Origin of the sequence: Marinicrinis sediminis, assembly GCF_042685085.1 — a bacterium.
In the GTDB taxonomy this organism is placed as follows: Bacteria; Bacillota; Bacilli; order Paenibacillales; family KCTC-33676; genus Marinicrinis; species Marinicrinis sediminis.
On sequence record NZ_JBHUMM010000023.1, the window covers coordinates 1 to 57,671 of the forward strand.

The 57,671-nt window shown below is 48.7% G+C and carries 40 protein-coding genes and 1 rRNA gene (1 of these 41 running past the window's edge); 5 read left to right on the top strand and 36 right to left on the bottom strand.

The genetic code is table 11. The features are described 5' to 3' along the window. From ACFSUC_RS09930 to ACFSUC_RS09965, 8 genes are all read right to left on the bottom strand, one after another. A 16S ribosomal RNA gene (locus ACFSUC_RS09930) occupies positions 1–272 on the bottom strand; the annotation flags it as partial. A 908-nt stretch (positions 273–1,180) separates the two neighbouring features. Continuing rightward, a complete protein-coding gene (gene ligA, locus ACFSUC_RS09935) occupies positions 1,181–3,187 on the bottom strand; it encodes an NAD-dependent DNA ligase LigA (protein WP_379929619.1) in 2,007 nt (668 codons plus the stop codon). A 103-nt stretch (positions 3,188–3,290) separates the two neighbouring features. After that, complete coding sequence (gene pcrA, locus ACFSUC_RS09940; protein WP_379929397.1) at positions 3,291–5,597, bottom strand: DNA helicase PcrA; 2,307 nt, start codon at positions 5,595–5,597, stop codon at positions 3,291–3,293. A 61-nt stretch (positions 5,598–5,658) separates the two neighbouring features. Continuing rightward, positions 5,659–6,351, bottom strand: coding sequence for a heptaprenylglyceryl phosphate synthase (locus tag ACFSUC_RS09945; protein WP_379929620.1), 693 nt, complete (start codon positions 6,349–6,351; stop codon positions 5,659–5,661). Between the two features lie 198 nt (positions 6,352–6,549). Then, positions 6,550–7,326 (bottom strand): spore coat protein, encoded by a 777-nt coding sequence (locus ACFSUC_RS09950; RefSeq protein WP_379929398.1) that lies wholly within the window; start codon positions 7,324–7,326, stop codon positions 6,550–6,552. 28 nt (positions 7,327–7,354) lie between these two features. Continuing rightward, positions 7,355–7,729, bottom strand: a complete 375-nt coding sequence (locus ACFSUC_RS09955) for a hypothetical protein (protein ID WP_379929399.1) — start codon at positions 7,727–7,729, stop codon at positions 7,355–7,357. Between the two features lie 134 nt (positions 7,730–7,863). Next, a complete protein-coding gene (locus tag ACFSUC_RS09960; protein ID WP_379929400.1) occupies positions 7,864–11,736 on the bottom strand; it encodes an S-layer homology domain-containing protein in 3,873 nt (1,290 codons plus the stop codon). 325 nt (positions 11,737–12,061) lie between these two features. Further along, positions 12,062–14,578, bottom strand: coding sequence for a U32 family peptidase (locus ACFSUC_RS09965; RefSeq protein WP_379929401.1), 2,517 nt, complete (start codon positions 14,576–14,578; stop codon positions 12,062–12,064). Positions 14,579–14,806: 228 nt separating this feature from the next. Here ACFSUC_RS09965 and ACFSUC_RS09970 point away from each other — a divergent pair, with 228 nt between their 5' ends. Next, positions 14,807–15,775, top strand: a complete 969-nt coding sequence (locus ACFSUC_RS09970) for a sugar phosphate isomerase/epimerase family protein (protein WP_379929402.1) — start codon at positions 14,807–14,809, stop codon at positions 15,773–15,775. Between the two features lie 178 nt (positions 15,776–15,953). Here ACFSUC_RS09970 and ACFSUC_RS09975 read toward each other — a convergent pair whose 3' ends face one another. After that, complete coding sequence (locus ACFSUC_RS09975) at positions 15,954–16,175, bottom strand: DUF2759 family protein (RefSeq protein ID WP_379929403.1); 222 nt, start codon at positions 16,173–16,175, stop codon at positions 15,954–15,956. A gap of 294 nt (positions 16,176–16,469) precedes the next feature. On the opposite strand from ACFSUC_RS09975, the gene ACFSUC_RS09980 reads away from it, so the two are divergent. Then, positions 16,470–18,086: a nitrite/sulfite reductase gene (locus tag ACFSUC_RS09980; protein WP_379929404.1), complete on the top strand. Its 1,617-nt coding sequence runs from the start codon at positions 16,470–16,472 to the stop codon at positions 18,084–18,086. A gap of 166 nt (positions 18,087–18,252) precedes the next feature. Here ACFSUC_RS09980 and uvrA read toward each other — a convergent pair whose 3' ends face one another. From uvrA to ftsE, 7 genes are all read right to left on the bottom strand, one after another. After that, positions 18,253–21,111 carry an excinuclease ABC subunit UvrA gene (gene uvrA / locus ACFSUC_RS09985; RefSeq protein ID WP_379929405.1) on the bottom strand — a complete coding sequence of 953 codons (2,859 nt, stop codon included), beginning with the start codon at positions 21,109–21,111 and terminating at the stop codon, positions 18,253–18,255. 55 nt (positions 21,112–21,166) lie between these two features. Beyond that, positions 21,167–23,167 (bottom strand): excinuclease ABC subunit UvrB, encoded by a 2,001-nt coding sequence (uvrB, locus tag ACFSUC_RS09990; RefSeq protein WP_379929406.1) that lies wholly within the window; start codon positions 23,165–23,167, stop codon positions 21,167–21,169. 279 nt (positions 23,168–23,446) lie between these two features. Then, positions 23,447–24,754, bottom strand: a complete 1,308-nt coding sequence (locus ACFSUC_RS09995; RefSeq protein ID WP_379929407.1) for a PDZ domain-containing protein — start codon at positions 24,752–24,754, stop codon at positions 23,447–23,449. A 136-nt stretch (positions 24,755–24,890) separates the two neighbouring features. Further along, complete coding sequence (locus ACFSUC_RS10000; protein ID WP_379929408.1) at positions 24,891–26,381, bottom strand: S41 family peptidase; 1,491 nt, start codon at positions 26,379–26,381, stop codon at positions 24,891–24,893. A 115-nt stretch (positions 26,382–26,496) separates the two neighbouring features. Further along, positions 26,497–27,789: a murein hydrolase activator EnvC family protein gene (locus tag ACFSUC_RS10005; protein WP_379929409.1), complete on the bottom strand. Its 1,293-nt coding sequence runs from the start codon at positions 27,787–27,789 to the stop codon at positions 26,497–26,499. Between the two features lie 16 nt (positions 27,790–27,805). Beyond that, positions 27,806–28,711 (bottom strand): permease-like cell division protein FtsX, encoded by a 906-nt coding sequence (gene ftsX, locus ACFSUC_RS10010; protein WP_379929410.1) that lies wholly within the window; start codon positions 28,709–28,711, stop codon positions 27,806–27,808. Next, positions 28,701–29,387 carry a cell division ATP-binding protein FtsE gene (gene ftsE / locus ACFSUC_RS10015; RefSeq protein ID WP_379929411.1) on the bottom strand — a complete coding sequence of 229 codons (687 nt, stop codon included), beginning with the start codon at positions 29,385–29,387 and terminating at the stop codon, positions 28,701–28,703. The genes ftsX and ftsE overlap by 11 nt, the downstream gene beginning before the upstream one ends. A 308-nt stretch (positions 29,388–29,695) precedes the next feature. Between ftsE and ACFSUC_RS10020 the strand changes: the two genes are divergently transcribed. Both ACFSUC_RS10020 and ACFSUC_RS10025 read left to right on the top strand, forming a co-directional pair. Then, entirely contained in the window at positions 29,696–31,177 is a 1,482-nt protein-coding gene (locus ACFSUC_RS10020; protein WP_379929412.1) for a VanW family protein, read from the top strand. A 172-nt stretch (positions 31,178–31,349) separates the two neighbouring features. After that, positions 31,350–31,841: a hypothetical protein gene (locus ACFSUC_RS10025; RefSeq protein WP_379929413.1), complete on the top strand. Its 492-nt coding sequence runs from the start codon at positions 31,350–31,352 to the stop codon at positions 31,839–31,841. Positions 31,842–32,017: 176 nt separating this feature from the next. Here ACFSUC_RS10025 and ACFSUC_RS10030 read toward each other — a convergent pair whose 3' ends face one another. Further along, positions 32,018–34,267, bottom strand: a complete 2,250-nt coding sequence (locus ACFSUC_RS10030; RefSeq protein WP_379929414.1) for an MMPL family transporter — start codon at positions 34,265–34,267, stop codon at positions 32,018–32,020. Positions 34,268–34,406: 139 nt separating this feature from the next. Here ACFSUC_RS10030 and ACFSUC_RS10035 point away from each other — a divergent pair, with 139 nt between their 5' ends. Continuing rightward, a complete protein-coding gene (locus ACFSUC_RS10035; RefSeq protein ID WP_379929415.1) occupies positions 34,407–35,021 on the top strand; it encodes a TetR/AcrR family transcriptional regulator in 615 nt (204 codons plus the stop codon). Positions 35,022–35,322: 301 nt separating this feature from the next. On the opposite strand, the gene argH is transcribed toward ACFSUC_RS10035, so the two are convergent. The 19 genes from argH to pseG form a co-directional block, all read right to left on the bottom strand. Continuing rightward, positions 35,323–36,741, bottom strand: coding sequence for an argininosuccinate lyase (argH, locus tag ACFSUC_RS10040; RefSeq protein WP_379929416.1), 1,419 nt, complete (start codon positions 36,739–36,741; stop codon positions 35,323–35,325). Positions 36,742–36,777: 36 nt separating this feature from the next. Then, positions 36,778–38,007 (bottom strand): argininosuccinate synthase, encoded by a 1,230-nt coding sequence (locus ACFSUC_RS10045; RefSeq protein ID WP_379929417.1) that lies wholly within the window; start codon positions 38,005–38,007, stop codon positions 36,778–36,780. A 141-nt stretch (positions 38,008–38,148) separates the two neighbouring features. Then, positions 38,149–39,129: an ornithine carbamoyltransferase gene (gene argF / locus ACFSUC_RS10050; RefSeq protein ID WP_379929418.1), complete on the bottom strand. Its 981-nt coding sequence runs from the start codon at positions 39,127–39,129 to the stop codon at positions 38,149–38,151. Between the two features lie 35 nt (positions 39,130–39,164). Beyond that, positions 39,165–40,346 (bottom strand): acetylornithine transaminase, encoded by a 1,182-nt coding sequence (locus ACFSUC_RS10055; protein ID WP_379929419.1) that lies wholly within the window; start codon positions 40,344–40,346, stop codon positions 39,165–39,167. 51 nt (positions 40,347–40,397) lie between these two features. Continuing rightward, entirely contained in the window at positions 40,398–41,189 is a 792-nt protein-coding gene (gene argB / locus ACFSUC_RS10060; RefSeq protein WP_379929420.1) for an acetylglutamate kinase, read from the bottom strand. A gap of 166 nt (positions 41,190–41,355) precedes the next feature. Next, entirely contained in the window at positions 41,356–42,582 is a 1,227-nt protein-coding gene (gene argJ / locus ACFSUC_RS10065) for a bifunctional glutamate N-acetyltransferase/amino-acid acetyltransferase ArgJ (RefSeq protein WP_379929621.1), read from the bottom strand. A 31-nt stretch (positions 42,583–42,613) separates the two neighbouring features. Beyond that, positions 42,614–43,663 carry an N-acetyl-gamma-glutamyl-phosphate reductase gene (gene argC, locus ACFSUC_RS10070; RefSeq protein WP_379929421.1) on the bottom strand — a complete coding sequence of 350 codons (1,050 nt, stop codon included), beginning with the start codon at positions 43,661–43,663 and terminating at the stop codon, positions 42,614–42,616. A gap of 80 nt (positions 43,664–43,743) precedes the next feature. Further along, positions 43,744–44,604, bottom strand: coding sequence for a YitT family protein (locus tag ACFSUC_RS10075; protein WP_379929622.1), 861 nt, complete (start codon positions 44,602–44,604; stop codon positions 43,744–43,746). A gap of 116 nt (positions 44,605–44,720) precedes the next feature. Next, a protein-coding gene (gene prfB / locus ACFSUC_RS10080) for a peptide chain release factor 2 (RefSeq protein WP_379929422.1) occupies positions 44,721–45,831 on the bottom strand; the annotation gives its coding sequence in 2 pieces (ribosomal slippage) (positions 44,721–45,758 and positions 45,760–45,831; 1,110 coding nt in all). A 21-nt stretch (positions 45,832–45,852) separates the two neighbouring features. Next, a complete protein-coding gene (secA, locus tag ACFSUC_RS10085; RefSeq protein ID WP_379929423.1) occupies positions 45,853–48,363 on the bottom strand; it encodes a preprotein translocase subunit SecA in 2,511 nt (836 codons plus the stop codon). 179 nt (positions 48,364–48,542) lie between these two features. Then, on the bottom strand, positions 48,543–49,112 hold the full coding sequence (hpf, locus tag ACFSUC_RS10090) for a ribosome hibernation-promoting factor, HPF/YfiA family (protein ID WP_379929424.1): 570 nt from the start codon (positions 49,110–49,112) through the stop codon (positions 48,543–48,545). Between the two features lie 342 nt (positions 49,113–49,454). After that, a complete protein-coding gene (locus tag ACFSUC_RS10095) occupies positions 49,455–50,882 on the bottom strand; it encodes a Kelch repeat-containing protein (protein ID WP_379929425.1) in 1,428 nt (475 codons plus the stop codon). A gap of 354 nt (positions 50,883–51,236) precedes the next feature. Then, positions 51,237–51,434, bottom strand: coding sequence for a cold shock domain-containing protein (locus ACFSUC_RS10100; protein WP_379929426.1), 198 nt, complete (start codon positions 51,432–51,434; stop codon positions 51,237–51,239). Between the two features lie 302 nt (positions 51,435–51,736). After that, a complete protein-coding gene (gene pseC, locus ACFSUC_RS10105) occupies positions 51,737–52,933 on the bottom strand; it encodes a UDP-4-amino-4,6-dideoxy-N-acetyl-beta-L-altrosamine transaminase (RefSeq protein ID WP_379929428.1) in 1,197 nt (398 codons plus the stop codon). Between the two features lie 37 nt (positions 52,934–52,970). Next, complete coding sequence (locus ACFSUC_RS10110; RefSeq protein ID WP_379929429.1) at positions 52,971–53,918, bottom strand: dTDP-glucose 4,6-dehydratase; 948 nt, start codon at positions 53,916–53,918, stop codon at positions 52,971–52,973. Between the two features lie 52 nt (positions 53,919–53,970). Further along, on the bottom strand, positions 53,971–54,774 hold the full coding sequence (locus tag ACFSUC_RS10115) for a formyltransferase family protein (protein ID WP_379929430.1): 804 nt from the start codon (positions 54,772–54,774) through the stop codon (positions 53,971–53,973). Then, positions 54,771–56,177: a DUF4910 domain-containing protein gene (locus ACFSUC_RS10120; RefSeq protein WP_379929431.1), complete on the bottom strand. Its 1,407-nt coding sequence runs from the start codon at positions 56,175–56,177 to the stop codon at positions 54,771–54,773. Before ACFSUC_RS10120 ends, ACFSUC_RS10115 begins: the two co-directional genes overlap by 4 nt. Positions 56,178–56,222: 45 nt before the next feature. Beyond that, a complete protein-coding gene (pseI, locus tag ACFSUC_RS10125; RefSeq protein ID WP_379929432.1) occupies positions 56,223–57,281 on the bottom strand; it encodes a pseudaminic acid synthase in 1,059 nt (352 codons plus the stop codon). After that, positions 57,278–57,671: the end of a UDP-2,4-diacetamido-2,4,6-trideoxy-beta-L-altropyranose hydrolase gene (pseG, locus tag ACFSUC_RS10130; RefSeq protein ID WP_379929434.1), read on the bottom strand. 704 nt of this gene lie beyond the right edge of the window; the window shows 394 of its 1,098 coding nt (coding positions 705–1,098); its start codon lies beyond the right edge, outside the window; it ends in the stop codon at positions 57,278–57,280. Before pseG ends, pseI begins: the two co-directional genes overlap by 4 nt.

Consider the following 57,671-nt stretch of genomic DNA (forward strand, 5'->3'; position numbering starts at 1 on the left):
TACCTTACCAACTAGCTAATGCGCCGCAGGCCCATCTGCAAGTGAGAGCCGAAACCCTCTTTCCCCAGAAAATCATGCGATTTTCTGGACCATCCGGTATTAGCTAACGTTTCCGCTAGTTATCCCTGTCTTGCAGGCAGGTTGCCTACGTGTTACTCACCCGTTCGCCGCTAAGTATAAGAAGTGCAAGCACTTCTTATACTCCGCTCGACTTGCATGTATTAGGCACGCCGCCAGCGTTCGTCCTGAGCCAGGATCAAACTCTCCAATAAAGGTAAAAAGTTTGGCTTGCTCATTTTGTTGCTGGTTGGAATTTTCATTCCGGGGGTTCCCGTCCAATCCATCATGGAAAGGACAATGAAACCTTATTTTGAAATTTGGACAATTTCGCTCGCTGTTCAGTTTTCAAAGGACAAGATGTTTCGTTTGTGTGATGCGTTTCTCATTAGCTGCGTGGTTAGCAGCGAGAAGTATCATAACACATCCGTTTTTGTTTGGCAAGTCTTTTTTCACTCGGTGATGACTTGGTAAAGAGTGAAGAAGAACTTATCCATGTCGCTGTCATTTTCAGCGACGCTTTTTAATATATCACAATCGCTTGCGCTTTTGCAAGTGCTTTTTTCATCCGGTCTCTCGCACATGGCGCTGAGTCCAGAAGATTTATGACGCTTGCTGAGGCAGGATTACATCCTACCACGTTCGCTCCGTTCAGACAAGTTCATCTTTTTCCAGTTTCCAATTCACTCTATACGGAGATGAACTCGATTGTGGGGTGTTCGATAGACAAGCCGTTTGAAGCGGCGAGTAATAATGTATCAAATTATCGGATGGATAGCAAATGAATTTTTTTCCATATTTAAATTCCCCAATTTTCCGTTTAGCAGGATTGTAAACGGGAAGAAGAACTCACTTACCATAAAAGTGAGTTCTAGATGACTGGCGATCAAAAAAAGCCAGGCCCGTTGATCTGACCTGACTACCTGGCTATCTGGCTATCTGGCTATCTGGCTATCTGGCTATCTGGCTATCTGGCTATCTGGCTATCTGGCTATCTGGCTATCTGGCTATCTGGCTATCTGGCTATCTGGCTATCTGGCTATCTGGCTACTATAAGTATACCGTTCAGTTCCTGACTGTCCAATTGGGATGTCTTCATTATCATCAGATCAGTCAGCGTGGCTCATTCATGCAGGTCAAGCATGGCAATAAACTCATCTTCATCTTCTATTACATGAATACCCAGACTCTTTGCCTTGTCGAGCTTGCTGCCCGCCTTCTCCCCCGCTATAAGAAAATCGGTTTTCTTGGATACGCTGCCTGTCACTTTCGCGCCCGCCGCTTCCAGCCGCTCTTTCGCTTCATCTCGCGTCATTTTCGTCAGGGTTCCTGTCAAGACAACGGTCTTCTCAAAGAACGGTGAATCGGATGTCACTGCCACTGTAGCCGTATCCTGTTCCCATTTCGCCTGTACCCCGCAATCTCTCATTCGCATAATGCTCTGGAGAATACGTTCATCCTGAAAAAAGGTCACAATGCTGTCAGCTACAATGTCTCCAATATCGTGTATGGCGATCAATTCGTCCCGGGTAGCGGCCAGCACCGCATCCAACGAGCCAAAATGATGGGCAAGCACTTTGGTTGTCGTCTTGCCGGTGTTGGGTATACCGAGCGCAAACAGGAAGGATGCGAGGTCTTTGGATTTACTTTTCTCTAATGCATCCAGCAGGTTTTGTGCTTTTTTCTGTCCAAATCGTTCAAGTTGCAAGAGCGAATCCAACGTAAGATCGTACAAGTCTGCCGGATCATTCACTCCCAACGCTTCATGGAGCTGAGTAGCTGTTTTAATGCTGAACGTTTCAATATCCATGGCATCTCGGGAAGAAAAGTGAGACAGCCTGCCAATGATTTGCGGCTTGCATCCCAGGGTGTTCTCACAGAAATAATGAGCACCGCGTTCCACAAGCTCAGAGTGACAGGAAGGACATTCTTTCGGCAAGATAATTTCCTCACCGTCCTGATCCTCCGTCACCTTGCCCAGTATCTCCGGAATAACGTCATTGGAGCGACGGATAAACACGAGACTTCCCAGCGCATGTTTCAATTGCTTGCGCTCAATGTCTCCATAATTATTAAGCGTGCAGCGCTGCACAGTGACACCACCAATATCCACGGCTTCCACGGTTGCAACAGGCGTGACCTTGCCTGTGCGTCCAACTTCCCATGATACATGCTGCAAAATCGTCGTGGCTTCCTCAGCCTCAAATTTGTAGGCTATCGCCCAGCGCGGAAATTTCTCCGTATATCCGAGCACCTCTCGGGTACGCATATCTGCCAGTTTAATGACTGCCCCATCGATTAAGTAGTCGAATTCATGCCGCTTGGCTTCTATGTCAACGAGCGCTTCCTTCACCTGCGCCAGATCGTCCATAAATTGCGTATGTGCATTGACCTTGAAATGGTTGCGCTGCAGGAAATCCCTCATTTCCTCATGGTTCTCAAACAAAGGTTTGTCCGTGTAACCGACATGGTAAAAGAAAGCATCCAGCTTGCGAGAAGCCGTCACCTGTGGATTTAAATTGCGCAGGGCACCTGCCGCAGCATTTCTAGCATTTTTCAATGGTTCAGCCGCCGTCTGGTTGTATGCCTCCAGCACAGACAGAAACATCATGCCTTCACCCTGTACCTCAATTGTACCTTCCCGATAAGGGATGGTCATCGGAATGGTTCGTATGGTTTTGACCTGGGAGAGAATCCCCTCTCCGGTCACGCCGTTTCCTCGCGTAGCGGCCTGAACCAGTTTGCCCTTCTCATAGGTTAAGTTCAGGGTCAATCCATCAAATTTTAATTCCAAGACAAAGGAAGGTTCGGGCAATGGCTGCTCGGGATGCTGACGATTGTATTCCTGAATCCGCTTCTGAACTCTTGTATACCAGGCATCCAGGCTTCCATGATTTTGCGCTTTGTCCAGACTCCACAGCCTCGACAAATGCGTATGCTCCTCGAAGCCTTTCAGCGTTTCTCCTCCTACCCGACCGGTAGGAGAATCAGGCAAAACCATACCGGTCTCCTGTTCCATTTTCCGCAATGCATCGTACAATTTGTCATACTCGGCATCTGAGACAACAGGCTGATCCAGTGTGTAGTAATAGTAATTATGAAGATTGAGCTCTTCCACCAGCTTTTTCATGGATTCTAATTGATCGGTCAACGTTTTCCCTTCCTTTCAGCACCTTGCACATGTCATCACTTCTTGCTCATCGTTGTGCGATTCATTCGCAGCCCAGCCTAAATTAGGCTTTCTCGATCGGCGCGAACTTGGCCAGCAAGCGCTTGATTCCTACCGGCGCAGGAAACGCAATTTGCAGTTCTGTATCATCCCCGGTGCCCTTGACCGAAGCCACAACCCCAATGCCCCATTTTTTATGGGCGACCTTGTCTCCAACATTGAAATCATCTGAACTGCCTGAACTGGCCGCGTAGCCTGTGGAAAAGGAAACCGTCGATTTCCCGCCAGCGGCTGTGCCAGAAGAGCGTGACGAACCAAATGAGGAGGCGGCTGCCTGACCTGTTCTGGAACCAAAGCTGGAACTGGAGCCATATCCTCCTCGGCCCAGTGAACCAGAGCGCGTGCCGAAGGCTCCTTCCCTCTCCTTCAATTCATCAGGGATCTCATCGAGAAAGCGGGATGGCATATTTTGAGCGGCACGGCCAAAAAGGGTGCGACTGTAAGCATGGGACATAAACAATTCCTTCTCTGCCCGTGTAATCCCGACATAAGCCAATCTTCGCTCTTCCTCCAGCTCCTCTTCATTATCAAGGGCTCTCATATGCGGGAAGATGCTCTCCTCACAACCTGGCAGGAAGACCACCGGAAACTCCAGACCTTTGGCGCTATGAAGGGTCATGAGGGTTACCGCATCATGCACCGCTCCTTCCTCTTCCTTGTCATTCATCGTATCAATATCTGCGATGAGAGCAAGGTCTGTGAGAAAGGCAACCAGGGACTTGTCATCATTGCGGTTCTCAAACTCCATGGTGACCGACAGGAATTCATCAATATTCTCCAGCCGACCCTTTGATTCCAGGGTGTTTTCCTGCTTGAATGGTTCCCGATATTCCGTCATCTCCAGCATTTTTTCTGTCAGCTCGGTGACAGACAAGTATTCGACCATTGCGCTTAAATGATCCATCGTTTCCTTGAATTTCTGCAAGGCGGTCACCGCTCTGCCGCTTAAATCGGTAAACATTAAATCATCCAGAATAGAGAAGATAGACTGTCCTCTCTCTGCAGCAATGGCTGTAAGTTTATCTACCGTAGTCGCCCCGATTCCTCGTTTAGGAACATTGACGATACGCTGAAAGCTGATATCATCATCCGGGTTGGAAATGAGTCTGAGATAAGCGAGGACATCCTTGATTTCCATGCGGTCATAGAACTTGGTTCCGCCCACAATCTGATAAGGAACATCCGATTTAATCAATACTTCCTCAATGACACGGGATTGCGCATTGGTTCGGTACAAAATCGCATGATCCCGATAAGCGCGACCTTGCTGAACATGGGTACTGATTTTATTGGCGATAAAATAGCCTTCTTCGTGTTCAGAGCTGGCGGAGAAGATGCGGATCTTGTTGCCTGCTCCCTGATCAGTCCATAGATTTTTCGCCTTGCGTCCAGCATTGTTCGCAATGACAGCATTGGCCGCATCCAATATGGTCGCTGTAGACCGATAATTCTGCTCCAACAAAATCACGCTGGCGCCCGGATAATCCCGTTCGAAGTTCAGGATGTTCGTGATGTCGGCTCCTCGCCATTTGTAAATGGACTGGTCACTGTCCCCCACCACACACAGGTTGTGATGCTGGTCTGCAATCATTTGTGTTAACAAGTATTGCGCACGGTTGGTATCCTGATACTCATCCACATGCACATATAAAAATTTATGCTGATAAAACTTGAGCACTTCCGGCTCAGACTGGAATAAATCGATGGTTTTCATAATCAAGTCATCAAAATCAAGTGAATTATTGCTCTTTAGCTTCTGCTGATACAGCTTATAGACTCTCGCGACGACCGTCTGGTAATAGTCTCCCGCCTTTTCTTCATAACGAGCAGGTGTGATCAGTTCGTTTTTGGCACCGCTGATGACCGCAAGCAGCCCCCGCGGCTCAAATTTCTTGGCATCGAGGTTCAGCTCCTTCAGACAACTCTTGATGACAGACAGCTGATCGGTCATATCGAGTATCGTGAAGTTGGATGTATACCCGATTCGTTCGATATCCCGCCTTAAGATCCGGACGCACATGGAATGAAACGTAGATACCCAGATATCCTGACCGGTCGGTCCGACCAAACTGGCCACACGATCTTGCATTTCACGAGCAGCCTTATTGGTAAAGGTAATCGCTAGAATGCTCCATGGCGCGGCTTTTCGTGTGGCGATGAGGTAAGCGATACGATGCGTGAGCACTCTCGTTTTCCCGCTACCCGCTCCTGCCATAATTAGCAAGGGGCCATCGGTTGTCTCTACGGCCCGGCGTTGCTCCTTATTCAATTTTTCAATGGATTGAAAAATATCTGTTGCTCCTTGCATCATAGTTCGAACCTTTCTATCGCTTATTTTAAATGAGATGCTTCTGGATTGCCTGCTATGCCCATCATTCCGTCTTCACTTGTACGGTTTGAAGCGCTGCCTCCAGATTCTCGTAAACAATATTCCCTACAATAATGGTATCGGCCGCTGCAGCAGCCTCCGTCGCGGTGTGCACGTCCACGATGCCGCCACCGTAAAACAACCGGGCGTGGTTCAAATGCTGTGCCACCTCATGAACCAGTTCCATATCTCCAAATGAACCACTGTATTCTAGATAAATAACAGGCATTTGGAACATTTGTTCCCCTAATTTAGCATACGCACTTACATCCGACTGGTCAAGATCCGTTTGGCTGTCTGTCAACCGAGCCGCTTCGCAATCCGGATTTAAAATACAATATCCTTCAGGTACAATCATTTCCCAGGGAATGCGGTGTCCGAATGTCTTCACAGCCTGTTGATGCATGCCAACGATCCAGTCTGGCTGCCTGCTGTTCAATACAACGGGAATAAAGTATAAATCGAAACCCGGAACGATGCTGTCCATGTTGGATATCTCCATCACACAGGGAAGGGAGTACCTTCGTACTCTGGACAGTAGTTCCACGGTATTCTCAAATGTAACGCCGCTGCTTCCCCCGATCATGATGGCATCGGTTCCGGACAAGCATATTCGGTCGAGATGCTCATCATTAATCAATTTATCCGGGTCCAGCTTAAATAAATGACGCCAATTCCTGTATTCTTCTCTGCGCATGGGGCCCCCCGCTTTCACTTGTCTGACTCCCTTTGTTTTCAGTCTAGAGAACTGGGGAATGGGTGTCAATGCCCGCTGACCTGATTGCGGAATCACCTGAAAAATAAAAAAACATCCCTGCATCATGATCCATGATGAGGGACATTTTGTCGTAAACAGATGACTGAACCAGTATGGAAAACCAACCACATCGCAGACTCAGGAAAAATAATGATCCATGTTGTCCGGATCTAGTTCTCCAGATGTCTTGGTCTTCATGTTGCCAACCGCTCCCGCCTGATAGTTGGCGGCACTGCTCATGCCAGTGTGCTGAGATGCAGCCGGGTTCATGCTGCCTCCATTGGAATAGGCCGATGAAGAGGTTTGAACAGGAGGCATCTGCGCGGCAAGCTCTGGCTGTTCATTTTGCATCGACATCTGAATCGACTGGCTCTCGGACATTCTGCCAGCGGAAGACGGCATCGAGTAATTGCTGCCGTAGTTCGGACGGGGCTGCATCTGACCTCCCCCTTGCTGCTGGGCCGCATAGGTGGCAGGCTGACCATACCCTTGTGGCTGCTGGTACGACGGCGCATTCCCGCCTATTGGGGCTGACAGTGGTCGGGCCTGTTGGGAAGTCCCCGCATGCAGATGATCATGCAGCTGCCCCTGTAGTTTAAACCCTGTTTCACTCAGTTGAGCCGATTTTTGCTGTAATTGCTGTGCATCCATCGATTGTGGCGGACTATAAAATCCGATTTGCTCCATCGTCTGGTACAGTTGATTTTGCATGGACAAGGTACGACTGAGCTTTTGTTCAAATAGCTGCCTCACCTGCTGACAACTGGCCTCCAGGCATGCCGTTGTAAATTCACGTGCCATTCGTTTCAATTCATTCAGAATCTGAAAAGCCATGTCCTTCTCCGTTAACTGAAAAGCTTGCGGATTCATGGCACCACTCGTCTGCATCGTATAAGACTGTCCCATTGAATTCATGGGGATCACGCCTCCTTTTCTTCTCGTATTATTGCACAGAGCTGCCTGTTTGACTGGCTTTTTGCTGAATCATACCGAGCATATCCAGATAATCATTAAAGCTGTCATGCGCAAATTGGCCAAACAATTGAGACAGCTGTCCCTGCTGGCAATGCTGTGCCGCAAACATACTGGTTTTCATCAGCATTTCCTCATTCTTCATGCAGTCGGTCAGGTAGGCCACTTCTTTTGTCGTCAGCCCTTGGGAAGATGACATGCCCCCACCTTGTAAAGTCTGCTGCGTATATGCCGATGGCATGGAAGACGTATACATGGTTACAAACCCCTTTCTTTGATCAATGACATCCTTGCGTTTCTTGCAATCGTGAGGTGTACCTTGTCTATCTTGCTTCTGGTTTGGCAAATTTATGCACTCCCATGCCAGCAATAGGGTTAGGAACTGGCTAGGCAAATTCACAAGCTGAAAAGATCAAAAGATGAAAAAATCCCGCTCCACGATTCGGAGCGGGATGTATGGGGTTCATGGATAGATCGGTCTTACAATTTCATCAAGCGGGCAATAACAGACACGGTTTCAGCCCGTGTGGCTCCTTTTTTCGGCAAAAAGAATCCATCCTGATCGCCCTTCATTAAACCAAGCTCTTCTACCATGCGCACATAATCACTCGCCCATGGAGATGTCGTATCCTCATCGAGAAACAAGGATGTATCTGCCTGATCCGTGACGATCTCATTCTCTTCTATTCCTTTGACAAATGTATACGCCTTGACCAGCATAACCGCCATCTCCTGTCGCGTAATCTCGCGATTCGGAGCAAACTGCTTCTCGCTGATCCCCTGTACGATACCCGCCTGATGTACGTTCGCCACGGCACTTGCATACCACTTGTCTTCCGTTACATCCTCAAATGGATATCCCGTGCCGGCCGGCAGGGCCAGAGCTCGGGACAGAAGCGCCGCGAATTCTGCACGGGTGACTGTTTGATCCGGAGCAAATGAGTCCTTGGTTTTGCCAGCCACAATTTGTTGCATAGCTAGCCGTTCAATCTCTTCCTGTGCCCAGTGCTTCGAAATATCCTGAAACGGGGTTGCATATTCCATTACCGCATAGGTGGAAAAATGATCGGTTTCAAACGTCAGTATGCCGTTCGAAAAAGTACCGCCCATGTATTCCCATGCCTTACTGCTTTCATTGTAGTAATAGGCAGCCAGTCGATGTGCCTGTCTGAATCCTTTGTCCAATACGTTCATCTGCAGGACAACCGGCTCTTCAAAAGTCGTGATTTCCCGCTCTCCATCAAGCACCTGATAGTCAAGCGCCTGAGAAGCCATTTTCATCACCGGTCCTGTCAACGTCATCTGATTGGGCTGTACCTGGTTAATGGATACCGTCAGATGACGGGATTTTAGTCCCTCATCAAATGGCTTCGCTGGAAATTGCAGCGTACCAAAGTCCGATCGAATCAGCACTTTTTTTCCGGTGTTGAAAAGACTGGACGGCAAATCCACACTCAAGCTATCATACGCCTCATCGTTTTCTGCTTCCACTTTAATCACGATCTCAGTCGTCTGCTCGTCCTGAATCTGCTCCTCGAGGTCTTCTTCCGTGATATCCATCTTCAACTTCCCGTCTGTGACTTTGGGCTTGCTAGTGTCTGGCTCAATAGGTGGGACCATGATTATTCCACCCGGGAAGCCTCCACCTCCGCTCCCCCCTCCTGCTGGAGCAGCGTCCGTAAAGGGCAGAATAAAGCTCTCGCCATAGACAGGTCCAATGGTGTCTGACACTGAGAAGGCTGCAAGAAGCGGATGGATGGTTATGCGATCCGCTGTACGATGCTGTACCGCAGTCCCATCAAAGGTCAGCGTGAAGGTTTGAGCCATGAAGTCGATGTCCACATAACCGTTCAGCCCTTCGGGTACATCACTCAGATAAATCTCAATGAATGGGGTGAAGTTGCCGCCGGACAGTTCATAGGTGACACTCCCCGTTATTTGACCCGGGGCATTCGCTGATTCAGCCAGAGAATTCGATTGAATGGTCAACTGCGGCGGATCGAACTCTATCCCCGTCGGCGTCACATATGCATCCGAACTTTCCTCGAGGAAGTAATGCCAATACATGAGGATGATGAACTGGTCAGCCTCATTATCATGATGAACAGCATTGCCTTTGAGATTCATCTCGACTGTTGTCTCACTTGTCTTCTGTATTTCCAGTGTCAGACCTTCCGGAAGCGACACAGGAAATACATGATACGGAAGCAGGTCTTCCCCAATCTCTCCGATAAAGGTATCATACATGACTTCCACTTCAATACTTTGTTCAAAGGAACCGTCATCGCTGTCGGATTCCACAAATGTATCCCGATTTTTTGTCAGTTGAGCGGTTGGCCATACGTACACTCGCCATATTCTTTCCTCATCCTCTGCATAGACCCGGTACTGCATTTCTGCGGTGAAATCTTCTGTACCTACAGCTTCTACCTGAACACCATGATCCTCATCCACTTCAATGATCGGAGTCAGCTGAGTTAAATCCGTGCCGTTCTTGACGTTGACGATAATGATATTCTCTTCGTCAATAGTCGTCACAGACATAAAATCATCACCCAGCAATTCTTCAAATCCAAAGCTGTGAATCGACAGATCATAGGTGATGCCTGCTTCGGACCAGGCGTCATTCACCGCCTGGATCATCTGCTGTTGTTCCAAGGCCGTAATCTGACTCTCTTCCCGCATATCGTCTGTCAAATCTTCGATAGCCCATAGATACGCTTGACGGGCATCATAAAAATTGGAGGTTGGCACTAAATAGTTGACCAGCGCGCCATAGGTAACATCTGAAAGGATGTCTCTTCCATCGACACCTGCAATGGATAGCTGGTCCAGTTTCGTGGCCATCTGATAAGCAGCATAGTTCGGTATCCCGCTGTTAACATGAACGCCGCCATTGTCCTCCAGCATATCAACATATTCACTCATGTGCATCGGCTGACCATACTGAATGGGGTTCTCCATGCTTCGGATGATCCGCCCCGTGTCTTCCCCGATCTCCCAATCTCCTTCTATCACCGCTGCAAAAATATCGGAAATTGATTCATTGAGCGCGCCGGATTGTCCATAATAGATTAATCCCGCCGTAAATTCCGTGACGCCATGGGCATATTCGTGAGCCACAACATCAAGGGCGCAACCCAAGCAATCAAATCCTCCCTCGTCTACGCCTGAGCCAATCCCGTAATAGAGCATCGCTCCATCCCAAAAAGCATTGTCTGGCGCATACGCAAAGTTCACGATGGAATATACCGGATGGCCTCTATCGTCAAAGCTGTCTCTACCGAATGATTCATAGAAATAATCATAGACCAGAGACGTATAGGCATAATTGTCCATCGACTCATAGACCGCTTCTGTGACCGTTCCATCAAACGAAACGGGAAGCACGTCATGAAAACGGGCCAGATATTCTTCTGCCGTCGTGACCAGAGAACCGTCAAAAAGCTCCCCGTCTATGAGAGCGGCATTCAGTGTGCGTATGGTTCCTCCACTCTGTTGAAACATGGGTTTTCCCGTATCTAGCAAGTAATAGTGCCCTGGATGTGCGGCATCCAGATCTCCATAGACATCTTCATATACGGATATCTCACCGTCTCTCCAAGGCTGAACGGTTTGCTGTTCCGGCTTCAGTTCAAGCGTATGAAGCATATTGATCAAAGCGACCACTTCACCTGTAAGCGCATCTACATATCCCATGTATCTCCCTGGTTCAGGCTGAACATATCGCACCTCGATCTCATAGACCAGTCGATACTCCTGGTCTGCCAAATAATAGAGCAACGAGGCCTTTTCCTCGTAAAATCTGCTATCTTCCATTTCTTCGATGGTGATCTGCTGCTCGGCTTCAATCTGCTGCTTCAGCGCTTCTACCGCTACCATATCCGGTAGAGAGGCGTCACGAGCAAGTGGCAGTCGAGCCAGCATCGGTTCGGTCGTGTTTTGAATCGCATATATCTCTTGTTGCAGGTTCGTATGTACGGTCAAGTATTTCCCGTGAAAGGGAATCCCATTCCATTGCTGTTGATAGGTATAATGAGTACGTCCTTCATCATCTTTCACTTTTTTTTGCAGCTTCAGATGCTCTCTTGGTTGATCAAATCCGAAGACGGAAGGATGATCTTCTATGTAGGACATAATCTTGTCTTCATACGCAATCCCTCTGGCGATCCTTCCTTCCATATAACGAGGCTTGGATGCCAAAGCATTGACTTTATGACCCCATGCTTGATCAGGAATGAGAGATAGACCCTTCTCATATTCTGATACAGCTGATGCATGTCCCCCTATTGCCGTCGTAAATAGTAGTGCAGTCAGGCATAGAACGGCTGTTAATCGACGCCACACTTTCATCGGAATCATCATTCCTCCCAAATATCTATTTTTTTCTATAACGATCCTATTATAGCAGAGTTATGAGTTATTACTAGCTCTATTTTTTGGGTGAATCTTGTTTCATTTCCTCAAGATCAGCACCTTCAATCTCTTCTATTTCTACTCTATTTTTATCTTTCTCTGTTTCTTTATTTTCTATCATTCTATTCTTCTAACTTGCATATCCCCTTCTGCTTGCTCTCATTCAAGCAATAAAAAAAAGCTGACTCTGGTCTCTGACAGACTCAGAATCAGCTTAAGCTCATTCTTCACGTTTGAAGACAAGGGACGTGACCCGTTTACTTTACTTGACCAGTTGGCCCCGTGTCACACCCAGTTGGTTCGTTGCTTTCAGGGAACGCCATACATGCGTACCAGTAATGTCGCCTCGCATGGCCCTTTCGTACAGATCCACCACTTCTTTTACCTTGTCGCCACTTTCCTCGAGAAACTCAATCCGGTAACGGTTTACACCAAGCTGTTGAAATTGTTGCAAATACTCTGCGCCAGATTGCTCTATCGCATTATAGACGGTATTGCGACAACCTTCATCCACTCGCACGGGATGGCTCATACCGATTCGGTCTTGCAGAGAAACCCGATGTGCCTCACACGGTCTGCCACAGTTCGTGTAGTCTGTCCCTTCGCTCAGGAACGTGCAATACACGCAATGCTCCGTGTGGAACATCGGCAGATGCTGATGAATGACGATTTCCAACCTGTCATTGCGAGACCGCTCCAGCAAATCCATCATCTGTTGAATATTCAGGTCATAGGAAGGAGTCACATAGTCGAGACCCGATTCCAGGAACAAATTGACTGCTTTATGATTGGACACATTCAAGGAAAAATCGCCGATCAATTGCGGCATTTCCTCCCCGGGATGTTCCAGTCTCCTCCTCATGAGGTAGTAAAGCGCGCCTGTATTCCGTACGAGTACAGCATCCGGCTTCAGACGCAAAATATTGTTAAAGTAACCTGTCTCTCCTGGCATATGAATACGCGAAGTGACTAGGGCAATCTTCTTGCCTGCCCTGCGTACACATTCCACTGCAGCGGGAAACTGCTTAATGAATTCAAAATCGGCATATATAAAATCTACCGAGGTCGCCACAGCCGCCTCCACCTGTTCCAGCGTTCGACACAGCACGGTCAGTTCCGACTGCTGAACGGCTGCCTGAGTTGTGGATTTTTCCGCCGCATCCTCATAGACATCCACGGATCGGTGAATATATGCCGGAGGGGTCACCCGCTCTATTTCCAGTTGATCGATGGCCTGACGTCGAAGCTGGTTCAGCTCGCGTATCGGCAGCATCACTTCACCGGTCAACGAGGCTTCCAGCATCTCGATGTAATAACGCGTTCCACCTGTTCGGCCGAGCTGCTCACGGAGCAGTTCTTCGGTCAGTGGTCGCTTCTCTGCCTGTTGCAGCGGAGACTCTGACTGCACCTGAATGGTCATGCCTGTCTCCAAGTCAGTCCACCAGGTTTGAAGTGGCTGATCCACTTCACCCGAGACCGAGACGAATAACGGAAAAGTCCGGTACGGTTTCTCGTGCTCATACGAGGCTCTAAGTCGCTTGTCCAATTGCGGATCGTTTGTTTTCCAGATGCGGTCGCCAACGTGGATCTTGTCCAGATCTACATCCTTGCGCCCCATTACGATTTCTACCCATTCAGCCGCTTCGACTTCACCTTCTGTTTTCTGGCCCTGCTGACGAAGGTCATACACGCGACCTCCTTCTTCAGGCTGAGTCGGATCTCCGGCATCAAATACAATCCCGTCTCCCCGCTTCAGTGGCGCTTCGAGCAAACACATGACGGCATCTTTCCTGATTTCTTTTACATACCCCAAGAATACGCCTCTGCTTTTTGGAAAGGTTCCTTCTACAAGCTGTTTATGATTGGTCCCTTTCAGAAATCCATAGGTGAAGCCCCGAGAGAAGCTTTGTTGCAGCTCCCGCATTTCCTCAATAGTCGGCCTATCGTCCTGTCCATCAAAATAGCGATCAATGGCCTTGCGGTATTTGCTCACAACATTCGCTACGTATTCGGGTGTTTTCAATCTTCCTTCAATTTTAAACGAGGTGACACCTGACTCGATCAGTTCCGGAACCATCTCCAGCGCTGCAAGGTCTTTTGGGGACAACAGGTAGGTGACATCGCCCATTGGTTTCTGCACCCCATCGACCATGAGATCATAAGGCAGCCTGCACGCTTGCGCGCACTCACCCCGGTTGGCCGATCTGCCTCCCCACATTTCGGAGGTCAGACACTGACCAGAATAGGAGACGCAGAGGGCGCCATGCACAAAAACTTCCATCGGCAGCTTGGCTTCATCCCCGATCTGTTTAATATGTCGAATATTATTTTCCCTTCCCAGTACGACTCGCTCGATGCCAAACGGCTTCGTGAACTCCACCGCTTCCGGTGAAGTAATCGTCATCTGCGTCGAACCGTGAATGGGGAAATCGGGAGAAATCTCGCGAATGAGTTTGACCAGTCCGAGATCCTGTACAATGAGCGCATCCACGCCCGCCTCGATGCAGGCTTCCACGAGGCGTTTAGCATTCTCCAGTTCATTTTCAAATACCAATATATTAAATGTGACAAACCCTTTTACACCATACCCGTGCAAGAAAGCCATCACTTCAGGCAATTCCTCAGCCGTGAAGTTCTGTGCCCGTACTCTCGCATTAAATTTATCCACGCCAAAAAATACGGCATTCGCTCCATTCGCAACTGCCGCCTTCAGACAATCCCAGTCTCCTGCAGGAGCCAGCAGCTCGATGTCTGTCCGTTGGATGTGTCTATTATGCATATCATTCCTCCGTACTGCATTCATTTGTGATGCTCTATATATTGTAGCTATTCTCACGAGGTCGGTCAAAGGAAAGAAAGGGCAGGCTCCCAAGCTGCCGGGAATCCTGTTCTCACCCGTGACCAAAATCGCATAAGGATTGAACAGTTTTCTGAATTACAAGCCTAAAATTGTAAATGCTATAATGGGGATATTGAAAACCCTTACTTCACCTGGAGGTGGCAAGTTATGAAATTAGGCGTATTTTCCGTTCTATTCTCTCAAAAACCATTCGAAGAAGCGCTCGATTATATCGCTTCCAAAGGCCTGGATGCGATTGAAATTGGATGTGGAAGCTATCCTGGCAATGCCCACTGCAACCCAAGCGAGCTGCTGCAAGACAGTGCGAAGCGGGAAGCATTCAAAAAAGCAGTGGACGATCGCGGACTGATCATATCTGCACTAAGCTGTCACGGCAATCCCCTTCATCCTCAAAAACAAATTGCCAAGGAATTTCACGACAACATGATCGAGACCATTGACCTGGCATCCAAGCTGGGCATCCCAGTCGTCAACACTTTCTCCGGCTGTCCGGGAGATCATGAGGATGCCAAATATCCGAACTGGCCTGTAGCACCGTGGCCAAACGACTTTCAGGAAATTCTGGACTGGCAGTGGGAACAGAAAATCATCCCGTACTGGACAGAAATTGCTCAGTATGCAAAAGAGCGTCAAGTGAAAATCGGGCTGGAGCTCCACGGCGGTTTTTCTGTCCACACACCAGCCACGCTGCTTCGACTGCGTGAGGCGGCAGGAGAAACCATCGGCGCCAATCTCGATCCGAGTCACATGTGGTGGCAAGGCATAGATCCGGTACAAGCCATTCAGATTCTTGGAAGAGAAGGAGCCATCCATCACTTCCATGCGAAGGATACCGCTATTGATCCGGTCAATGTCCACAAGCATGGGGTAACCGACATGCAGTCCTATACGTTAATGATGGATCGCGCCTGGCAGTTCCGCACCGTCGGCTATGGTCATGATATGAAGACATGGGCAGATATCATCAGTGCCCTCCGTCTCGTAGGCTATGATGACGTTGTCAGCATTGAACATGAAGACGGCCTGATGTCGGTCGATGAAGGATTTACCAAAGCCGTGGAAAACCTGCAGCAGGTACTGATCCGCGAGCCGTTGTCAGAAATGTGGTGGGTATAACCACCCTTCAGGCTGATTCTCTGATTTATAGAGGATCAGCCTTTTTGTTTTTCTGATGGCTTGAAACACAGTCTGACCAATGACATGCAAACACGAAAAAGAGGCTTGTCCCGCACCCTGTGATCGAACCCACAGGATTTATCGGACAGCCTCCATGAATGACTTGCCGTATGATTCGTTATAGTCTGTTCATCCAATTCAGGACCATGAGATAATCCGCGTACAGAAATACAAGAAGTGAGACCAGGCTGAACCCAATCGCAAATACATTTTTTTCACGAGCGGTCAAGGTGCGAACCAACGCCCAGGCAATCACAATTGTAAAGGCTATCATAAACAAATCCCAATATTGAAACTTGCTGACCGTTTCAGCTTTCTCTGCTGCTTCCGCCAAAAACATGGAGGACCCTCCTTTTTTCCCAATACCATAAGTTCTGCTTCTATATATGTTAGCCTGCCAAAGTGCAAGATGCAAGTGCTTTTTCCAACGTTAACAACTTTGTCACCATTTCAATGATGTGAGCGCATTGACGAGCGGAATATAATGAACTTTTTGCAGTTTTATAAACAACCTTGATAAGTTTTATCTGACTCGTGCGTTTACGCTACTGTCCTTTTATGATAACATATGAATATAATTCATACCTATTTAATCGGATTTTTAAATAAAGCGTATCATAGGAGGCATTACGTTATGGCTTATGAAGCAATCTGGACTTCTACACAAAAAATCAACGACGTAGAAAAACAAAAGCTGGAAAAAGACGGACTGGATATTATCCGCACGATTATCGACGACTACTCTCATCAAGGGTACGATGCCATTACGCCAGATGACATGAACCGCTTCAAGTGGGCGGGCGTATACGAGCAAAAGCCTAAAGACGGACACTTCATGATGCGGGTGCGCATTAACTCCGGTGTGATGACCTCTGATCAGGCACGTGGCCTGGCCGGCATTGCCCATGCTTACGGACGAGATCTGGTAGACGTGACCACGCGCCAGGCAATTCAGTTTCACTGGCTGACGGTGGAGAACCTGCCGGACATCTTCCATCGCCTAGAACAGGTTGGGCTATATTCCTTTGAGGCATGCGGAGATTGCCCGAGAACAATTGTCGGGAACCCGCTGGCCGGCATTGATAAGGACGAACTGATTGACACTACGGATATTGTCAATGAAGTGAATGACTTTTTCTTGATGAATCGCGACTTCTCCAACCTGCCACGGAAATACAAAATGTCCATCTCGGGCAACATTTACAACACCGCGCATGCGGAAATTAACGATTTGGCCTTTACCCCGGCTGTCAAGGTTCTGGATGGCCAAGAGGTCATTGGGTTCCATGTTTGGGTAGGTGGCGGTTTGTCTGCCAAGCCTTATCTGGCTCAAAAGCTGGATCTGTTCGTGCGTCCTGAAGACGTACTGAAAGTGGCCATTGGGGTCACCACGATTTTCCGTGATCACGGTTACCGTGAAAAGCGTCATCGCGCTCGCCTCAAGTTCCTGATCGCAGACTGGGGTCCAGAGAAATTCCAGGAAAAGCTAATCGAGCAAATCGGCGATATGCCGACGAGCGGCGAGGATAAAACAGTGGGTTGGAATGCCGCTTATTTCGACGGCGTACATCCACAAAAGCAGGATGGTTTAAGCTACGTCGGACTCAATATTCCGGTCGGACGCCTAGATGCGCAAGAACTGGAAGAATTGGCTCGCATCGCAGATGAATTTGGCGATGGCACCATTCGAACCACCATGTCCCAAAACATCATCATCCCAGGAGTGCCTTCCGACAAAATTGACGCGATGCTGAAAGCGTCCATCTTTGAACGGCTTACCCCGAACCCGAACCGCTTCATGAGCCGAACAGTCTCTTGTACGGGCAACGAGTTCTGCAACCTGGCGATTGTAGAAACAAAAGAACGCGCTAATCGCGTCGCGCAATATCTGGATGAACACATTGAACTGGAAGAGCCGGTTCGCATTCATTTCGTCGGCTGCCCGAACTCATGTGGTCAAAAGCATATTGCAGACATCGGACTGCAGGGCGCATTGATTAAAACAGAGGACGGCATGGTCGATGCCTTCGATATCGCTGTAGGCGGTACACTGGGTGAAGGAGCAAAGTTCAATGACCGTTTGAAAGGAAAAGTGAAGGGCGACGATATCGCAGCCGTTCTTGCTCAACTGATTCAATACTACAAGGAACAGCGTCAACAGGATGAAAGCTTCCACAGCTTTGTCAACCGCGTCGGGGTATCCGCGTTCCAGGAAAAGCTGGATGAAGCGATTTCCCAGCTTGCCTCCTGATTACTAAATCTTGAATCCTCTCACTCCTTCAGGAGTGTAGACAAAATAAAGCTCCAGTATCCCGTCTGCGTGACGAGATACTGGAGCTTTTTCGTGCTTGTCCTGCTGTCTTGCTGTCATGCTTGTCTTGTCTTTCTTGCCAATCGGGGCAGGGAGATAGCTGACCTTATACCTGTACAAGGGCCTCTTGCGTACGTTTCGTATCTCTTTCCAGTACAGGCTTCAGATAGGTACCTGTGTAGGAATGCGCCTGTTGTACCACTTCCTCCGGGGTTCCTGCTGCAATAATCTTTCCACCGCCGCTTCCCCCTTCAGGTCCGAGATCGACAATATAGTCCGCCGTTTTGATCACGTCCAGGTTATGTTCGATCACCAATACGGATTCACCCGAATCCACCAGACGGTGAAGAACTTTGAGAAGGCGGTCAATATCATGGATATGCAGTCCGGTCGTCGGTTCATCGAGAATATACAAGGTTTTTCCGGTACTGCGTCGATACAGCTCTGCAGCCAGCTTCACGCGCTGCGCTTCTCCACCGGACAGCGTGGTAGCGGGCTGGCCCAGATTCATATAGCCCAGTCCCACATCCATCAAGGTTTGTAGTTTGCGCTGAATACGAGGAATGTTTGCAAAGAAGGCGGTCGCTCGCTCAATCGTCATATCGAGCACATCATGAATGTTTTGCCCTTTATACTTGATCTCGAGTGTTTCTCGGTTATAGCGTTTCCCTTTGCAAATTTCACAAGGAACGTAGACGTCTGGGAGGAAATGCATTTCGATCTTGATAATGCCGTCCCCTTTGCACGCTTCACAGCGTCCGCCTTTCACATTGAAGCTGAAACGGCCTTTCTTGTACCCTCTCACTTTCGCTTCAGGCACGCCCGCAAACACATCACGGATATCGTCAAAGACGCCTGTATACGTAGCCGGATTAGAACGAGGTGTACGACCAATTGGCGATTGGTCAATGTCTACAACCTTCTCGATGTGTTCCAATCCCTTCATTTCTTTATGTTCACCCGGTCGTGTCTTGGCGCGATGTAACTCCTTGGCGAGCGACTTGTATAATATCTCGTTCACCAGTGTACTCTTGCCGGAACCCGATACGCCGGTCACACACGTGAACACATGCAGCGGAAACTTGGCTTTTACATTGTTCAGGTTGTTTTCTTTTGCGCCAATGACTTCAATCCATTTCTCGCCGGTTTCTCTGCGTTTTTCCGGAATGGCGATAAACTTGCGCCCCGACAAATATTGTCCCGTCAGGGAATCAGGATGTTCCATAACCTCCTGCGGCGTGCCCTGGGCCACGACCTGACCGCCATGCACTCCGGCACCCGGTCCGATATCAATGATGTAATCGGCTGCCATCATCGTATCCTCATCATGCTCGACAACAATCAGTGTATTGCCTAGATCCCGCATATGTTCCAGGGTTTGAATCAAGCGGTCATTGTCTCGCTGGTGGAGTCCGATACTCGGTTCATCCAATATATACAGCACACCCATCAGACTTGATCCAATCTGTGTCGCCAGCCGAATTCGTTGCGCTTCGCCTCCGGACAGCGTTCCAGCGGAACGGCTCAAGGTCAGATAGCCGAGTCCAACATTGGACAGGAAGCCCAGTCTGGAACGAATTTCCTTAAGGATCAACTGGGCAATGGTCTGCTCCTTGGCTGTCAGCTGCATGTTCTCAAAAAACTGCACGGCACTGCCGACCGAAAGCTCGGTCACATGCGAGATATTTTCACCTGACACGAGTACAGCCAAGCTCTCCGGCTTCAATCGATGCCCTTTGCACGTCTTGCATGGTCTGGCACTCATAAAGCCTTCGATGAAATCCCGGACCCCGTTCGATACCGTCTCGCGGTATCTTCGTTCCAGGTTGTTGATGATGCCTTCAAAAGGAACCAATGCTTCCTTGGTCACGCCGAAGTCATTTTCGTATCGAAAGCGGATCTTTTCTCCGTCTGTGCCGTAGAGCAAAATTTTCATTTCTTCATCCGACAAGGTTTCGACCGGAACAGAAGTGGAAATCTGATAATGTTTGCACACCGATTTGAGAAACTGCGGATAATAGTTAGACGTGCTGCCTGCCCAAGCTTCGAACGCGCCATTCTCAATTGAAAGGGTTCGATTCGGCACAAGCAGATCCGGATCGACGATCATCTTCAGTCCCAATCCGTCACAATCCGGACAAGCCCCGTATGGACTATTGAAAGAAAACATGCGCGGGGCCAGTTCGTCGATACTGAAGCCACATTCCGGACAGGCAAGACTGGAGCTGAATACGAGCTCCTCATCTCCAATCATATCGACTAGAATCCGCCCTTCTGCCAAGCGCAACGCGGTCTCGATGGAGTCAGCCAGGCGAGTATGAATGTCTTCCTTGATCACAATCCGGTCGATTACGACCTCAATACTGTGCTTTTTGTTCTTCTCCAGCTGAATGTCTTCTGACAAATCCATGATGGTTCCATCCACCCGCACACGCACATAACCTTGCTTGCGTATATCCTCCAGCAGCTTCACATGTTCCCCTTTTCGTCCGGAAACAATCGGAGCGAGGATTTGCAGTTTGGTTCGTTCCGGATATTCCATAATCCGGTCCACCATCTGTTCAACCGTTTGCGAGGTAATCTCCAGTCCGTGAATCGGACAATGGGGACGACCAATGCGAGCGAACAGCAGTCGCAAGTAATCATAAATTTCGGTTACAGTCCCTACGGTAGACCTCGGGTTGCGGCTCGTCGTTTTTTGATCAATCGAGATCGCAGGGGAAAGCCCCTCAATGGAATCGACATCCGGCTTGTCCATCTGCCCTAAAAATTGCCTGGCATAAGCCGACAGAGACTCGACATATCTGCGTTGACCCTCCGCATAAATCGTGTCAAATGCCAAGGACGATTTGCCGGAACCGCTCAAACCTGTTAATACGACAAATTGATCTCTTGGAATGGTTACATCTATATTTTTCAAATTATGCGCACGCGCACCCTTGATCACGATGCTGTCTTTTCCCACCCCTGATCACTCCCTTTCAATTTATGTGAACTTGCAATCAATCCCTGTAGTCCGCTCAGGACTGTGCCTTGAGTTCCAGCAGCGCATCACGAAGCTCAGCTGCCCGTTCAAACTGCAGGTTTTTGGCTGCTTCTTTCATCTCTTGCTCAAGACGTTCAATCACCGCTTGGCGGTCTTTCTTGGACAGCTTGCTGATTTCTTTATCCTGCGTTAAGTAGTCTGCCTTCTGCTCCGCTACTTTCGTCGCTTCAATCACTTCACGGATCTTTTTCTTGATCGTCTGAGGGGTAATGCCATGTGCTTCATTATGGGCAATCTGCAACGATCTTCTCCGCTTGGTTTCCTCTATGGCTCTGGACATGGAATCGGTTATTTTGTCTCCGTACATGACGACACGTCCATCGGCATTTCGAGCCGCCCGTCCGATCGTCTGGATCAGCGATCGATCCGATCGCAGGAAGCCTTCCTTGTCTGCATCGAGAATGGCCACCAGGGAAACCTCTGGCAAATCAAGCCCTTCACGAAGCAAGTTAATGCCGATCAGCACATCAATTACGCCGAGTCTGAGATCACGCAGCAACTGCATGCGTTCCAGGGTTTTGATATCGGAATGCAGATATTTCACCTTGATGCCGATCTCTTTCAGGTAATCGGCCAAATCCTCGGACATTTTTTTCGTGAGCGTCGTAACGAGCACCCGCTCATCTTTCTCCATCCGATCCCGGATCTCGGCAATCAGATCATCAATCTGACCTTTTGTCGGACGCACTTCAATAACGGGATCAAGCAGACCGGTCGGGCGAATAATCTGTTCTACCATCGCCGGACAGTGCTCGAGCTCATACGGACCTGGCGTCGCGGAGACAAAGACCGCCTGATTGACTTTGTCTTCAAACTCCTCAAAGCGCATCGGACGGTTATCCTTGGCCGAAGGAAGACGGAAGCCATGATCCACTAACACTTGTTTGCGAGCCTGGTCCCCATTGTACATCGCCCGGATCTGGGGAAGGGTCACATGCGATTCATCAATCACAACCAGAAAATCATCAGGGAAATAATCAAATAACGTGTACGGGGTCGCCCCTCGTTCTCGGAAGGTAAGCGGTCCGGAATAGTTTTCGATCCCGGAACAGAAACCCATTTCCAGCATCATTTCGATATCATAACGAGTTCGTTGCTCCAGACGTTGTGCTTCCAGCAGCTTGCCTTCTTCCTTGAAATGAGCCAGTTGCTCTTCCAGCTCTCGCTCTATATTGCGAACAGCCAGCTTCATTTTGTCCTGGTGGGTCACAAAGTGAGAAGCAGGGAAGATGGCAATATGCTCTCTCTCTGCGATAATTTCGCCCGTCAATACGTCTATTTCCGTAATGCGGTCGATCTCATCACCAAAAAACTCCACCCGAACGGCATGCTCGCTCTTCGATGCCGGGAAAATCTCCACCACATCTCCGCGAACACGAAAGGTCCCCCGAGTAAAGTTGATGTCATTACGCTGATACTGTACATCGACCAGACGGTGCAAGATTTCATTGCGTGGCTTCTCCATGCCCACTCGCAACGAAACGACCAGATCACGGTACTCCGTCGGAGAACCGAGGCCGTAGATACAAGAGACACTGGCCACAATAATTACATCGCGTCGCTCAAAGAGAGAGCTGGTAGCCGAGTGGCGCAGCTTGTCGATCTCGTCGTTAATGCTGGAATCCTTCTCGATATACGTATCGGTAGAAGGCATGTATGCCTCTGGCTGATAGTAATCGTAATAGCTGACGAAATACTCTACCGCATTGTTGGGGAAAAACTCCTTGAACTCACTGGTTAGCTGGGCAGCCAATGTTTTATTGTGCGCAATAACTAAGGTAGGGCGATTCAGGCGGGCAATGGTGTTGGCAATGGTATAAGTCTTGCCTGTCCCTGTAGCCCCGAGTAGTGTGACATGCTTCTCACGATGATCAATCCGTCTCACCAGTTCGTCAATCGCCTTTGGCTGATCCCCTTGTGGCTCATATTCGGATTCCAACTCGAAACGCTTCTGACTCCATACGATATCTGACATGAACCGCATGTTCCTCCCTTCTAAGTCATAAATGCCGCTCTCGCATTTATCCTTTCTCCTTGCTCTCTATATGAACATACTGCGGAACTTTGAATCTGCAAACGATGACATAAGAATATGTGTTCCCATATTCTCCTATTATACTGAATATGGGTAAAGCATGCAAATGAAGCCGAGCTTTCCATACAAATAAAAAAACCGGACTGTGCTAGCACCGGTTTCATCATACATATAGCCTGTCTAATGTTCTATGTTTACTCCTTTATGGGGTTGCGGTCATCACCCTGTAAAGGGAGGTTGATGCTCATTGGCGGATGCTTTGGATCGGGATTTCCAGCCCGATGCGCTTCGCTTCAGAAACGCGGCCAAGCCGTGCGACTGAAAGGAGACATATCCCGGTGCATCTTCGTCCGGTGACAAGATAAGGCCCAACTGATGATGCTCTCCTGCATAAATGGCTCTTTGCAAAAATCGCACTTCTCCACGGTGATCCTTGACTTCCAGTTTGCAAAACGCAGACTGGGCAGCAAGCGCTTCATGGAGCTGTTCCTTGCTGCGAACGGGTATACCGTTCACTTTCGTCACGATTTCGCCAGCCATGAGTCCAAGCTTGTCTGCCGGCGTACCCGGAATGACCGCGAGAATCTTCAATCCATCTGAACCATGAATAAAATAAGGCGGTTGTTCTTCCTCACGCCATTGTGCCCTGCGAATCATCCATTCATGCACCCCTACGGTCAACAGGCCCGCAATGAGCATGATAATCGGTGACAGCTGAACCAGGAATGAAGTGCCCAGGACAAACAGTCCATATACAGCGAGCATGAACGAAGCCCGTTTCATTTTCTCAGCAGGCAGTCCGGATTTGACAGTTTCGCCGAACCCAATCAGAACGGGAAAGGCAATCAGAGACATGCCATCACTCCATCCATCCCCCACGAGCAGCGGTGACCATGGCAGCTCAAAACCACTTCCCGAGGGAACCAGCAGTAGCAGTGGCACTGGCCAATAGCCATTGACCTGATAGCCGCCCACGATCTTACCGCGCTTCCCTTCCAGAAATAAAGGGCTTTCCATTCGGGCCTTTGGCAAGCGTAAAAAATACCCCTCGATGATATGCAGTACAGCGGTCAACGCCAGGAGAGCGGCCACCGATACTTCTTCAATCTGTCTGGCCCACCATCCCAGATAAGATACCTCCAACAGCTGAGGGAAAAGGAGCACCACGGCCTGCATTACAGCCAGCAAGCCTGCTCCATACGCCATGCACACATATCTCGCCTGAAAAAGGACCATAACCATCGCTAGAATCCAAATGGCAGCGAGGGTGGTAAAGCTGAACCCTGCCGCCAGAAAAGACAGGATGATCGAAGCTATCGCACCTGCCAGTATGCCCCATAACACAATCCGAACGGTATAGGGAATGAAGGCCTGGAGTTTGGTATGAAACATTTTTCGTTCCAGATAAATCTGCCTGCGAACCTGCAAAATAACGAACAGGATCGACAACATATATAACGGGTGCAGTACAAGATGCAGCAGGGCACGCAGTCCCTGTCCCCACACTTCAGAAGCAATTTCCATCATAATGCCTGACTCCTTATGTTCATACTTTTATCCATGCCATGGGCCGTAACAAAATAAAGAGAGGCTGAGCCGATTCTCAACCTCTCTTACTTCGCTCCATACAAGGGTAATTCCTTCTGCAATCCTGCGTTCATTTTTACGGATTGAGACGGTTGTTCATGACCTCGATCGCTTTTTGCAGATGAAGGTCGCTCTCCGGCAAACGAAGTTTTTCAATGTATTTCTCTTCAATGCGGGTGGCTGTTTTTTCATTCACGATGCCATCCATCGGAAGCTGCTCGATTTTTTGAAAAGCTCTTACAGCCAGTTTCGTCTGTTCACTGAAATAGCCGTCCGTCCGGTCGGTTTTGTAGCCAAGCGCGGTCAACATCAACTGCAAACTCCGCACTTGTCCATTGTTGTCATCGTACTGCAGTTCCTCATCCTTGGGCAGGATGGTGGCCTGAAAATAATCAGGCAGTTCCACTTTCACATCGGGCTGAACACCTTTTTTGTTAATGTCATTCCCATTTGGCGTGAGCCACTTCGCAATCGTCATCTTCAAGGAACTTCCGTCTTCTCCCCCGCTATCAAAGGTGGATTGTACGGTCCCTTTGCCAAAGGAAGGCATTCCGACGACTTGCATGCCGGCTGATTCCTGAAGCGCTGCAGCCATAATTTCCGAGGCACTCGCACTTCCTTCATTGATAATCACAACAACTGGGTAGGTCTTGGAACCATCCTTCGATTTTTCCTGTTGTCTCTGACCACTCGCATCCTCGACCTGTACAACGATCTCACCGGCAGGTACAAATTTCTGCACCATGCTGATAACGACGGACAGAACGCCACCCGGGTTGTTGCGCAAATCAATGATGAGTCCCTTCATATTTTGCTTCTCCAGCTCCGCCAACTGCTCCTCAAAACTTGTGCCTGTATTTAATGCAAATTGCCGAATATCCATATAGCCGATTCCATTATCGAGCATCTCAGTGAATACGGTGTTGATATCGATATCATCGCGAACGACAATGATCTCCATCGGTTCTGACTGTGTACCACGCACGATTTCCAGTTTCGCCTGCGTCCCTTTCGGGCCTCGAATTTTGGCTACCGCTTCATTGAGTGTCAAGCCCAGCAGCTTCTCCCCATTGACTGAAAGGATAACATCCTTGGGCAATAATCCCGCTCGCTCTGCTGGTGAGCCCTTGATCGGCGCCATGATCGTTACTTTGCCCTCATCCATGGTGACCTCGGCTCCAATTCCGGAGAACTGGGATTCAAAGACGGTTTCATTGAATTGCTCGGCCTGCTCTGTATCCATATATACGGAGTAAGGATCCTTCAGCGAATCCAGCATTCCGGTAATTGCACCGTCTATGACTTCATTGCCATCCATCTTCTCCACGTATTTATTTTGGATCAGACGATAGGTTGTTGCAATTTTTTGCATCTGCTGCTCGGTCATGCCATTCTGTTTCCAAAATGGCGGCTGTGCTTCCTCCATTTCAGGTACCCCTTGCTGGGAATCATGAAAAACAGAAGATTCCCATGCGTCCATCACATTGGGAATCAAGAGTGTCAACATGCTGCCCGCAAGCATTGAAATGATGACCATCACAGCAACAGTACGTCTGTTCTTGATCATTTCTTTCCACCACCTTAGCCCTTCGATCTCCATAATCTGTTTAGTATATGAGGGGCTCGTACAAAATATGTTTGCTTATGGGAGCTTGATATGAGGCCATTGCTATTTTTCTATGTTAGTTAAAATTGATAAACGATGCTGGATCGATACGTTCTCTGCCTTCATCTTTGCGAATTTCGAAGTGAAGGTGATTGCCTGTCGATCTTCCGGTTGTTCCAACTTCCCCGATCTTTTGTCCGCGATCCACAACCTGACCATTCTTCACGGAAATGCGGCTCATGTGGGCGTAATAAGTCCAGTAGCCGTTATGGTGATCGATAATGACAATGTTTCCAAACGAGCTCCACGCATCGGCATGGATGACGGTTCCAGATGCAGAAGCCACAATTGTAGTGCCGCCTGGCGCTCCGATATCTGTGCCACCGTGAAAGGCACTTTTGGCACCCGTAATCGGATCGACCCGATACCCGAAGTTGGAGGTTTTAGGATACCATTGATCTAACGGATAACCGAACTCTCCGCCACTATTTGCGGTGACGACTTGGTTGGTATTGTTATTTGTATGATTCTTCGTTGCATTTTTCTTTCTCGCTGCTTCGGCTGCAGCCGCAGCTGCTGCTGCTGCACGAGCCCGTTCTTCTTCCTCCAGTTTTCTCTTCTCGTTGGCTTTCTTGGAGATTTGGCTGGCGGTTTGTCTGAGCAGCTCGTCCATCTCTTCCCCATAGCTTTCCAGATGGTGATGCTCTTCCTCCATGCCTGCGATCATGACGGCTTTCTTCTTCTCTTTCAGCGCAAGCTGGTACCGGATATCTTCCATTTGCTGATAATCCTCGGTCAGCGAGGCCAACAGCCCTTCAATCTCCAGCTTTTGATCCAGAACGATCTGTTCGTCCCGCTTGTTCTGTTCCAGAATATCCTTGTCCTGATCTACCAAGGACTTCAAGCCATCAAATCGATCGAGGAAATCAGCAAAGCTCGTCGATTCGAGCAACACTTCCAAATAGGAGACATCCCCGTTCATATACATGATCTTCAGTCTGGATTTCAACTTCTCATCACGCGCTACGATACGCGCTTGTGCATCAGCCAGGCGCGTTTCTGCATCTGAAAGCTGGGTTTCCGTTTGCTGAATGCGCTGCTGCGTCTTTCTTAATCTAAGATCAGTTTCTTCGATTTCATCCATGATTTGATCCAGATCGGCTTCCGCTGTCTGTATCTCCACCTCAAGAGAGGACATCTTGTTCATGGCTTCCTCGGCATTTTGCTTTGCATTTTGCTGTTGTTGTCTGAGCGCGGCAATCTCTTTGTCCAGTTGAGAAATACTGGTTTTGGCAGTACCTTGGTCAGTAAAAGTAAATGATGCGACAATGAGGGCAGCAAAGAGACTCCAGATGGCTACCTTTTTCAAATGCGCTCCTCCTTCTCTATACCTTTAAATATTTGCGTACGGACAATGTGCTTCCCCATACTCCGATAATAATTCCAATCGCCATCAAGAGGCCTCCGACTGAATAGACAATCTCTGAACTTGGGATCAGGCTGATATATAGCAGTCCCGTGTCTTGCTGAATATAATTGAACAATTGATTGTATCCATATAACAACAACAGAACCGGAATTAACGATCCAATAAATCCAAGCAAAGCACCTTCGATGAAGAACGGCCAGCGTATAAAGCTATTGGTCGCACCCACCAGTTTCATAATGGAAATTTCCTTGCGTCGGCTCAATATGGTCAGTTTGATCGTATTGGCAATGAGGAACATCGCCGTGAAAGCCAATCCGACGACCAGAATAATCCCCACCCAACGGATGGTATTGGTGACCATAAACAGCTTCTCGACCATACCTTCACCATATTTCACATCGGTAACGGGCGGAATTTCCTTTCCTTCGTTCATTTGCATGATTTTGTCCGAAATCTCTGCTACCTGCTTCGGGTCCTGCACTTCAACGGCAAAGGAGTCCGGTAGTGGATTGTTGTCCCCATCCAGTCCCTCCACGACTTCACCAAGCTTGTCCCGCAGCTGCAGCATACCCTCTTCCTTGGAGATGAAGGTGACCTTCGTCACTTCGGGGATCGCACCGATTTCATTTTGCAGCTGATTGCGCTGCTCCTGATCAACAACAACATCCAGGAACACCCGAATCTCTACCTGACCCTCGATTTCCTCTGTCATGTGCCCCACATTGAGCGCCAGCAGTAAAAATACGCCCAGGATAAACAATGAAATGGCAATCGCACTTGCAGAAGCAAATGACATCCAGCCGTTGCGGAATACATTTTTAGAGCCTTCACGGAAGTGTCTCCCCAGGGTGCTAATCTTCATATCCGTATTCACCTCTATATTCGTCCCGCACGATCTTCCCGCCCTCGATGGCGATTACTCGCTTCCGGTAGTTGTTCACAATGTCTCGATTATGCGTTGCCATTACGATGGTGGTACCCCGCAGGTTAATTTCCTCCAGCAGGTTCATGATGCCAACGGAAGTCTCGGGGTCCAGATTACCGGTAGGCTCGTCTGCAATAATCACAGCAGGGCTGTTCACAATGGCCCGCGCGATCGAGACGCGCTGCTGCTCTCCGCCAGAGAGCTGGTTCGGCATGGACTTTGATTTATGCTTTAACTTGACGAGATCCAGAACTTCCATCGTTCTTTTCTTGATTTGCTTGCGCGGGGCTTCAATCGCCTCCATTGCAAACGCGACATTTTCATAGACGGTAAGTTGCGGGAGCAATCTGAAATCCTGAAAGATAACCCCGATATTCCGTCTGATATACGGGATTTTACGCTGCTTCAGCTTAGCGAGATTGAAGCCATTGACATGAATATGGCCTTTGGTAGGCTTGACTTCCCGATACATCATTTTCATAAAAGTTGATTTACCAGCACCGGAAGGACCGACGACATAGACAAATTCATTTCGATCTATTTTTATATTAATGCCCTGGATTGCAGAATGATGGTTCGGGTAGGTCTTCCACACGTCTTGCATTTCTATCAATCTGATCACATCTCCTCATCGGGTTACCCATTAATACCTTTCGACACACCGTGCAGAAATCCTCTCAAATTGCGCTAAAATTCCGCGAAATACATGCACTTCTTTCCCTGTTGGCATAGATGATCGCACACGAAGCAGAAAATGGCATATCCGAATAAATCTATCGTTATTATAGCATAGACACCTATTGACAAAATGGTTCAATAGGCCGAGTTTCGACAAGCAAATGTTTCCAATCTATTGGTGTTAAAAAGAGGTTGTCTGACATACATATGTGGCAATAAAGCCAAATGGATGGTGAATGTGCGATGTCCGTATTCAAATGGCGAGCTCAGGTGAAATGGCTCCTGCTCGGGTTGTTATGCATCACGATCTTGGCTGCAGGCAGTCTGGTCGGGCTGACCGTCTACGCCCATTCGCCCAAGCTGCCTAAAGGCATGAAACTGCACGGCCAAGTCATCGATCAACTGCACGTGCAGCAGGTACGTGAGCAGCTGCACCATTTCAATACGACACTCGAACAGCGAACCTTCACCCTGACGCTGTCCCATGCCCTCTATGGCACCAACCTAACCGTAACCGGTCAAGAGCTGGGTTTATCTGTGAATGTGGATGCTGTGATGCGGGAACTGTCCCTGCTCACTCATGGCTCCATCTGGCAAAGGGCCAGACATCGCAAACATTTGGAGGATACGTCACATGCTTTCCACATTCAGTGGAATTCTTCTATCCTCGAAGCGTTCTGGAAACGTCAGTTTGGTGAGATGGAGCAGGAAGAGCCTCTGCCTGCCAAGCGTGTGATCGACCGCTATGATCGCATTTCCTATGAACCGGAAACCATCGCGTGGCGAATTGATCGATCGAGCTTTAAAGAGCAGGTGCGTGAATTGCTGCTTCAACAACTTGAACAGCAACCCCTTCAGCCACCTGAGATTCAGGAGGCTATTTCCATCCCTGTACAGCAGTTCGCACCGGAATCGACAATTCAGTCGCTAAAAAATGAACAAATTGAGCAGAAAGTGAGCCAATACACGACTTCATACACTCGGTCTTCCGCCGGACGGGTTCACAACATTGAGAAGACAGCCGCCACTATAGATAAGATGGTGCTCCATCCCGGTGATATTTTTGACTATCAGGAGGTGATTGATCTTACGCGTTCCACGTACGGTTTTCGGGAGGCTCCGGTCATCGTTAATGGCAAGCTGGTGCCCGGGGTAGGCGGAGGCATTTGTCAGGTCTCCTCTACGCTCTACAATGCCGCTCTGCTATATGGACTTGAAGTGATAGAGAGACAGCCGCATTCCTTGCCTGTGTCCTATGTTCCTCTGGGGCAGGATGCGACCTTTGCGTCCGGCTCTATCAATTTTCGAATTCGCAATCAGACCCATTCCTCGGTGCTGATTCATACAGAAACAGCTGACAAGAAGCTGACGGTCAAATTGTTCGGCAAACGGGACCCCGCGGTTCGTTATCATATCCGATCCGAGATCGTGAATACGTTGCCGCCTCCGGACAAATTCGTCTATCAGTCTTCACTTGGGAAAGGCCAGTCCAGGGTACTGAGTCAGGGGAAAACCGGATATGAAGTGCAGACCACACGCGATCTGTTCAGACAGGGAAATCTCGTCTCTTCTACTCTTATCTCCAAGGATCGCTATGCACCCAAACCCAGACTTGTCGCAGTCGGAGAACAGCCGAAATCATCATCCCGCTCCCCTGCACAGAAGCAGAACAAGCCCATTGTCGAGGATGGTATTTTGGGGCCTGTTTTCATCTCCCAGCCTTAAGCAGTCTTACGCTATTCATCGATGCGGTGCAGGCATAGACACCGACCTATTTCAGTGATGTTTTCCAGTCATTCGCATATACTATTCGATATGCAGGCCGATATACAGGCAGCAAGCACCTCTCGGGTCCAATCCGATTCACACCGCAGATGAAGGGGAGACTAGTTCATACATGAAAGCCAATATGTGCTGGACGATGCTTGTGCTCGCGGGATTTCTTCTCCTGGCCGGATGCCAACAGCAGGTGGTGCATGCCTCCCACATTCGATCCGATACGTTTTCCACCACCATCCATCTACCTGATGTACATCCTCGAGCCGGAGATCGCTTTGTCGTGGAAACCGCCCTTGTCAATCATTCCGAGCGGGCGTATGAAATTCACCACGGGGCTCCACTTATTTTCATTGAAATTGAAGCAGACAACTGGTCAGACACGGAGCCAAAGGTCAATCTGGTCTTGGATATTGAGGCCGTCATCGAGCCGCATGAGGAATATGATCCGGATACAGAGAATTTTATCAACGGCATGAGAACACTGAAACTGGATGAGCCTGGACGCTACTTGATCAGGGCGACTGCCCATTTCTCCGTATGGAATCCGGCTACGGGACGGAGTGAAGGCTTTGCCATTCATTCTGAAGCGGTACGGATTGATGTTCGTTGAATGAAGTCGGCTACAGAAATTGCAGGCAGATAACGAAAAAAAGAAAGAGATCACGCATGTAGCTGCGGATCTCTTCGTTATTTGTCTTCACCTGTCTTGAGTTGTCTTGATCTTTGGTTACTTCTCCTGATCTGTCCGACCTGAGGGGAGATTCCTTCTCAATCCCTCACCTACGTCTACAGGTGCGTGGTTGCTCCCTGTTCAGTCGCGGTCTCTACTTCACGATGCTTGCCTGGCCAGAATGCGAGAGAGCCCAGCACGGATGTGATCGCAGGCACCAGGAACGGTCGTACAATAAACGTATCCAGCAGGACCCCGATGGCTGTAATCAGCCCGAAATGTACGAGCACCTGGATAGGCAGAGTGGCCAATACCGCAAAGGTACCTGCCAGAATGAGACCCGCGGACGTAATGACGGAGCCGGTCTCGGCCACGCCTTCTCTAATCGCTTGCTTGAGCGGCATCTGTTTTCGTTTCTTCCAGATGCTTGACACCATGAAGATATTGTAATCCTCTCCCAGTGCAACAAGGAAGACAAAGGCATACAGCGGTATGAAGCCCTGGATGGCATCGGCGCCCATAAAGTAATGAATGACGATCCATCCCAATCCCAATGCAGAGAAGTAGGAGAGAAGAACGGTGCCCATCAAATACAGCATGGCAATAAATGATCGGAGATAGAGCAGCAGCAAGAGCGCGATCATGATAATGACAACCGGAATGATTCGCTTGGCATCTGCATCCGTTGTTTCTCTCGTATCATACTGTTCAGCTGTTTGCCCGGCAATCCATACCTTGCTGTCGGCATCAGCAATGCCTGCATCCTGTAATATCTTACGCGTCTCTTCCATCAGCAGCGGAATGAAATCCATCGCTTCGTTGCCGTACGGATTCAGGGTAAATTCCACTTCTGCGCTCACAATATCCGGATTGTTTTGACCGGATTTCGGCTCCAATACCTTGGCCACTTTCTCGAGCTCACCCAGCTTCTCCTGAAGCGGAAGATCTTTCCCCTCCGTATCGACAATGACTTTGGCCGGAGCCAGCTCTCCCTGTGAAAAATGCTCTCCGATCAGTTGGAAGCCTTCACGTGAAGGCACGTCTTCCGGAAAAGAGGATAATGTATCGAATGTATATTTGACCTGTGGCGAGAAAGCGGCAAAGCTTCCCAGCAGAACAATCGTAGCCAAAATAACGGTCCATGGCTTTTGTGTAATCCAGTTGCCGATCATGACGCCAAAGCGATTCGGCTTTTGCGGCTTTGGCTCCGGTTTTCCTTTTCGCTGTGCCCGCTCTCTCCGCATTTCCAGTGTGCGCGGAACAAACGGGAAGAAGGATGTCCGGCCAATAATCGCCAGCATCGCTGGAACAAGTGTAATACTGGCGATCATCATAATGAGGATCGACAGACTGAACGGAATCGCGAAACGGTTCAGACCGCCATAATCAGCAAGCAACAGTGCCAGTAATGAAATCACGACCGTAAAGCCGCTCATGGCAATCGCGCCCGTTGATCCGGTTACGGCCTGGAATAATGCTTTTGTCTTGCTGGATTCGACCATCAGGAGCTGTCTGAAACGGGCAATCAGGAAGAGACAGTAGTCGGTACCGGCTCCAAAAAGCAGCACCGTCATGATGGACAGCCCTTGTGAATCGACCACAATCCATTCCTCACGCGCCATCCATCCCAGCAGCGGACTGATCACCCCATAGGCAAACCCGACGGCCACGAGCGGGATGAGAGCCAAAATAGGTGATCGATAGATGAGCAACAAGAACACCAGTACGAGAATGACCGTGGCAATTAGCAGGGAAACATCGGCGTCACTGAACAATCCAGTCGCATCAATCTGGATGCCGACAGGGCCGGTGATGCGTGCACTCAATTCCTCACTGCTGTCCACATCAGCCGCAAATAAATCTGCATTTGTAATCTGATCCACTCTCTCTTGGAATTGATCCATACTTTCCTTCAGTTGATCTACATCGGCTTCCTTGTTGAAGAAAATGGGCAGCACGAAGGTCGAGCCATCCTCTGACAACTGACCTTTTACTGCGGGCAGCGGCAGTTCATGAAGCGGGACGATAAGAGACTGATTCGGAAGTGGCTCCTGCGTAAATGCAGCAGTTAACTGCTGTACAATCTGAACATCTCCATCGGTCATCCCCTTCTCCCGATGAAGCACAATTAACGCCGGTACGCCCGATTCACTCGGAAATTCCTGCTTGGCGATCTGTTCTGCCTGAACCGACGGCAGAGAATCAGCCAGATTTTGCGCATTTTCATTCGTCTGACTGTTTCCTTGCGGAAAAACAGCATTCAGTATGACCACCAATGAAATCCAGATCCCTAACGTGATCCAGCGGCTGTAGGTGCCGCCTACTAACTTGGCTAAGCCTTTTTTCTCTGAAACTTGCTGATCCATGATATCGCTCCTTTTCCCATCCATTCGTCATGCTTTCATTTTCAATATCGATCATTCAGGCTATAATACAAACAGAAGTCAAACTAATTATATATACCGGAAGGTTAATTTTCAAGAGGGAAAGGAAGAGGTGATGGTTATGCAGCAGGAATCCAGGCGTTCGCCAGGGAGACCCAAAAAAAATCCGCAACTGGATCAGCAGACCAGCCTGCTCATATTGCGTACGGCTGCCGCATCTTTTATGGAGTTCGGCTATGAGAAGGTTTCCCTTGATCACATTGCCAAGCAGTGTGGTGTGACCAAGGCGACCGTGTATTACTATTACGCCAACAAGGCCAATCTGTTTACGGAGTCCGTCGTCACCATGTTCCGTAATATTACGCAACACGTCACGCGGTATCTCACCCAACCCAAGCCATTGAAAGAAAGATTGCTGGATATTGCCGCTGTGCAGATGGGGAATGAATATGGAGAGTTTGAGACGTTGATGAAGGAAGCATCCTCGCATCTCAGCGCGGAACAAATTGAGCGAATTCGACAGGGAGAAGTCAGTGTCCATCATGTGATGATAGAAGGATTTCAGGAAGGAATCAAGACTGGGGATCTGGCCGACTATGACCCCATGCTGCTTTCCCTTGCCTTTGCCTCCATGCTCATGATGGGAAATCGGGAGCTGATGATGCAACAGTATGATAATCATCAAGATGCCGCACAGGCCATTGTGGAGCTGTTCTGGAACGGGGCTGGCAAGTAGAGGATAAGAGTATGGATTATTTGGTAGGGGGTTTATCAATGAGGTTCTTTCTTTTCATCTTCACAACGGCATTAGTTGTTTCTGTCGTATTGTTCTAACTTCTTGGATCTCTATTTTCTATAGAAGACGATCTAGGTATGATCCATCTTTTTGGCATGATCATCATCCAAAATGCTTTCATTATTGGGCTGGTCAGCAACATCAAAATGAAAGCACGCTAAATATCCTTACCAAAATATCTTTACCAAAAAAAAGAGAAGCTCCGTCTCCATCGGACATCGCTTCTCTTCACCAGTTCGTCTTATCGCTGGTCGTGCTCTCCTTTTTCTGCGACCCACTGCTTGGTGCCTTCCAGTTGGTCTTGTGCACGCTCTATGGCTTTTGCCACCTGTGGCTTGGCCGTTCCCCCGTAGACATTGCGTGCGTTGACCACTTGCTCCGGCTGAAGCACGGCATAAATGTCATCCTCAAACAATTTGGAGAACTGCTTGAATTCATCCAGGTTCAAATCAAGCAAATACTTTTGCTGCTGAATGCAGTACAGCACCGTTTTGCCAATCACTTCGTGCGCTTGTCGGAATGGCAATCCCTTGTTCACGAGATAATCAGCGATGTCTGTTGCATTGGAGAAGTCCTGATTAACGGCCTGTCTCATGCGCTCTCCGTTGACTTTCATGGTAGAGATCATAGGCGCAAACAGTTGCAAGGCGCCCTGCAACGTTTTGACCGTATCAAACATACCTTCCTTGTCTTCCTGCATATCCTTGTTGTACGCAAGCGGCAAGGATTTCAGCAAGGTCAGCAAGCCAATCAGATGGCCATAGACTCTCCCCGTCTTCCCGCGAACGAGCTCCGGCACGTCCGGGTTTTTCTTCTGGGGCATGATGCTGCTGCCTGTACAGAAGGCATCATCCAGTTCGACGAAATTGAATTCGGTGCTGGACCACATAATCAATTCCTCACTCAATCTGGACAGATGCATCATGATCAAGGAAGCGGCAGAGAGAAATTCCACGATAAAATCGCGATCACTGACGGCATCCAGACTATTCTCATAGACCTCGTCAAACCCGAGCTGCTCTGCGACAAAATGGCGATCGATCGGGAAGGTAGTACCAGCCAGTGCTCCCGCTCCAAGCGGCAATCGGTTAATCCGTTTCACACTGTCTTGCAGCCGTTCAATGTCACGCTGAAACATAGAGACATAGGCCATCATATGATGGGCAAACGAGATCGGCTGAGCCCGTTGCAAATGCGTATAGCCCGGCAAGATGGTATCCAGGTGCGTCCTGGCCTGCTGAAGCAGCGCTTCCTGCAGCTTGGTCAGCATATCTACGAACTCGACAGTCCGACGGCGCAAATACAGGTGCATATCCGTCGCTACCTGATCATTGCGGCTGCGGCCGGTATGCAGCTTGCCTCCAACTGAACCGACTTCCTCAATCAGCATGCGTTCAATATTCATGTGAATGTCTTCGTCACCGACCGAATATTCCACTTCACCCCGGCGAAGTTTACCCAGCACTTTATGCAGACCTTCCTTGATGGTCTCCACATCTTCTTCCGGGATAATGCCACATTTCCCCAGCATGGTCACGTGTGCGAGGCTGCCTTGTACATCTTCCTCCGCCAACTCCTGATCAAAACCGATCGATGCGGTATATTCCTCTACTAACTGGTTGGTTTGCTTCGTAAAGCGTCCTCCCCACAATTTTGACACGTTGCTTGCTCCTTCCTTACCTCTATCTGATTTCGCTTATTTCCCCTGAACGCCCGCAGATACTTTCAGACGCAGCGCATTCAATTGAATAAAGCCTGTTGCATCGTCCTGATTGTAAGCCTGGCTCGGGTCTGCTTCCATCGTTGCGATATCCGGATTGTACAAGCTAACCGGACTCTTCACGCCCGCCGTCATGATGTTTCCTTTGTACAGCTTCACCCGAACGGTGCCAGTGACGTTTTTCTGGCTCTCGGTCACCAGTGCCTGCAAGCAGAGACGCTCCGGTGCAAACCAGAAGCCATTGTACACCAGTGTGCTGTAGCGCGTAATCAGGGAATCACGCAGATTCATCACTTCGCGATCCATGGTCAGGGATTCCATCACCCGATGTGCATGGAACAATACTGTTCCCCCTGGGGTTTCGTATACGCCTCTGCTCTTCATACCAACAAAGCGATTCTCTACCATATCAATCCGGCCAATGCCGTGCTTGCCGCCCAGCTCATTCAGTGCTTCCATCACCTGCAGCGGATTCAATCGCTCCCCGTTAATAGAGACACAGTCCCCCTGCTCAAATGCGAGCTCGACATACTCGGCTTGATCCGGTGCCTCTTCGGGCGATACACTCAGCACGTACATATCCTGATTGGATGCAGCTGTCGCATCAAACCATGGATCCTCAAGTGCACCGCTCTCAAAGCTGATATGCAGCAAATTGCGATCCATAGAGTAGGATTTGGCAGCTGTAGCCGTCACATCAATGCCATGCTGCTGTGCATAGGCGATCATCTCCGCACGTCCAGGGAATTGATCACGGAATTGCGCATTGCGCCAAGGGGCAATGACTTCAATGTCCGGAGCCAGAGCTGCCACGCCGAGCTCAAATCGAACCTGATCGTTGCCTTTTCCGGTTGCCCCGTGTGCAATCGCGGTCGCCCCTTCCTTGCGGGCAATCTCCACCATGCGTTTGGCGATAAGTGGTCTGGCAATGCTCGTTCCAAGCAAATATTGCCCTTCATACATCGCACCCGCCTGAAACATCGGATATATGAAGTCGGCTGCAAATTCTTCTCTCAAGTCATCAATGTACACCTTGGACGCTCCTGTTTTCAGCGCTTTCTCCTCAAGTCCGTCCAATTCTTCCTTCTGCCCGATATCTGCGGTGAAAGCGATCACTTCTGCGTCATACGTTTCCTTTAACCAGGCTAATATAACCGAAGTGTCCAATCCACCGGAATAAGCCAATACGATTTTTTGCTTTGCCAATACAAACACCCTTTCTCCTCTATGCAAACGAGATTTTATTTCCTCTCATCCCTACTGGCCTGCATCCCAATATTCCCTTTATTACTCATATTTCCTCTAAGACTGTATGCTGTATGTTCCCTGCAAGCCTTTCGAAGTGGCTTATCCCATCAATGCAGCCAAGATCGCTTTCTGCGCATGAAGACGATTTTCGGCCTGATCATAAATGACACTGTTGTCGCCATCAATCACACCTTCGCTCACTTCTTCTCCACGGTGAGCAGGCAGACAGTGCATAAACAGATAATCTGGCTTGGCCAGTTCCGTTAATGATTCATCCACCTGAAAGTCGGCAAACGCCTTTTCCCGAGCTGCTTGCTCTTCTTCAAATCCCATGCTCGCCCATACATCGGTATAAATGACATCGGCATCCGCAACGGCTTCCTTGGGATTATGGGTGAGGGTAACCTTGCCGCCATTGAGCGCAGCATGTTCAATGGACAGCTCCGTCACTTCCTGATCGGGCTCATAGCCTTCTGGCGTGGCCACTGCAATGTGCATGCCGAGTTTGGCTGCACCCATCATCAGGGAATGAGCCATATTGTTCCCATCGCCAATATATGCGATTTTAAGTCCTTTTAGCGGTCCCTTCTTCTCCTGGATCGTCTGGTAGTCAGCCAACGCCTGACACGGGTGAGACAAGTCCGTCAGGCCATTGATGACCGGAATGGTCGCCGCACGTGCGATATCAATGACGTTCTTGTGGCCAAAGGTACGAATCATGATGCCGTCCAAATAGCGGGACATGACTTGACCGGTATCCCAGATGGGTTCCCCGCGACCGATTTGCAAATCATTGCGGCTCAAGAACAGGGCGTGACCGCCAAGCTGGTACATGCCGACCTCAAAGGACACCCGTGTCCGGGTAGAGGATTTTTCAAATATCATTCCGAGCGTCTTCCCTTTCAGCGGATGATATACCTCTCCTGCTTCTTGCTTCGCTTTCAGTTCGATCGCAAAATCGATCAGGTATTGAATTTCCTCCGGTGTATAGTCGACCAGCGCAAGAAGATCTCTTCCTTTCAGCTGCGCTGCTATTTCCGGATGGAAGGTAACGGTACTCGTTTGTGGCATTTCAGTCATCGGTATGATCATACTCCCTTCTTCTGATTATGGATCTATTTTTCCGTTCCCAGTACCTGTTCCAGAATGGTCATTGCTTCATCCAGCTCTGTCTCGGTCACGAGGAAGTTCGGCAACAAACGCAATACATTCGGTCCGGCCTGCACGACGAGCAGCCCCTTTTCTCTGGCCTGCTGGATATAGTCGGCCACGGCATGATCAAATTGAATCCCGATCAGCAATCCCTTTCCGCGAATCTCAAGGACATCCTTACGTCCGCCATACCGTTCCTGCAATCTGGAAAGCAGACGACTGCCCAAGTCCGCAACGCGATCGATCAACTGCTGCTGATCCATCGTTTCCAGTACAGCAAGACCGACGGAGGACGCGATCGGGGTGCCGCCAAACGTTGTGGCATGACTGCCAGGGCCGAATGCTTCTGCCAGATGGGCCTTTCCAAGCATGGCACCAATCGGGAAGCCGTTTCCGAGCCCTTTGGCTACGGTGACGATATCCGGCTCGATGCCGTAATGCTGATAGGCGAACCATTTGCCCGTTCTGCCAATCCCTGTCTGGATCTCATCGACGATCATCAATATTCCGTGTTCACGGCACAATTCGGCTACGCCTTGTACGAAAGAGGGCTCTGCCGGATTCACACCACCTTCTCCCTGTACCATTTCAAGCATGATGGCACAGGTACGGTCGCTGATTTTGGACGCCAATGCATCCAGATCATTATACGGTGAGTATACAAAGCCAGCCGGAAGAGGGTGGAAGCCATCTTTTACTTTATCCTGACCGGTTGCCGTCAGTGTGGCGAGCGTACGACCATGAAAAGACTGTTCGAAGGTCACAATTTCGTTTCGCCCTGTTTGAAGCACGTTTTGATGATATTTGCGTGCCAGTTTGATTGCCGCTTCATTGGCTTCAGCCCCACTATTGCAGAAAAAGACTCGGTCCGCATCACTGATTTCGATGAGCTTCTGTGCAAGCTTTTCCTGTTGTGGAACCTGATACAGGTTGGACACATGCCACAGTTGGTCGACTTGCTCATGCAAGGCGGCCTTTACGGCCGGGTGACAATGCCCGAGGTTGGTCACGGCCAGGCCACTCACAAAATCCAGATAAGCCTTCCCCTGTTCATCCCACAATCGGCTGCCCTCTCCCTTCACAAACGCCACCGGTGTCCGTGCATAGGTAGGAAACAGGACTTGCTGCTTCGTCGTCTCTGTCATCTCGATCTCACTCCCCTTGATTCATGGTATCTATCGTTTACCGTTTGTTGCTTATCCCTTGCGAATGGCGGTGCCTTTCGCCCGGCCTTTCAGTACGTCGGTCATGGCGCCAGCTTCCTTGCCGCTAATAATGACCACTTCCGATACGCCGCCTTCAAGGCTCTTCAGTGCAGCACGCACCTTTGGAATCATGCCGCCATAGATCTCGCCACTATCGATCATCGTTTCAATTTCCTGTTCGGTAACGGTTTGCTGGATCACTTTTTCGCCGTTTATAGTCTTCATAATACCGGGGACATCGGTGACGACAATCATCCGTTCCACCCCAATGGAGGAGGCGACTGCGCCCGCTGCCGTATCTGCATTGATGTTGTATCGCTGACCAGCCTGATCAATGCCCAACGGAGCAATCACCGGTATGAAGCCCATTTGTGTGAGCCCATGGATGATGTCTCCCCTCACGCGGGTGACTTCACCGACAAAACCAATTTCATGTGCATTGGCGACGGGTGCAGCTTCAATCAATGCGCCGTCAATTCCGCTAATGCCGAGCGATTGCGCGCCTGTCTGATTGATTTTTCGGACGATTTGCTTATTAATCTGACCGGATAACACCATCTCCACCACGTCGAGGACGTCTTCGCTGGTTTTACGCAATCCTTGAACAAACTCCGTTTCAATTTGCAATTTTTCCAGAATGCGGGAAATGGCGGGTCCTCCGCCATGTACAATGACCGGCATCATCTGTTCTGCCTGCAGTTGCCTGAGCTCCTCGAAAAATGATTCCGGCAGCTCTGCCACGGTGCTGCCCCCGCATTTCATTACAAAATGATGCATTTCCATACTTACCGTGCTCCCTTGCTATATCGATCTTGCTATTGCGTCATGTTTATTCCTGCTATTCCTTAATGACTCTCATTTGACTGTGATTCGCTCGTTGGTCGATGCTCTGTATGGCTAAATGAAGATTCCGTCATGTTATGCCTTCGAATGCTTTCGTACGCCTTCGTCAAGTGCGATATGCTGCATTGATCCGCACGTACTCATACGTCAGGTCACAGCCCCATGCCTTGGAGGCGTACTCGCCATCATGCAGATCCACTTCAATCGTGACGGTATCTGCTGTTTTCAAATATTCCGTCGCGGCCTCGTCATCAAAGGGTACGGGCCTGGATTTTTCCAGTACGCTAAATTCACCCAGTCGTATATCGACTTGTTCGGTAGCGACGACGACACCGGCTCGCCCGACACAGGCAATGATCCGCCCCCAGTTGGCATCTGCACCAAACAAAGCTGTTTTCACGAGACTGGAGCCCATGATGGTCTTGGCAATCGCTCTGGCTGCCTCCGTACTCGGTGCGCCGCTGACAGTCACCTCTACCAGTTTGGTAGCTCCCTCGCCATCTCTAGCAATCGCTTTGGCCAGTACTTCGGCCACATAGGCAAAAGCCTGCTTGAAGGCCAGCCAATCCGGATGATGCTCATGAAGTGGAAGATGCTCAGCCTGACCGCTTGCCATGGCTAAAACCATATCATTTGTACTCGTGTCTCCGTCTACGGTGATCATGTTGAATGTCGCATCTGTCATTTCCTTTAGCAAGGCGTGAAGCCCCGGCTCAGAGATGACGGCATCAGTCGTGATAAAGCCAAGCATGGTCGCCATATTAGGATGGATCATACCCGACCCCTTGGCTACACCGGTAATCATCACCGGTTGTCCGTCGATCGTCACGATCACCGAAGCGGTTTTCTTCACGAGATCTGTCGTGAGAATGGATTGGCAAAAATCTTCTCCCCCGTCGCGATTCAGCACTGCCGGCAATCGCTCGATGCCGGACATGACTTTCTCCATCGGCATCAGTTCCCCGATTACGCCTGTGGAGCTGACAGCCACCTGCTGAGCTGAAATTTGCAGGGCCTCGGCAAAAGACTCTCGCATTTTGCGGGCATCGTCCAATCCTTGCTTGCCTGTACAGGCATTCGCATTCCCGCTGTTGACAATGACCGCTCTCAGTCCTTCGCCTGCAGAGAGACTGTCACGGGTCACGGTTAAGGGAGCTGCCTGAAACAAGTTGGTCGTATACACAGCCGCTGAGACTGCCGGGACCTCACACACGATCGCACCCAGGTCATGACGCTCCGTTTTCTTTAAACCACAGTGCAATCCGCCAGCCAAAAAACCTTTCGGCAAGCGAAGCGGCTCCTCTGGCAACACCTGATACTTCTCCGTTTCCATTGCTTCATTCACCTTTCTCTTCTCCATGAAATTAAGGATATACAGGAGTAAAATCAAGGCCCAGACTCTCGTCCCAGCCCATCATCAGATTCAGGTTCTGGACGGCCTGACCTGCTGCACCCTTCACGACATTGTCAATGACGGACAGAATGGTGACCCGATTCGTCCGCTCATCCACTGCAAATCCGATATCACAATAGTTGGAACCCCATACTTCCTTTGTAGCCGGCCAGTTCCCCTCCGGGCGAATCCGCACAAATGGCTTCCCTTCATAAAACGACTGATAATAGTCGATAAAATCGGACACTGAACGCTTTTCCTGCAGCTGTGCATACATCGTACACAAGATGCCTCTGGTCATCGGAACCAGATGAGTGGTAAAGGTGGTCGTGATGGTCTGGCCCATCTGGTCAGACAGCACCTGTTCGATCTCCGGGATGTGCTGATGCTGATTGACTTTATATGGTTTGAAATTTTCGTTGATTTCGGCGTAATGGACATTCAGTCCCAACTTGCGTCCCGCACCGGATACACCGCTTTTGGCATCTATAATAATGGAATGCGGATCGATCCAGTCCGCCTTTAGAGCCGGAATGAGTCCAAGCAGTGCCGCTGTCGGGTAACAGCCGGGGTTGGAAATCAGCTTGCGGTCGCGTACTTGCTCTCCGTATATTTCCGCCAAACCGTACACAGCCTGCTCCAATATAGCCGCAGGTGCAGCCTCGTGCTTATACCATTGCTCATAAGTCGCCGCATCCTTAATACGCAAATCACCGGACAAATCAATGACTGTTAATCCCGCCTCCACCAGCTGGGGTACGAGCTTGGTGCTCACGCCTGATGGTGTTGCTGTGAATACGATATCGCATTTCTGTTGTATCAATGGAATATCCACCGGATCAAGCTCATCGACTAGCAAATGCTGCAAATGCGGAAAGCCTTCTGTAATCGGCGTTCCTGCATTGGACGATGAGATGACCGAGGTGATCTCTACATATGGATGTCTAAGCAGCAGTCTTAGCAGTTCTACGCCTCCATAACCGGTAGACCCTACCACCGCTGCACGTAATTTTGAAGTCATAACCGTTCCCCTCTTCCCATGCATAATATGTATAATTATACTTACCTCAGTATAATAATTCAATTGGTATTTTCACGTTTTTAATGGACGGCCTTAAAGCCCTCTCCCAGCACTTCTGTCGTGTCACTCAAGATAATAAAAGCATGGGGATCGACCGATTTCACCAGGGCTTTCAGCTTGCTCACTTCGGTCTGACTGACCACCACCATCAACACTTCACGCTTCGTTCCTGTGTATCCGCCATGCGCCGTCAATCGGGTCAGCCCACGGTCCAGATCCTCGAGCACCACTTTTTGAATATCGGTTTGCAGATCCGAGATAATGAACGCGACCTTGGAATAGGACAGGCCCATCTGTACGACATCGATGGTTTTGCTCGTGACAAACAAGCCGATTAAGGCATAAAGCGCCTTTTCCGGTGAGAATACAAATCCGGCGGTAAGAATGACGAGACCGTCCAGGATGGCAATCGCCAGCCCAAGGCTGAGCCCTGTATATTTATGTATAATTTGAGCAGCCAGATCAAGTCCGCCCGTTGAGGCTCTGCCGCGAAACACAATGCCCAAGCCAATGCCGATGCATATCCCCCCATAAAGGGAAGCCAGCAAGGGATCATGAGTCGGCGTCTCCCACTCACGTGTCAGCAGGACAAACAAGGGAAGGATCACGGAACCCACTGCTGTCTTCACTCCAAAACGGCGACCCAGCAACAGCAAACCTGCCACGAACAAAGGGATATTGATCGCCCATTGTACAACCGCAGGCTCCCAATTGAAATAGCTCCGAAGGATGATGGAAATGCCCGCCACACCACCAGAAGCAATTTCGTTGGGATTCAGAAACACATTGAAGCTGATCGCAATAATCGCTGCTCCTGAAATCAGGTACACATATTCAAGTAACAGACGCCATTTGGAATTCAGTGCAAGTGTGGCCGTCATTCTTCTCATGGTATAACTCCCTCTATCATTGTATTTCCATATCGAACTGCCGCATTCCTGTCTGAAAAATAAACATCCTACACATCATGTGTAGGATGTTCTGCTCCGGAAGCAATCTATTCACGGATGATCATTTTTCGCAAATAGGCATCAATAAACGTGTCCAGATCGCCATCCATTACGGCATCCACATTGCCCGTCTCTACCTGGGTACGATGATCCTTGACCATGCTGTATGGATGGAAGACGTAGGATCGAATCTGACTGCCCCAAGCGATATCCGATTGCTCTCCCCGAATGGCTGCCAGTTCTTGCTTTTGTTCCTCGATCTTTCTTTCATACAGTTTGGAACGCAGCATTTTCATCGCGCGTTCACGATTTTGTATCTGTGAGCGTTCAGACTGGCAAGTTACGACGACATTGGTCGGCAGATGGGTAATCCGCACAGCCGAATCGGTCGTATTGATATGCTGGCCGCCTGCTCCACTCGCCCGGTAGGTATCGATTTTCAAATCTTCGGTTCGAATCTCGATATCCCCGATTTCATCATCAATTTCCGGCACCACATCGCACGAAACGAAGGAGGTATGCCTTCTGCCAGAGGAGTCGAACGGGGAGATGCGTACCAAGCGATGCACGCCTTTCTCTGCTTTCAGATAGCCATAAGCATTGTAGCCCTTAATCAGCAGCGTTACACTCTTCACACCCGCTTCATCACCAGGCAAATAGTTGAGGACTTCTACTTTGAACTGCTTGTCTTCGGCCCAGCGGCGGTACATCCGCAGCAGCATTTCTGCCCAATCCTGAGATTCCGTCCCCCCCGCACCCGGATGCAGCTCCAAGATGGCATTGGTTTTATCATAAGGTTCACTGAGCAGCAACTGAAGCTCATACTTCTCCAGTCGTTCGGTCAGTGCCGGCACGCCATCTATCACTTCTTGGGCGGCGTCTGTATCCTGTTCTTCCTGTGCCAGTTCCATCATCATCTGCAAGTCTTCATAGCTGTCAAACAGCTGCTGAAACTGTTGGACCACTTCTTTGACGGCATTTGCTTCCGAGATGACTTTTTGCGCTGACTCGTTGTCATTCCAGAAATCCGGATCACTCATCTTGATTTCGAAGTTCTCGATTTGCTCAAGCTTGAGATCTAAGTCAAAGAGACCCCCTAAGCTGCTCTAATCGATCCCCAAGCTCACGCATTTCCTGCTTCACTTCTGCTTCAAACATGTGGCTCACCTCTTCATTGATTTACGCTCTGCCGCAGCATTGCTTGTATTTCTTGCCGCTTCCGCATACACACGGGTCATTGCGACCGATCTGCTGTTCGCGTCTGACCGGTTTTTTCGGCGCCGGCTCTTCCTTCGGATTGACAGCCTGACCTTCTGCCACAGCTTCACGCTTTACATTCTGTTCAACGACAGATTTAAAGATATATCGAGTGACTTCCTCTTGTACGGTTCCAATCATTTGCTCGAACATTTCAAAACCTTCGAACTGGTATTCTCTCAGCGGATCGGTATTGCCGTACGCCCGCAGATGAATCCCTTGACGCAGCTGGTCCATCGCGTCGATGTGATCCATCCATTTGCTGTCTACGGCGCGCAGGGTAACCACTTTCTCGAATTCACGCATCATCTCCGCGCCCATGGCTTCTTCACGCTCTGCATACTGGGTTTCTACCAATTCGGTAAAGTATTCGATGATTTCCTCTTTTTCTTTGCCTTTCAGATCAGCCGTTTTTACCTGATGATCTTCGTTCAGGAATGTGGCGTTTGCATAGTCTACCACGGCATCCAGATCCCATTCCTCAGGGATCACATCGTCGGCACAGTGAGCTTCGACAATTCGGCTGACGACAGGGGTAACCATGCCCCAGACGACATCGCGAATGTTCTCGGACTCCAGCACTTCCTTGCGCTGTTTGTATATAATCATGCGCTGCTGGTTCATGACATCATCATATTGTAGTACAATTTTACGAACGTCAAAGTTGTTGCCCTCTACCCGCTTCTGGGCAGATTCAATGGCTTTGCTGACCAGTCTGCTCTCAATCGGCTGATCCTCTTCAAAGCCCAGTCGTTCCATTACATTCATAATATTGTCTGAACCGAATCTGCGCATCAGTTCATCTTCAAGGGAAATGAAGAATTGGGTAGAACCCGGATCTCCCTGACGGCCTGCACGTCCGCGCAACTGGTTATCAATACGGCGACTCTCATGACGCTCCGTACCAATAATATGCAGTCCGCCAAGGTCATGTACACCTTCACCCAGCATAATATCGGTTCCCCGGCCTGCCATGTTCGTCGCAATGGTGACGGCCCCTGCCTGACCTGCCTGGGCCACGATTGCGGCTTCTTCCGCATGGAACTTGGCATTGAGCACCTGATGAGAAATCCCTTTTTTCTTCAGCATCTGAGCGATCAGTTCGGATTTTTCAATGGATACGGTACCCACCAGAACCGGCTGCCGTTTGGCATGGCGCTCGGAAATTTCTTCTACGACCATTTTATATTTACTGCGTTCGTTTTTATATACGGCATCTGCCAGATCCTGACGAATCATCGGACGATTGGTCGGAATGATGATGACAGTCAGGCCATAAATTTTATGGAATTCTTCTTCCTCTGTTTTCGCTGTACCAGTCATGCCCGACAGCTTTTGGTACATACGGAAATAGTTCTGGAACGTAATAGTCGCCAAGGTCATGCTTTCATTCTGAATCTTAATCTGTTCCTTGGCTTCAATGGCTTGATGCAACCCATCGCTATAGCGACGACCTGTCATCAGGCGACCGGTAAATTCATCAACAATGACCACTTGATCTTCCTGCACGACATAATCCACATCGCGCCTCATGATGACATGAGCCTTCAGTGCCTGGGTAATGTGATGATTGAGGGTCACATGCTGATGATCAAACAGATTTTCAATGCCAAACGCTTTCTCTGCTTTTTCGACACCTTCCTCCGTGAGCGTCACATTCTTGATCTTCTCGTCGGTGTTGTAGTCGGTGCCCCCTTGCAGTGTGCGTACGAAGCGATCAGCAGCCACATAAAGCTGGGTGGACTTTGCCGCCTGTCCCGAAATAATGAGTGGTGTTCTTGCCTCATCAATGAGAATGGAATCCACTTCATCAATGACGGCATAGGAAAGCGGGCGCTGTACCATTTGCTCTTTGTACAGCACCATATTGTCTCTCAAATAGTCAAAACCGAATTCATTGTTCGTCCCGTACGTAATGTCACAAGCATATGCCTGCTTCTTCTGTTCGTGGGAAAGGCTGTTCAGGTTGCATCCTACCGTCATGCCCAGGAATTCATAGACCTGGGACATCTGCTCGCTCTGTGTGGAGGACAAGTAGTCATTGACCGTGATAACATGCACGCCGTTGCCAGCGAGCGCATTCAAATAGGCCGGCAAGGTCGCCACGAGGGTCTTCCCTTCCCCGGTTCGCATCTCGGCAATTTTCCCTTCGTGCAACACCATTCCACCGATCAGCTGCACATCAAAATGACGCATGCCGAGGGTGCGTTTAGAGGCTTCACGAACGGTTGCAAAGGCTTCTTCTAGCAGATCGTCCAGGCTCTCGCCCTTCTCCAATCGGGATTTGTATTCATTTGTCTTGCCCTGAAGCTCTTCATCGCTGAGCTTTTGCATGTCCGGCTCAAGCTCATTGATTCGCTCCACTCTTTTGTATAAACGCTTTAGTTCGCGTTCATTTTGATCACCAAATATTTTCTTCACTAATCCAAGCATGGGTTGTCCCCTTTCAGCGTTCTTGCCGCAGCATATCCCTGTGTGTTCGATACACATACTTAGTTAGAATATTAACAGTTTGAACCAGTTGATTCAACAGCTTATATTTTGGAAGATTAGAGTAGGTCTACGTAGAAAAGCTTCACTCCCTCGGAGTGAAGCTTTTCATCAGCGCTCATTTATTTAGCAGGTTCGATAACCCCGTACTTTCCATCGTTACGTTTATAAACGACGTTCACTTCACTCGTATCCATGTTGGAGAATACGAAAAAGTTATGTCCAATCATGTTCATCTGCAGAATCGCTTCTTCTATGTCCATCGGTTTCAAGTCGAAGCGTTTGGTTCGAACGAGTTCGAAATCTTCTTCTGCGTCCGGCTCATGAGGGGCAACAGCCGTATTGCCGATCTGCTCATAATTTTCCTTGAACAGGCTCTTCATTCCGCCTTGCTGACGAACTTTGCGATTCACTTTCGTTTTATGTTTGCGAATTTGTCTTTCCAGTTTGTCGACCACCAGATCGATGGAAGCATACATATCTTGACCTTTTTCCTCTGCACGAAGCAGTACACCTGTAAGCGGAATGGTCACTTCAACAATTTGTACATCTTTGATCACGCTTAAGGTGACATGTACATCGGAAGTAGGGGGAGCATCGAAATATCTTTCGAGTTTGCTCAGCTTTTTCTCTACATATTCTTTCAAAGCTGCTGTTACTTCAATCTGATTACCGCGAATATGAAATCTCATGTGCAACTCCTCCTTTACTTGGCTCTATTGTATCATAGTCGAATAGGCGACTTCAAAAAATCTTTACGATTTTTTTGAGGTTTCTGTCCCTTTTCGTCCATTGTGTTACACTGCTCCCAACTGTGAATAAAATCATAGCTTGCAGCCTGGGACGTCTACCTCGATTCGTTTACTCTATTCATTTATATGAGAGACATATAGAGCCTCTATCCTCATACACAGGTTGGATGGGTTTGAATCTGCGCTTCCGAACTTTCCCTCATCTATATGGCACTCAATTATATAGCATTCAATCTGACTCATTTAAAAAAATCCCTGCCTGTGGCAGGGACTAATTTTTGATTATACAAATGTATACTCATTGATTTCAAAAAACATCATTTTGTCAAAAATAATATAGTCTGTTCTACTTATAAAGGGACCGATATTGCTGGTTTTTTGAATTTTGTAATAAGGTAATCCAATACCTGCATCCCGATTGCTATACCAGTCAAGGAACTGATTCACTTCAGTCATGGAAAGATCATATTCCTTTTCTAGACCATTTTGCATTGTAATGACCAATATTGCCCGATTGTCATAATTAGGCGTAGCTGAGACTTCATTTGAATAGGTGCTCTCTACTTGATCAATGGCTGTAACGACATAATAATACGTTGTGCCATTGGTGAGATTTGCATCTGTATACGTGGTGCCAGCTAATGAGGTAGCAACGGTTGTGTATGGTCCTCCGGATGTCGTGCTTCGTTTTACATTGTAACCTATCGCATCTGTTACCGCTTCCCAATTCAACACTACCTGCTGATTGCCGGCATTTGCTGTCAGATTAAGAGGAGCGTCCGGTTGAGCTACATAAGCATCCACCCGATCCAAAACATCTGCCCCATAACCACCGAATGTAATAATCTCATTATTCATTACAGCGGTTCCAAAACCTCTTTTTGCAATCGGCAAGTTTCCAAAGTTGGTCCAACTGTTGCTAGCGGGATTATAGCTTTCAATGGAAGTTAGATTACTGCCATTGTAACCACCGAGCACCAGAATTTGTTGATTATAAATGACTGCACTCATATTGCTTCGACTTGTAGATAAGCTTGATTTGGTTGTCCAAGTATTTGTGGCAGGATCATACATCTCCATGGTATTTACATAAGAACTTAAAGCCTTCCCACCCATTACATATATTTTTCCTGATAACACAACCGAATCCATATTTTCTCTAGGTGTTAGCATATTGCTCGCTGTGCTCCATGTGTCATTCTGAGGATCATAGATTTCAACAACATCTTGATATGTTTGCCCGTTTCCACCACCGATCACATATATTTTATTATTCAGCATAACTGCACTAGCTAAATATCTAGCTACTGTCATAGGAGTTAAAGTTGTCCATGTATTTGTGACCGGGTTATATTTTTCAACGGTGTTTAGGGGGACTTGAGGGGATACATTCGATGTTCCTCCAAAAACATAAATCTCTCCATTATAAACTGCAGTGTCTGCTTGCCACCTGGAAGTAGGCGCATCTGCTTTTTGTGTCCAAGTTTTCAAATTCACATCAAATTCATACACACTATTCAAAACATTTGTGCCATCATATCCCCCAATCACATAAACTTTATCACCGACACTGGCATAAGCGAAGTTTGTCGTCTTTTTCGGTAATTCTGTGAATGTAGTCCAAACATTACTTCCCGATGCTGAAGATATAAGACTGAATAATAACAGCAAGCTAAACAAAAATGGAATGATCACTTTTCTTTTTTTCATGTATACATCTCCTGTCAAATTTTAATCGAGTACTGGAATGAATGAGGCCGAAACTATCACTTCTTTCGGTAGTGAAAAAACCGTCGAGCATGTTTTTCATGAAGATTATGTATTTCCTTATGAACGAGTTCATTCCACCTCCTATTTCAGTATTGTGAACATAAATGTAGGGGACAACGTCTAAATAGTAAGGCAATGGTTTGGTTTTTTCAAGAAATTCCTTCCTTTAGTAAAGTCCAGAAATAAAATAAGGCTTCCCTCCTTGTCATAGCAATGACAAGAAAGGAAGCCTGTTGGGCTAATCGTTCAAAATGAAACCATCTATATCGGTACCTCTCATTTAGAGGATGATGATTACAATTTTATTACGTTAGCAGCTTGAGGTCCGCGAGCGCCTTCAACGATGTCGAATTCGACTTCTTGACCTTCTTCTAATGTTTTGAAACCTTCAGATTGGATTGCGGAAAAATGAACAAAAACGTCTCCGCCTTCTTCTGTTTCGATGAAACCGTAACCTTTTTCTGCGTTAAACCATTTCACTTTACCTTGCATGTAATACATTCCCTTCGTCTTCAAATACGTGAGTTTTGGGTATCCCACAATTTGAATATATCATTGGTCCTGTTTGATGTCAATGTCCTTTCCACGCCGATCAAGCCCAAAATTATCTGAAAATTCGACTATTTACATCTTCTTCTCAAAATGAAAGCTTGTTTTCATTGGTTATGCACAGATTTATCCACATTATCCACAGGTAGTTGCATCGGATTTGCACACAATGCGGGGGTCAGTTGTCCACATCAGGTTAACTTTATCCACAAAAAAAGACCCCTCTGTAGATAAAGGGGTCATGTCTACTTGTGATACACGAACGCTACTTTTTTAACGGCTTCAATGACATCATTTACATCCTCAGCTGTCATACCCGGGAAGATTGGAAGGGTCAGAGCGTGCTGATACCACTCTTCCGCTACTGGACACAGTCCCCTTGCATAACCGAGTTGCTCGTAATAAGGATGCCAATACACTGGAATATAATGGACATGTACACCGATATTTTCTGCTCGCAACGCCTCGAAAAATTCTCTCCTGGAAGCTCGGAATGCCTCCGGATTCAATTGCAATGAATACAAGTGCCATGCCGATTCTGTTTCCGTCAACTGCTTGGGCACAATGAGTCCGTCTATCTGTTCAAATGCAGTCGTATAAGCCTCGGCGATAGCTCTGCGTTGCTGAGTGAAACTGAACAGCTTTCTGAGCTGCGAGCGGCCGAGAGAAGCTTGGATATCGGTCATCCGATAATTGTAGCCCAGTTCCTGCATTTCATAGTACCAGGCACCTTCCCGGTCTATCACAGTTGCATCGCGAACGATACCGTGAGAGCGAAAGCTTCTCAGCTGTGAAGCCACGCTTTCATCGTGAGTCGTAATCACACCGCCCTCTCCAGCGGTCACTGGCTTGACAGGATGGAAGCTGAACATCGCCATGTTGGAAGATGACCCAATTGGTTGCCCCTGATGAGACGCTCCCAAAGCATGTGCAGCATCCTCAATCAACTGCAATCCATATCTGTTTGTCAGAGCACGCAAGGCTGTGAGGTCACAGGGCTGCCCCGTAAAGTGTACCGCCATAATCGCTTTTGTGCGAGATGTAATAGCCTGCTCAACGCTAGACGGGTCCAGATTATAGGTTTGTGGATCAATATCTGCGAATACCGGTCGGCCTCCACAATAAAGGACACAATTCGAACTGGCTGCAAAGGTAATGGGACTCGTAATGACTTCATCACCCTCTGTGATCCCCGCAACATGGCATGCGGCATGCAGCGCAGCCGTGCCGTTCGCAAAAGCGATGGCATCGCCAGCTCCCACTTCCTCGGCGACTGCTTGTTCAAATGCTTCAATTGCAGGTCCTTGTGTGAGATAGGGACTGCGCAATGTATCTACCACATGTGCGATGTCCTCCTCATCCAGCCATTGGCGTCCATATGGAAGCATGGTGCTTCGTATCGGGACACCGCCATGAATCGCCAGCGTGTTCAGATTTGTCATGACCAGACATCCTCTCTGTGATCCGTTCATTCCTGTTTCACGCACGGGTGAAACGTCTGATCCATTCTTCGGTTCTGCGAATCCCTTCGGTTAGAGGGGTTGTCGCTTCCCACCCCAGCAATTGCTTCGCTTTCTCCGGATTACAGAGCAGCTTCTGGATCTCGCTCTGTGGATGAATATGAGGAACATGCTTAATCTCGGAATGATCCTGTGCGATCAGTTGAGCGAGTTCGTTAATGGCTATGTCCTGTCCCGTTCCTGCATGTACGACCTGCCCATTTACGCGATCCGAGTATCCCGCTGAGACAACAAAGTCGGCGCAATCTTCGACATAGAGCAGATCACGGGTCTGAGTGCCATCTCCATATATTTGTATGTCTGCACCTAACAGCTTCTGATGAACGAAAATAGAGACTACGCCACCCTCACCGCTTGTCTTCTGATAAGGTCCATACGTATTAAAAGGTCTTACGACGACTGCAGGTAGGCCGTACGCATGAAAATAGGACAAAGTCATGCTTTCAGCGGCAATCTTGGCACCTGCGTATGGCGAAGCAGGCTTTACCGGATGTGCTTCTGTAAGGCCAGAAGCCTCGGTACAACGTTCATATACCATACAGGTACTCATTAGAACCATTTTGGTATGATGCTTTCTACAGGCTTCCAGCACGCAGAACGTTCCGACTGTATCATTCTGAAACGTGGTCTTTGGGTCATCAATCGAATCCTGTACGTTAATCGAAGCACCTAAATGGTAGCAAATTTCAAATGAATGTTTCGCAAACAGCTCATCAATCAAAGCCTGATTTTTGATATCCCCGATTACAACAGATTGAAGGAACGGATCTGAGCGGAATTCCTCCAAGTTTTTTTCACTGCCATTCGATAAATCATCGATGACAGATACTGCATGTCCGTCTTCCAGGAGTTTCTTCACGACCCATCTGCCGATAAAACCGGCTCCACCTGTCACTAATACACGCATAGACAATCCCCTTTCCTGGTAATCAGTATAACGCGTCCGAAAGGCCTGTGCACTAGAACGCTTTTACTAGCGGAGGTTGCTGGACAGGCAATTCGCCATCTAAAAATCGATCTACCATATCATTTTGAAAGGTGTTGTAGATCACTCGCAAATGTTGCGGGTGCCAATCGGCAGAGGTAAAAAGCTTGCCAGCCGATTTCTGTGGGATCGCAGATATCACATGTCCCGATCTGATTCGTTGCACAATTTCAATCAAATCCGCTACGACCTGGACCACGGCACGACATGCCACATCATGAATCCCGTCCCCGTACCTCAGATCCGGAACGGAATGATGAATGATATCTCCCCCATCCAGCTTGTGGGTCAACTGATGGATCGTCATTCCTGCCCAGTTGGGTTTCAGGAAGTAGAATGGCCAAAACAGCGTCGTATTGCCCCTGTACCACGGAGATAATCCGCCATGAATATTCCATGAAATCGGGGGGAGCTTTGCCAGCAAGGGAGCGTGAAGCATATGTACGCCATAAGTAAGTACCATGTCGGGTTGCTGCTCCGTCACCCAGTTTTGAACGGCTTCCGTATTGAGTGTTTCAGGACGACAGCGAAAAACTGACAGAGCATGCCCTTCTTCGTCAATGGATGGATCGGGAAACCAGGCCTTTTCTGTTTCTTCTCGCTCCTGAAAATGACGGATAAAATTTTGACGATCCTGCTCATGTAAATCATTTGGCGGCTGTGGAAGCATCGCCTCTCTTTCTTCCACTAACAGCGCATGCAGCAAACCGGCAGAAATCAGCTGATTGGCCACATATCGGTGACGAGGATGGGAACCTGTCATCAAAAGTACCTTCATATCTCAAATGGCTCCATTCGATTGGAATAGGGGCCTTTTAACAGACCCTTCTCGATCAGCAAGTGGATAACCGGTTGCAGATCATAGATGTTACCATGACTCTGGCACTTTTCAGCTATTTCCTGCAGGTTATGCTGTCCGTCCGCATAATTCAATATCGTCAATATACGATTTAGCTGCTTTCTTCCATCTACCAATTGATTGTTGGATTGCCTCAGTATTCCGTTTTGGTTCATATCCGGATACAAGCCATAACGGTCCAGCTTCACCTCGCCATAAGGAGATTGATTGACGTAATAACCATCCAGTTCCAGTCCCAGAAGAAGGTGCTCTATTTCGTCCGCACTCTTCACTAATGCGTCCATTGTCATTACTTCCTTCGTGTCTGCGGAGCTATGATATTCCGGAAAACTTGCATGCAGCATACGTGAAATTTGCCCTACTGGCAAGTTGAAACCAGGAGAGTTATATTGCCTTTCGTCAGATCCATAGTTTGGCGTAAACGGTCTCGTTCGATTTGGGGAGGCTTCAGAGGCAAACAAATGATGCCAGAGCAGGTCAAGTGGGGAATGACCCTGACGAGACTGCTTATAGCTTAATGGCTCTTGTCCGCCCAAACAGGTCAGGATCATTCCGGCATGCATCCTTGCTTTTAAACCTTTTCCAAACTGATGCAGATAGGCAATAGAGCCGATCGTCTCAGGTGCGAAAACAAATCGATACGTAAATCTCCGCTTTTGCCATCTGGACAGGCGTTGATACAGCATGGCCGCCGTAATAGGGCCGCTCAGTTCATTATTTGCCATGGATGGATGGCAAAGATAGGAGCTGATCAGAATTTCTTCCTCGCACTCCCCAGGAAGGATTGCATGTGCATAATTCATTTCACCTTCCACGAGCTCACTATCGATATGGGCATGATAACGTCCTGGTTTTAATTGATCATAGATGTCCTGTGTAAGACAAAATCCCCATCTCTCTTTGTAATAAGACGTGACATAGGGGATAGAATTCGGAAGGACAGGGTTTGTATACAGATGGGATTTTAATTCATCCAAAGTAAAATATCCATCTACCGGAATGCTATAGTTCAAAACATGCAGATTATGAGTGTCAAAGTCTGCAATGACTCGTCCTTGCGGATCGGTCAGAGTGGCTGATCGAATGCGCCATTCTTTCGGAACCTCCCAGTCAAATAGACGGGTCCCGCTCGCAACCGAAAAATGCTCCAGTGGCATCCATTCCGATAAAATGTCCAGGGACTGTCTTAATCCAGGGCCCGTAATACTCCTGCAAATGGGGAAGAGACGATCAAATAATTGCTCGATCTGCCACCGTTCCTGCTGCTTGTGGGAAGACGAAGTCAGGTCAATTCGATCTTGTTCTATAGATGGCCTTTGCATGGTCTACCCCCATTTCATTAACTTGATATCTGGTAAGCTGAAAACTCAGGTGTCAAATAAATCCCACGATACTGGTGTGCCTTTCGATAAACGCTTAGGTACTCGTCTGCCCAGTAGCTCTTCCATATATTTTGGAGCCAGACCCGCTCCCGGGCGGATGGCTCTCACGTGATCCTTGCTCAGTATTTCACCGGCTTCAATGTCTTGCACGATATATAAGGACCTGCGATGCTTAAGGGCATTCTGCTCCGCTTCAGTAGGCCCGTAATAAATATTTCCCTTGCTCTGCCATGCTCGCTTCGTCTCCTGAACAAGCGCGCTCATCTCCGAAGGCTCCATGGAAAACTCGGCATCTACCCCGCCATCAGCACGAGAAAGGGTGAAGTGCTTCTCAATGACGGTGGCACCCAGCATCACACTGCCGACTGCCGTACCGATGCCCATTGTATGGTCAGACAATCCCACCTGACATTGAAAGAGTGCTTTCATATGAGGGAGGGTCATCAAATTCGAATGTTCAGGTGATGCCGGATAGGTGCTCGTACATTTCAGCAATACAAATTGGGTACAGCCCTGTTCACGCAGTGCCCGGACCGTTTCGTCCAGTTCCGCTACTGTCGCCATGCCGGTTGAAACAATAACTGGCTTTCCGGTTTGTGCCACTTTGCGGATTAAAGGCAAGTCTGTATTCTCGAACGAGGCAATTTTATAGCATGGCACATCAAGGGATTCCAGGAAATCGACCGCGGTATCATCAAATGGGGTACTAAAAGGCACGATTCCCAGCTCTAGACACCGATTGAAAATGGGCTCATGCCACTCCCAAGGCGTGTACGCTCTCTGGTACAGATTGTACAGCGATTCACCTTTCCACAAATTCTGAGGATCCTCAATAAAAAAATCACCCTCATTGATATCCAATGTCATAGTGTCGGCTGTATAGGTCTGGAGCTTCAATGCGTGTACACCAGCAGCGGCTGCAGCCTCCACGATTTTCAGTGCCCGCTCCAATGAATGGTTGTGATTGCCCGACATTTCTGCAATAATAAACGGCTCATGGCTCTCGCCCACTTTATGGTCACCAATGGTTATGGTACGATTCATGGCTCCAACCCTCCGCTCAATATTTCTGTCACTTTATTCTGAGTACGTACGTGGTTACTATCCATCATATCCATACCCTTGTTCCGCATGTCCTCTCTCAACTCTCGATCCGTCATCAATCGATGCAGAGATGCAGTCACATCTTCAGAAGTCACAGACGCATGCCATCCCAGAGAGTGGATACCCCCCTGCTTCGCTGCAGCTTGTACGGATTCCACTTGATTGTCGGCCGTTACGGTAATCAGCGAAGGGAGTCCAAGATAACAGCGTTCCCACATCGCCACTCCTCCTGCGCCCAATGCCAGATGAGAGCTTGCCATGAAACGAGCCAATTGATTCGTTTGACAGATGTAGCTGGTGTTTAGCATCAATTTGCATCTGGTTTCGATC

Excerpts from the sequence above, each read along its gene's own strand:
- ACFSUC_RS10075 (WP_379929622.1), bottom strand. The coding sequence starts at position 44,604 with ATGACGGCCACACTTGCACTGAATTCCAAATGGCGTCTGTTACTTGAA.
- pseC (WP_379929428.1), bottom strand. The coding sequence starts at position 52,933 with ATGACAAATCTGAACACGCTGGCGATTCATGGCGGTGTCCCGATACGA.
- hpf (WP_379929424.1), bottom strand. The coding sequence starts at position 49,112 with ATGAGATTTCATATTCGCGGTAATCAGATTGAAGTAACAGCAGCTTTG.
- ACFSUC_RS09950 (WP_379929398.1), bottom strand. The coding sequence starts at position 7,326 with ATGAATTCAATGGGACAGTCTTATACGATGCAGACGAGTGGTGCCATG.
- ACFSUC_RS10055 (WP_379929419.1), bottom strand. The coding sequence starts at position 40,346 with ATGACAGAGACGACGAAGCAGCAAGTCCTGTTTCCTACCTATGCACGG.
- uvrB (WP_379929406.1), bottom strand. The coding sequence starts at position 23,167 with ATGTCAGATATCGTATGGAGTCAGAAGCGTTTCGAGTTGGAATCCGAA.
- ACFSUC_RS09965 (WP_379929401.1), bottom strand. The coding sequence starts at position 14,578 with ATGCATAATAGACACATCCAACGGACAGACATCGAGCTGCTGGCTCCT.
- ACFSUC_RS09975 (WP_379929403.1), bottom strand. The coding sequence starts at position 16,175 with ATGTTTTTGGCGGAAGCAGCAGAGAAAGCTGAAACGGTCAGCAAGTTT.
- ACFSUC_RS10025 (WP_379929413.1), top strand. The coding sequence starts at position 31,350 with ATGAAAGCCAATATGTGCTGGACGATGCTTGTGCTCGCGGGATTTCTT.
- ligA (WP_379929619.1), bottom strand. The coding sequence starts at position 3,187 with ATGAAAAAGCTGGTGGAAGAGCTCAATCTTCATAATTACTATTACTAC.
- ACFSUC_RS09980 (WP_379929404.1), top strand. The coding sequence starts at position 16,470 with ATGGCTTATGAAGCAATCTGGACTTCTACACAAAAAATCAACGACGTA.
- ACFSUC_RS09960 (WP_379929400.1), bottom strand. The coding sequence starts at position 11,736 with ATGAAAGTGTGGCGTCGATTAACAGCCGTTCTATGCCTGACTGCACTA.
- ACFSUC_RS09970 (WP_379929402.1), top strand. The coding sequence starts at position 14,807 with ATGAAATTAGGCGTATTTTCCGTTCTATTCTCTCAAAAACCATTCGAA.
- argF (WP_379929418.1), bottom strand. The coding sequence starts at position 39,129 with ATGACTGAAATGCCACAAACGAGTACCGTTACCTTCCATCCGGAAATA.
- ACFSUC_RS10030 (WP_379929414.1), bottom strand. The coding sequence starts at position 34,267 with ATGGATCAGCAAGTTTCAGAGAAAAAAGGCTTAGCCAAGTTAGTAGGC.
- ACFSUC_RS10000 (WP_379929408.1), bottom strand. The coding sequence starts at position 26,381 with ATGATCAAGAACAGACGTACTGTTGCTGTGATGGTCATCATTTCAATG.
- pcrA (WP_379929397.1), bottom strand. The coding sequence starts at position 5,597 with ATGATGCAAGGAGCAACAGATATTTTTCAATCCATTGAAAAATTGAAT.
- ACFSUC_RS10120 (WP_379929431.1), bottom strand. The coding sequence starts at position 56,177 with ATGCAAAGGCCATCTATAGAACAAGATCGAATTGACCTGACTTCGTCT.
- ftsX (WP_379929410.1), bottom strand. The coding sequence starts at position 28,711 with ATGAAGATTAGCACCCTGGGGAGACACTTCCGTGAAGGCTCTAAAAAT.
- ACFSUC_RS10095 (WP_379929425.1), bottom strand. The coding sequence starts at position 50,882 with ATGAAAAAAAGAAAAGTGATCATTCCATTTTTGTTTAGCTTGCTGTTA.
- pseI (WP_379929432.1), bottom strand. The coding sequence starts at position 57,281 with ATGAATCGTACCATAACCATTGGTGACCATAAAGTGGGCGAGAGCCAT.
- ACFSUC_RS10115 (WP_379929430.1), bottom strand. The coding sequence starts at position 54,774 with ATGAAGGTACTTTTGATGACAGGTTCCCATCCTCGTCACCGATATGTG.
- ACFSUC_RS09945 (WP_379929620.1), bottom strand. The coding sequence starts at position 6,351 with ATGCGCAGAGAAGAATACAGGAATTGGCGTCATTTATTTAAGCTGGAC.
- secA (WP_379929423.1), bottom strand. The coding sequence starts at position 48,363 with ATGCTTGGATTAGTGAAGAAAATATTTGGTGATCAAAATGAACGCGAA.
- argJ (WP_379929621.1), bottom strand. The coding sequence starts at position 42,582 with ATGGAAACGGAGAAGTATCAGGTGTTGCCAGAGGAGCCGCTTCGCTTG.
- argB (WP_379929420.1), bottom strand. The coding sequence starts at position 41,189 with ATGGAAATGCATCATTTTGTAATGAAATGCGGGGGCAGCACCGTGGCA.
- ACFSUC_RS09995 (WP_379929407.1), bottom strand. The coding sequence starts at position 24,754 with ATGATGGAAATTGCTTCTGAAGTGTGGGGACAGGGACTGCGTGCCCTG.
- ACFSUC_RS10035 (WP_379929415.1), top strand. The coding sequence starts at position 34,407 with ATGCAGCAGGAATCCAGGCGTTCGCCAGGGAGACCCAAAAAAAATCCG.
- ACFSUC_RS10020 (WP_379929412.1), top strand. The coding sequence starts at position 29,696 with ATGTCCGTATTCAAATGGCGAGCTCAGGTGAAATGGCTCCTGCTCGGG.
- ACFSUC_RS10110 (WP_379929429.1), bottom strand. The coding sequence starts at position 53,918 with ATGCGTGTATTAGTGACAGGTGGAGCCGGTTTTATCGGCAGATGGGTC.
- ACFSUC_RS10100 (WP_379929426.1), bottom strand. The coding sequence starts at position 51,434 with ATGCAAGGTAAAGTGAAATGGTTTAACGCAGAAAAAGGTTACGGTTTC.
- argC (WP_379929421.1), bottom strand. The coding sequence starts at position 43,663 with ATGACTTCAAAATTACGTGCAGCGGTGGTAGGGTCTACCGGTTATGGA.